The sequence below is a fragment of the Morganella morganii genome, assembly GCF_041099235.1.
Lineage (GTDB): Bacteria > Pseudomonadota > Gammaproteobacteria > Enterobacterales > Enterobacteriaceae > Morganella > Morganella morganii_E.
Genome location: NZ_JBFZSO010000010.1, coordinates 57672 through 114966 on the forward strand (window position 1 = coordinate 57672; position 57295 = coordinate 114966).

Here is a 57295-nt window from a genome sequence, read left to right on the forward strand (position 1 = left end):
CTCCGGCAGGATTTTGGCGGAACCGTCTTTTGCACAGTGCTCCATGGCTATGATCACTTTGCGCGCACCGGTCACGAGATCCATCGCGCCGCCCATACCCGGCACCATTTTGCCCGGTACCACCCAGTTGGCGAGGTTGGCCTGTTCATCCACCTGTAAGCCGCCCAGTACGCTGGCATCCACATGACCGCCGCGGATCAGCGCGAAAGAGAAAGCGCTGTCAAACATCGATGCGCCCGGCAGAATGCCGCACGGCTGACCGCCTGCATTGACCAGATTCTTATCCGGCGTGGTTACCGGCCCGAGGCCGAGAAAGCCGTTTTCTGACTGTAATGTGATATGCACGCCTTCCGGCAGATAGTTCGCCACCTGTGTCGGCAGCCCGATCCCGAGGTTCACCACATCACCGTCATTCAGTTCAAGTGCCACACGGCGGGCGATTAATTCTTTTGCATTCATGATGTTTTCCTTATTCTGCAATCAGCCAGTCAATAATTGCCCCTGGTGTGGCAACACAATCCGGGTCGATATCCCCCACCGCGACTATTTCATCCGGCTCGGCAATGGTGATATCTGCCGCCAGCGCCATCAGCGGGTTAAAGTTACGGGCACTGAGGTCATAGGTGAGGTTGCCGAGCGGATCGGCTTTCTGTGCCTGAATCAGCGCCAGATCAGCGCGAAGGGGAAGTTCGAGGAGGTAATCACGGCCATCGAGGGTAATTTTCTGTTTGCCTTCTTCCACGACCGTACCGACACCGGTCGGGGTGAGGAATCCGCCCAGCCCGGCACCACCGCAGCGAATTTGCTCTGCCAGCGTGCCCTGCGGGATCAGCTGTACTTCCATTTCACCGGCGATCATGCGCCGCCCTGTTTCCGGGTTTGTCCCGATGTGAGAAGCAATGACTTTTTTCACCCGGCCGTTGACAATCAGCGGGCCCAGGCCGGTATCCACGAATGCGGTATCGTTGGCAATAATAGTTAACTCTTTGACGCCGGATTCTAATAATTCAGTCATTAAACGCGGCGGTGTACCGACACCCATAAATCCGCCGACCATAATTGTCATGCCGTCACGAAAAAATTCACCGGCTTTTTTCACCGTTATTTGTTTATTCTTCATAGCACTTCCCTTTTATAAAAAAATATAGACACAAGGGTAATAGCAAGCGCCATGCCAATAATAAAATCTGTTTTTTGTTATATTTATATTGTTTTAAGTTGATGATATTAATGGATTTAAAATTCAACAAAATAAATTCATTAACATATAATAAATAAATCACTCATTCCTGATGGTGAAATAAAATGCACAGTGTGAAAATTTATTCACAACAAAAAAAGCACGGTGAATTTATTTTCACCGTGCTTTTTTTAATTATCGATATTAAATTATTATTAATTATTCAATATCGTATTCCTGCAATTTATACATTAATGCCCGGCGGCTGATCCCCAGCGCAGAGGCGGTATGGGTTTTGTTATTCTGAAATTCCGCCAGCGCGGAAATAATCAGCTCTTTCTCGTAAGCTTTAATATTCTCTTTCAGGTTCAGCCCCGGCTCCTGCGTGACCGGAATCAGTGCCACCGGCTGACTGCGGACCTGTGCCAGTAATTGCTCCGGCAGATCTTCGGGGAAAATCACATAACCGGTGCTCATAATCACTGCCCGTTCAATCACGTTGGAAATCTCCCGCACATTGCCCGGCCACTGATAATTCATCAGCAATGCCAGCGTTTCCGGTGCCAGCTCGACAATATCGCGGTTATTTTCCTGACTGAATTTTTGCAGAAAATGAGAAGCCAGCAGCCCCACATCCTCCGGCCGCTCACGCAACGGCGGCAGATTCAGGTGAATCACATTGAGGCGGTAAAACAGATCCTGGCGGAAATGCCCTTCCCGCACCCGTTCATGCATATCGCGGTTGGTCGCGGCAATAATGCGGATATCCACGCGGATGGTTTTACTGCCGCCGACCCGCTCGAATTCTTTTTCCTGCACCACCCGCAGCAGTTTCACCTGTAAATCCGCCGGCATCTCACCGACCTCATCGAGCAACAGTGTCCCGCCGCCGGCACGTTCAAATAATCCCTGACGCTGCACCTGTGCCCCGGTAAATGCGCCCTTTTCATGGCCGAACAGCTCACTTTCCAGCAGCGAGCCGGGCAGCGCCCCGCAGTTCACTTTAATAAAGGGACCATTAGCCCTTTCGCTGTTGTAATGGATCGCCCGCGCCACCACTTCTTTCCCGGTGCCGCTTTCCCCGGTGATAAGTACTGTCGCCTGGCTGCGCGAGACTTTGGCGATATCACGGCAGATTTCCATCATTTTCGGGTTACGGGTCAGCACCCGTCCCCACTGGTAGCTGTCACTCAGTTCGCGGTGCAGCAGATTGATTTCCTGTTTCATCTCCTGCAGCTGTAATGCACGGGAGATAAGCAGTTTCAGCTCTGTCAGGTCGAAGGGCTTGATTACATAATCAAACGCCCCGAGACGCAGTGCGTCCACGGCGGTTTCCACAGCGGCATAGGCGGTCATCAGAATGACCGGCACTTCCGGATTCAGTTCCCGCATCCGTTTGAGGGCCTCAATGCCATCCAGTTTCGGCATGCGGATATCCATCAGCACCACATCCGGTTTATCCCGGACAAAATAGTGCAGTGCAACTTCACCATCCTGTGCAATACAGGTTTCATGACCATCAATGGAAAATGCGGTCTCCAGCATCCTGCTCAGGTTTTTCTCATCATCAACAATCAGGATCCGGTACGATTTCTGTGTAATCATTTTGCTTACTCTGCGTTATCGGCAATGTTATGGTGAATGCTGTTCCGTGATGCTCGCGGCTCTCAAGAAAAATATCTCCCTGATGTGCCGCGATTATCCGCTGGCTGATAGCCAGACCTAATCCTGTCCCTGATGCTTTGGTCGTGAAGAACGGGTCAAAGATTTTTTTCTGCAGCGCGTCAGGAATGCCTGCCCCGTCATCACGAATCACCACCATCACCCGCTGCTCTTCTATATAGCAGGTAGAGATAAAGAGATTGCCTCTGGCCGGAATCGACTGCACCGCGTTTATCATGATATTAAGCAGCACCTGGCGCAGCAGTTCGCTGTTGGCTTCAATCAGCGGCAGTGTGTCATCCGGCTCCCAGGTAAATGTGACCCGTGCTTCCACTCCTTTGGTTTTGACCAGCACCAGCGCCTCTTCAATCAGCCGGTTGACGCTGATCGGGCGGAATGTGCCGGTCTGCGGCCGGGAGAAATCGAGTAACTGTCGGATGATCCGGTCAATGGAGTCGACTTCCTTGAGAATAATACTGATGTATTCCAGTTTATCCGGGTGATTTTCCAGTTCTTTGAGGATCTGCACGAAACCGCTGATCGCCGTCAGCGGGTTACGTACCTCATGGGCGACACCAGCCATCAGCTCGCCGAGTGTCGCGAGTTTTTCCGCCTGCTGCATCCGGCGCTGAACCTCTTTCTGCGCCGTGAGATCTTTAAATATCACCAGCGCGCCGATAAGCTCCCCGCCCGCATTGCGGATACGGCTGGTGCTGACGTTTATCTGAATGGTACGGTCACGGGCGGGATAGGCAATTTCCAGGCTGACGTGCTCAATACCACGTTTCAGCGTGTCCAGAACCGGGCTGATGAAAGGCCGGCCGGAGAAAATATCCCCGTAATACTGTCCGAGCATATCCCGCTCCATATACCCGGTAATCTCTTCTGCTGCCGGGTTTATCATGGTGACACAACCGTTAATATCGACAGCAATAACACCGTCTGCCGCACTTTCAATAATCAGCTCGTTGAGGGTCTTCATCTCCCGTAATGCCTGTGCCAGGGCATTGACGCTGTCACTGATTTCTCCCATCTCCCCTTTCATCATCGGCAGGTGGGTATTCAGATCATGTGACAACGCACTCAGCCCGTTTTTAATTTCATCAATATCCTGACCGAAACGGCGGGAGAACCAGATAATAAAAAACAGACTGAAAACAATGCCAAAAGACACCACCGTGATAACCCGGATATCCATCGCCAGCGCCTGACGGTCAATATCATCCGTCAGCTCATTTGCCCAGACATAACCGATAACCTGTCCGTTGCGTTTTATCGGCACCATCGCGTTCATAATGTTACCGCGGACCTGAGATCCCCATGCCGTCATCGGTTTTCCGGTTTCGAGAACCTGTTTTCCGGTATGTGCTCCGGTAATGGAAGTTCCGATTTTATAGCCGTAAAGCAGCCGTGGTGAGTACGTGACAATGCCGTCCAGTTCCCGGTGATAATAGCCTGTAGCCACTCCCTGAAACATGGCGGTGATTTTTTCCGCCTCCGGATAGAGTTTGTCGCCGATAAGCTTCAGGCGCTCATTCCGCGGCAGGCCCTGTCCGAGCCCGAACTCATTATTCAGAGTCCGTTCCAGCAGATAAGCGACTGAATACAGTTTGTTGCTTTTCTCTCGCAGCAAAGCCGCGCGCCCTTCACTTTCAACAAAATAACCGATGATTAATGTCGGGATAGTGATAAGCAGAACAGAGGCAATAATTAATTTATCGCGCAGGCGAAAGGTCACATGACGAAGCAAAACTGGAGTCCCGCTTAAAAGAGAGGCTGATACCGGTCATCATAATATAGCAATACGGAAATATCTGAGTCAGCCGTCATACTTCGTATGTATTAATAAAAACAATAAGCTATCGTAGTCAAAGCCACAACCGACAGCCGCTGAACGAGCAGAAAACGGACAAAACTGTGCAGGAAAGGAAAAGCAGGCGGCAGACAAAAAATGCTGCCGCACACAAAAAATGGCAGGATTACTTCACAAAATCACTGGCTTCACGCGCCAGTTTGCCGATGGCTGCCCAGTCTTTTGCTTTGATAAGCGAAGCCGGAACCATCCACGAGCCGCCGCAGGCTACAATCTGCGGGATAGCCAGATAGTCGCGGATATTGTTCAGCCCGATACCACCGGTCGGCATCACCTGTAACTGGTGATACGGCGCCAGCATGGCTTTGATCATCGGAATACCGCCTGACGGCTCTGCCGGGAAGAATTTCACGAAATCGATGCCCAGCTCCAGTGCCTGCTCAACCGCGCTGGGGTTGTTGATCCCCGGCACAATCGGGATATCAATCTGCTGACACGCCTGCACAGTATTCGGGTTCAGACCGGGAGAGACGACAAACTGTGCCCCGGCGGCTTTCGCCTGACGTACCTGCTCGCGGTTAATCACGGTTCCTGCGCCCACCAGCATATCCGGGCGGGCTTCGCGCAGTAGTTTAATCGCTTCCGCCGCACACTCAGTACGGAAAGTGATTTCCGCCACCGGCAGACCGTTGTCCGCCAGTGCCTGACCTAACGGGATAATATCTTCCGCGTTATCCACGGCGATCACCGGCACAATTTTCAGCTGCCGGAAACGGGTAATCATTGCCTGTAATTCGGACATCTCATTCTCCTCTTTTCCCGTTAAAACGTGTTATTCAGTAAAGTATCAGTGACCGGGCGGGTCGCCGCCTGCGGGATAATCGCCCCTTTGTGCTGAATCACCACACCCGCAAGCCGGTGGCCCATCCGGGCAGCGCGTTCAATATCCGCGCCGGTCAGCCAGCCCGCCAGGAACCCGGCGTTAAAGGCATCACCGGCTGACGTGGTATCAACCACCTGTTCCGCCGGGGTGGTGGCAATATTGATGGCCGGTGCGTCAGTGCGCAGATCACGGTAGTCACACCCCTGAGCACCCGCTTTGATAATCGCCTGCTTCACCCCGGCTTTTGCCAGACGGGCAAAGGTGGCGTTACGGTCGCTGTCGCCCCACAGACGCGCCTCATCATCATCAGTGACCAGCGCCATATCAGTCAGTGCATACATAGCCTGATAACAATCACGGGTTTCATTTTCATCCGCCCACAGTGCCGGGCGGTAGTTACTGTCAAACAGGATGGTTTTGCCCTGCTGTGACAATGTTTTCAGGTCATCCAGCAATTGCAGCCGGTCTTGCGGCGGCAGAATGGCGAGGCTGATCCCGCTGAGATAAATGGCATCCATCTCCCCCATCTGCGCCAGCAGCGCCGGGTAATCCGGATGACGGACAAGATAGCGCGCCGCCGAATCATTGCGCCAGTAAAGAAACGTGCGCTCGCCCTGCTCATCCAGCTGAATAAGGTATAACCCCGGCTGATGATGCGGATCGATCAGCACATGCGCAGTGTTGACCCCTTCCGCCTGCCAGCGGCTGATCATCCCTTTACTGAGCGGATCGGTTCCCATGGCAGAGATAAAATTCACCTCAACGGCGTCTCCGGCCGCGCGGGCCAGATAAACCGCACTGTTCAGGGCATCACCGCCGTAGCGCTGAACCATCTCCCCGAACGGCGCGCCGTTGAGTTCAATCATGCACTCGCCGATCAGACCAATGCGTTTCACTGTCATTATTCACCTTTTGCAGCAGAAAAATAACGCTGTGCATTATTAAAACAGATATCACGTACCATCTGCCCCAGCATGGTTTCATCTGCCGGAATTTCGCCGTTTACCGCCAGCGTGCCGAGCATATTACACAGAATGCGGCGGAAGTATTCATGACGAGTATAGGACAGGAAACTGCGGGAATCTGTCAGCATCCCGACAAACTGACTTAACAACCCCAGCTGTGACAGCTGTTCGAGCTGACGCTGCATACCGTCTTTCTGGTCGTTGAACCACCAGCCGGAACCGAACTGCACTTTACCTGCGATACCGCCGCCCTGGAAGTTGCCGATCATGGTCGCCAGCACTTCGTTATCATGCGGGTTCAGGCAGTAAAGGATAGTGCGCGGCAGCTCATCGGTTTTATCCATTTCATCAAGCAGACGTGACAGGGGATACGCCACCGGCGCGTCACCGATGGAATCAAAACCGCTGTCGGCACCGAGCAGCTTAAACATGCGCGTGTTGTTGTTGCGCAGCGCACCGATGTGCAGCTGCATCACCCAGCCGCGTTTCGCATACTGCTTTCCGAGCCAGACCAGCACCGCCGTTGCAAACTGCGCGGTGGCGGTTTCATCCGGGATTTCCCCGGCAAGACGTTTCTGCAGAATCGCATCCAGCACCGGTTCATCCGGCACCGGCGCATAGCGCAGAATCTCAATACCGTGGTCGGAGGCAACACAGCCGTGCTGCGCAAAGTGAGCCAGACGGCGTTCCAGCGCGGTCAGCAGGTCGCTGAAACGGCGGATCTCCACATCGGCACTCTGTCCGAGCTTCGCGATATAATCCGTGAAGCCGTCCAGTTCAATTTTAAAAGCGCGATCCGGGCGCCAGCTCGGACGCACTTCAATATCAAAGCTGTCATCCTGCGCAATCTGCCGGTGGTATTCCAGCGAATCTGCCGGGTCATCGGTGGTGCCGACCATATGCACATTCATCTGCTGCATAATGCCGCGCGCGGAAAATTCAGGCTGCGCCAGTTTTTCATTGGCCTCATCCCAGATGCTCTGCGCTGTTTCCGGCCCGAACACCTTACCGGTGATACCGAACGGGCGGCGCAGTTCCAGATGTGTCCAGTGATAGAGCGGGTTACCCAGGGTCATCGGCACCGTTTTTGCCCACGCCTGGTATTTTTCATAATCACTGCTGTCGCGTCCGGTGATAAGCTGCTCCGGAATTCCCGCCGAACGCATGCCGCGCCATTTGTAGTGATCCCCTTCCAGCCAGATCTGCCCGAGGTTATCAAAACGGCGGTTTTCCGCGATTTCACGCGGATTCAGGTGACAGTGATAGTCATAGATTGGCATGTCCGCCGCGTAGTCATGATAAAGACGGCGGGCGATGTCGCTGTGCAGTAAAAAGTCTTCGCAAAGAAACTGTTTCATAAACTCTCCGGGATTACAGTGCGGCAACAGCCTGACGGGCACCGACATCAAGTAACTGCTGATACGCGCGTTTCACCGCATCAACAAAGCCCTGCTGTTTCGGCAGGTCGTTACCGAAAATGGATTCAATTGCCAGCAGCTCATCCACCACCGCCACAGACAGGCCGTGTTTCGCATAGATAGCTGCGAACGTCTCTGCCAGCGGGTCACGCACATCGATTTTGTTGCCCTGCTCATCAGTGCCGCTGACATAACGCATCCAGCCCGCCACGCCCAGTGCCAGATGACGATAGTCACTGCCGTCCGCGATATGCTGCGCAACCGGGTCCAGCAGGCGCTGCGGGAGCTTCTGGCTGCCGTCCATCGCAATCTGCCAGGTCTGGTGTTTCAGGGACGGATTGGTAAAGCGGTCAATCAGGTTATCCGCATAGGCAACCAGGTCGGTTTCTTCCGGCATGGTGAGGGTCGGAGCCTGCTCATCCAGCATCAGTGCGCGGGCGGCTTTGCGGTAATCCGGGTTGGTCATGGTATCGGAAATATGCGCATAACCGCCGAGATAGCCGAGATATGCCAGGAAAGAGTGGCTGCCGTTGAGCATCCGCAGCTTCATTAATTCAAACGGCACCACGTCCTGCACAAACTGCGCACCGGCACAATCCCACTCAGGGCGGCCGTTAACAAAATTATCTTCAATCACCCACTGACGGAACGGCTCACAGGCGATAGCACAGTTATCTTCCGTTCCCAGCAGCTGTGCGATTTCCGCCAGCGTTTCCGGGGTGGCCGCCGGAACAATGCGGTCAACCATCGTGCACGGGAAAGTGACATTGGCTTCAATCCACGCCGCCAGCGCCGGATCCTGTAACCGCGCCAGGCCGAGCACAGCTTCGCGGGCAACATGACCATTCTCACGGACGTTATCACAGGAGAGCACGGTAAACGGCGGCAGACCGCGCTCATGACGGCGTTTCAGTGCCGCTGTGATATAGCCGATAGCGGAGCGCGGGGTCTCAGGTGTCGCCAGATCCTGTTTAATCAGCGCATTTTCCGGGTCAAGCTGCCCGGTCGCCGGATCGGTGCAGTAGCCTTTTTCGGTCACGGTCAGGGAAACAATACTGACATCCGGAGAAGCCATTTTCTCAATCACCGCATCAATACCGTCGATCAGCGGGTGCATCGCTTCTTTCATCGAGCCGATAATTTTCAGCTCTGTGTTATCCGCCCCTTTCTCTGCCACGGTATACAGCATGGACTGGGCTTTCAGCCCTTCGATCAGTGCCGCATCCTGTGCCGACATCAGGTTAACTTCGCAGTAACCCCAGTCGCTGTCTGTTTTTTCTAATACGTGATGGGTATACAGCGCCTGATGTGCGCGGTGAAACGCACCGCAGCCGAGGTGAACAATACGGGTGGTGAGACGATCAGTCGTCCAGTCAGGACGCGTTGCGGTGATGTCCGCAGTGACAAGATTCTTTTCCATTACAGGCTCCCGGGGAGCAGGCTGCGGGAGAGATCCCGCAGCCCGGCAGGTACAAAGGTATGAGATATTATTTTGTATAGAATGCGCGGTGAATACCCATTTCCAGACCGCGGATTTCAGCCAGCCCTTTCAGACGTCCGATGGCGGAATAGCCCGGGTTGGTTTTCTTCTTCAGGTCATCCAGCATCTGATGACCGTGATCCGGACGCATCGGGATCAGGGACTCAGACCCGCTCTCACGGCGGCGGTTCTCTTCGGCGGCAACCGCGCTGATCACATTATACATATCCACATCACCGGCCAGATGCGCCGCTTCGTGGAAGGTGTTCGGGTTTTCTTCGCGCATGGTTGAACGCAGATGCAGGAAGTAAATCCGCGGACCAAAGGTCTGAATCATATTGACCAGGTCGTTATCAGCACGTACGCCGTAAGAGCCGGTGCACATGGTGTAACCGTTGGCATCACTGTTGACGGTATCCGCCATCCACTGCATATCTTCAATCGTGGAGACAATGCGCGGCAGGCCGAGGATAGGACGCGGAGGATCATCAGGATGCACAGCCATTTTCAGGCCGCACTCTTCAGCCACCGGAATGATTTTATTCAGGAAATACGCAAAATGCTCACGTAATTTCGCTTTATCGATACCGGCGTAACGTTTCAGGTGCTGGCGGAATTGTTCAAGTGTATAGCCTTCTTCCGCACCCGGAAGACCGGCAATAATATTGTTTATCAGTTTTTGTTTTTCGTCATCCCGCATGGTTTCAAAGCGGGTTTTGGCCTGCGCCAGTTCTTCTGCGGTGTAGTCCTGCTCAGCCCCTTCGCGCTGTAAGAGGTAAATTTCGAACACCGCAAATTCAATCTGATCAAAACGTAATGCTTTTGAGCCGTCCGGCAGTTCATATTCCAGGTCAGTACGGGTCCAGTCGAGAACCGGCATGAAGTTGTAGCAGACAGTATAAATACCGCAGGCGGCGAGGTTACGCAGAGATTGCTGATAGTTGGCAATCCATTTTTCATAGTCACCGGTCTGTGTTTTGATATCTTCGTGGATAGGCACACTCTCAACCACGGTCCATTCCAGATGGTTGGCTTCAATCAGCGCCTTGCGCTTCTGAATTTCGTCTGTGGTCCAGACTTCACCGTTCGGGATATGGTGCAGCGCTGTCACGATACCGGTAGCGCCCGCCTGACGAATATCAGATAAAGTAACCGGATCTGCCGGTCCGTACCAACGCCAAGTTTGTTTCATACTAAACCTCGTTTATGCTCCGCGAATATCATCACTGTTTATTTGGTTGACCAATTAAATCCCCGGTGTGGCGAGTATTGCTGTCAAACCCTGCTGTCACGTGTACAGCGTTGTCATCTTCCTATCAACACAGAGAGACGTCAAGCCTGAAAACAATATTGGTCAACCAATATCACATTTTGTTTTATGATTAATTTATTGTTTTTACTGTAAATAAAAATAAATCAACGATAAGTACGTTTTTGTTACTTTCATTTTATTAAACCGGTAAACCAAAACAGTCACTCATCCGGCAGGGCAGATGAGTGACAACACCGGTATTACGATGGTGTATAATTCAGGACTAACTCAGGCAGCCACAGGCTGAGCTGAGGGAAATAGGTCACCACCGCCAGCGCCGCAATCAGTGCGATATACATCGGCACCAGTGGTTTCAGGACTTTATCAATACTGACTCCGCCCACAGAACACCCGACAAACAGTGCGCTGCCAACCGGCGGGGTACAGATACCGATAGCCAGGTTGAATGTCATGATGATCCCGAAGTGCACCGGATCAATCCCCATATCCATGGCGACAGGCAGGAAAATCGGGGTGAAAATCAGCACCGCCGGTGTCATGTCCATAAAGATGCCGACAATCAGCAGGATGATGTTAATGACCAGCAGGATAGTCAGCGCGTTATCGGAAATCGCCATCAGACCGTCAGCAATCAGATACGGCAGATCCGCGTTCGCCATCGCCCATGACATCCCCATGGATGCCCCGATCAGGAGCAGCACGATAGAGGTTGTCACTGCCGATTCCAGAATAATTTTCGGCAGGCGGCTGAAACTGACTTCACGGTAAATAATCACGGCCAGAACAAAGCTGTAGATCACGGCAATCGCGGATGCTTCTGTTGCGGTAAAGATACCGGCGATAATCCCGCCCATAATCACCACGATCAGCATCAGTGACGGAACGGCTTTCCAGACTGTTGAGAAAAACTCATTCCATGTCGGGCGCGGTGCAACCGGATAACCGCGTTTTTTCGCGATAATCCCGGAAACAATCATCAGAGACAGCCCCATCAGGATGCCCGGAATATATCCGGCCAGGAACAGTGCCGCAATCGACGTACCGCCGGAAACCAGCGAGTAAACAATCAGCGTGTTGCTCGGCGGGATCAGCAGACCTGACGGACAGGATGCAATATTCACCGCAGCAGACAGTTCCGGGTCATACCCCTCTTTTTTCTGCATCGGGGACATAGTACCGCCGACCGCAGCCGCTGAAGCCACAGCAGAACCGGAAATCGCACCAAACAGCATGTTCGCCATGATGTTCACGTGCAGCAGTGAGCCCGGCAGACGGCCGCCGATCACTTTTGCCACATTAATCAGCCGGGCGGCGATACCGCCCTGGTTCATAATGTTACCGGCGAGAATAAAGAACGGGATCGCCAGCAGCGAGAAGTTATCCACCCCTGCCGCCATACGCTGGGCGACAACGGTAATCGCGGAGTCGAGCGGCAGCGTCATGGCAATCGCCACTAACGATGACAGGCCGATAGCGAAAGAAACCGGAACACTGAGAACCAAAAGAAACGCAAAGGTGCCGAAGAGCGCGGCAATCACATACCAATCCATAATTAACCTCTCATCGCACCATTAGTGGCTGTCAGTCAGTTCAGTATTTGCTGAACCCGGCTGAAAGAGTGAAAAGATATCAACCAGTGCATACATAATCATCAGTAAGCCGCTGATTGGTAAACAGAGATAGATGTAACCCATCTGCCAGCCCAGAGCCGGGGTGATCTGACCGCTTTCCAGTGTGGAAGAGACCAGTGTGCTGCCGCCGTACACCAGCACAATGCCTGCAAAGGCAATAATGGCAATCTGGATAAATAAACTGACAAACTGCTTTCTTGCACCTGACAGTTTCATAACGAGAAGATCAATCGCGAGGTGCCGGTGTTGTCCTGTGGTGTAAGCCGCACCAATCATGGCGACCCACATAAAAAGGTAACGGGCGAGCTCATCAGTAACGGTACTCGGGGAACTGAGGATATAGCGGGATAACACCTGCCATGTCACACAGAACACCAGGAATGCTGATAAACAGATAGTAAAAACAGCAAGCCCTTTATTAATCAGCGCTACAAGGTTTTTCATTGGCCTTGTCCTTGTTCTTATTTTGGTTAACCAATTTGGCAACTGTCACACCAAATACAAATTTTGCTGTTCGAGCATAGTCTATCCCGCTGAAAACAGTGAGTGACGGTGATCACATTATGATTTGGTTAACCAGAGATTGGGGTTATTTTGTGATAGTGGTCAACCAATGAAGGTTTACCTTTTGACCACTTAGTGACTTGTGATTAAGGTGAGACAACATAATAAGAAGCTCATTTTCCTCCGGAGAACCCTAACGTGAAAAACAGCAAACGTATCCTCAGCACTGTTATCGGCGCGGTATTTGCTCTCAGCGCTACTCAGGCTTTCGCCGCCACCACGCTGAAACTCAGCCATAACCAGAACCGTGATCATGCTGTTCACAAAGCCATGACACAGTTTGCGGATGACGTAAAAACCAAAACAAACGGTGACGTCCGCATCCGTATCTACCCGGACGCGCAATTGGGCAACCAGCGTGAATCCATGGAATTAATGCAGAACGGTGCTCTGGATATCGTCAAATCCAATGCTGCTGAACTGGAAGCATTCTCACCGGCCTACTCCGTCTTTAACCTGCCTTATCTGTTCCGCGACAAACCACACTACGAAAAAATTATTTACGGTGATATCGGGCAGGAGATCCTCGACTCCAGCAAAGACAGCGGCTTTGTCGGTCTGACTTACTATGATGCGGGCGCGCGCAGCTTCTATGCCAAGAAACCTATCCGCACACCGGACGATCTGAAAGGTCTGAAAATCCGCGTGCAGCCGAGCCCGACTGCTATCTCAATGGTAAAAGCACTCGGCGGTAACCCTACTCCGCTGGCTTACGGTGAACTCTATACCGCCTTACAACAGGGTGTGGTTGATGCGGCAGAAAATAATATCCCGTCCTATACACTGAGCCGTCACAGCGAAGTCACCAAGTTCTTCTCCCTGGACGAACACACAATGGTGCCGGATGTGCTGGTGATGTCGACCAAATCACTGGATAAGCTGACACCGGAACAGCAGGAAATTGTGAAGCAGGCAGCCAAAGACTCCGCACAGACAATGGCGAAACTCTGGGAAGCCTCAGAAAAAGAAGAACGTGCGAAAGTTGAGAAGCAGGGTGTTGAATTTATCACCGTTGATAAAGTCACCTTCCAGGATGCGGTAAAACCGATGTATGACGATATTGCCAAGTCCAACCCTGAGTTATCCAAAATGGCAGATCGCATCCGCGACGTGAAATAATCTCCGTTGCACCTCTCAGATAAACCACCCTGTATTATCAATATCGGGTGGTTTATTTTATATTATAGTCATCAAAATCATTTTTGGTTGACCAATATCTGGTAAACTGACTCCGATTTCATTTTATTTATGGCACCACAGATGACTCAATTTATCGAATCAAAACGTCCTTATCAGGAAGTTGGCCACGCATTGCGTCAGATGATCACCAATATGCATTATGCCGTGGGTGATAAGCTTCCTCCTGAGCGCGAAATTGCTGAGATGCTCAGTGTGTCCCGTACCGTGGTACGCGAGGCACTTATTATGCTGGAACTGGAAAACCTGATAGAGGTCCGTAAAGGATCCGGTATCTATATTACTGACCTGCCGCACCAGAAAGACGGTTATACGGATAACGGTTCGCTCAATGCCGCCGGCCCGTTTGAGCTGTTACAGGCTCGGCAGCTGCTGGAAAGCAATATCGCGGAATTTGCCGCTACTCAGGCCACGCCGGTGGATATCGCCAATATGCGCAGCGCCCTGCAGCGGGAACGCGACGAACTGAAAACCGGGGAAGATGAAACCGGCGACCGCGAGTTTCACCTGGCTATCGCGCAGGCGACTCATAACAGCATGCTGGTGGAGCTACTGAAACAATCCTGGGCCTGGCGGGAAAACAATCCGATGTGGCTGAAACTGCACACACGCATCACCAATAAAGATTACCGCAAAGAGTGGATGACCGATCACCAGGTGATCCTCGCCGCCATGATTAAGAAAGACCCGGCGGCGGCCAAAGAAGCCATGTGGCAGCATCTGGAAAATGTAAAACAGCGCCTGCTGGAGCTGTCGGATGTCGATGACCCGAATTTTGATGGTTATCTGTTCAACTCCTATCCTGTCGACCTGGTGCGGAACTGATCCCCCGCACACATTTTTTACTCTCAGACATCAGAAACCGGGCAAAATCAGCCCGGTTTTTTTGACCGCAAAATAAAAATAATAACCTTATTATTCATAGTGTGATTCACCTCTCATTCATATAAAACACGCAATCATCTGATATATAACAATTATTTTATAACAGAGAAATTTATTCTCTGCCGTCTGCGGCAGCGGAATTTTTTTAGAAAATTTTTTCTGACTACCTGTGCCACTATCCGGCCATTACAATAACCATTAAATATTCATCGCATATTTTACAGGACACCAACTATGAGTAAGAAAATTGCCACTGTGCTGATCCACGGCGGACAGCAGCAGGATAAAGTGAACCATGCTATTTTCCCGGCGATCACCACCGCCAGTACGTTTGTACAGACCAGCCTGAGCGAACACGGTGAATACGCCTATTCCCGCGTCAGTAACCCGACCCGCCACGCCTATGAAACACTGCTGGCCGATGTCGAGGAAGGCACTTACGCCACTGCAACGGCCTCCGGTGTGGCGGCTGCGGCACTGGTGCTGAATATCTTCCCGCAGGGCTCCCATATTATTGCGATGAAAGGCGTGTACGGCGGGACATTCCGTCTGTTTGAGCGCGTGGCAAAAGAGAACTGCGGCCACGAGTTCGATTATGTTGATCTCAATGATTCAGCTGCAGTACGCAGCAAAATCAAAGACAATACCCGCATGATCTGGATAGAAAGCCCGACCAATCCGTTACTGGAACTGGTTGATATTGAAGCCATCTGCGGACTGGCCAAAGAACACAATATCGTAACCTGCATCGATAACACCTTCGCGACACCGTGGAACCAGAAGCCCCTGACCATGGGTGCGGATCTGATCATGGTCTCCTCCAGTAAATATATCGGCGGCCACTCTGATTTAATCGGCGGCGCGGTGATCACCAACCGTGACGATCTCGCGGAAAGACTGAATTTCCTGAAAACCACCACCGGCGCGATTGCCTCACCCTTTGATGCCTATCTCGCCCTGCGCGGCCTGAAAACCCTGGCACTGCGGATGGCGGCACAATGCAGCAATGCACAGGCCGTGGCGGAGTTCCTGTCCGGTCACGATAAAATTGAAAAAGTATTTTACCCGGGCCTGAAAGATCATCCGCACTATGAGTTATGCAAAAAACAGATGCGCACCGGCGGTGCTGTGGTCACTATTCAGCTGAAAGGCGGTCTCACAGAAACCGAAGCATTTGTGAAAAAACTGCGCTATTTTGTGCTCGCTGAATCGCTGGGCGGCGTGGAGAGCATGGTGAATCACTCCGCGACTATGTCCCACGGCTCTATGACCCGCGAAGAGCGCGAATCCATCGGTGTTTTTGACAGCACACTGCGTTTGTCTGTCGGCATCGAAGATATCGGCGATTTACTGGCTGATTTACAGCAGGCTCTGGCCTGACACAGCATCACTACCACTATAATAAAAGAGAAAGCGTATGCAGGACTATGGTATCTGGACGGTCATTACCCCGGTCGTCACTATTATTCTGGCCATCTGTACCCGTCAGGTGATTTTATCACTACTGATCGGGATACTTGTCGGCTTTACTGTTATTCATGATCACAACCTCTTACTGGGGATCCGCGCGACCCTCGAAGGGATTATTGATGTCTTTAAATCATCAGGAAACGCCAAAACCATCATCTTCATGCTGATGATTGGCGGGATTATGCGGCTGGTCGTGGTGACCGGCGGTGTACGGGCACTTGTCCGCCTGCTGACCAACAAAACGCAGATCATCAAAGGCCGCAAAGGTGTTCAGCTGCTGGCGGTGATTATCACGTCCCTGATTTTTATCGAAAGCTCGATTAACCAGCTGGTTTCCGGTGCTTCCACCAAAGCGCTGGCGAAGAAATACGGTGTGCCGCCGGAGAAAATGTCTTACATCATCCAGACCGCCTGTGTGTCTGTCTGTTCTTCCGCCATGATCAACGGCTGGGGTGCGGCAATGATGGGCGTTATCGGTGTGCAAATCTCTCAGGGACTGATCACCGGCGAACCGTTTGATATCCTGGCACATTCCATGGTTTACAACATCATGGCCTGGTTCTCTCTCGCCAGCATTCTGTTCTATATATTCAGTAATGTCTCCTGGGGACCGATGCGCAAAGCAGAAATGCGTGCGCAGGCGCTCATCAGCTCTGCGGACGTTATCACCGGTACGCCGGAAGAAACGCACGACGAGCCGGAAGATGATAAAGACATTATTGATCATCCGAACTGCCATACCTCACTGAACTTCTTTATCCCGATCCTCTCCACCATTCTGATGGTGCCGGTCGCGCTGTATATCACCGGTGACGGCGAGTTCAGCAAAGGCAGCGGTTCCACCTCGGTTTACTGGGGCGTAATGTTCGGGACGGCGGTGTCATTTGTCTGGTTCCTGGCGCGCCGCGTGATGAATGTCGATACCTTCTTTAAAGAGCTCTATATCGGCTATGCCAATATGATTAAAATCAGTTCGGTGATGATCCTCGCCTTCCTGATGGGCTCAGTCTCTTCTGACCTTAACACCGGTGCCTATATTGCCCAGGTAACATCCGGGGTTATCGCACCGGGCTTCTCTGTCGGCTTTATCTTCCTGATCAGCGCTATTATGTCACTGGCGACAGGGACTTCCTGGGGTACATTCGCTATCATGATCCCGATTGGTGTGCAGCTGGGTCTGTCCGTTGGTATGCCGCCGGAATATATGATTGGTGCCGCTATCGCCGGGTCTATCTTTGGTGATATGACCTCCCCTATCTCCAGTGATGCGATCGTAGCGTCGATGGCGACAGACTGTGACCATATTGAGCATATCCGTACTCAGATGCCGTATGCGGTATTAACCGCGAGTTTTGCGCTGGCCGTCTATCTCTGGTTAGGATTCACCTACTGAGTATGACCGCGAATTCAATAAGGAAATGATATGTCTTCTTCTGTAAACACGGCCGGGGCAACCCGGCTGCAACAGACACTGGCGCAGTTCAGTAAGCTTAATCTGCTCAGCGGTGTTACACCGCTGAATAAACTGAATAATCTCTCCCGCCTGCTGGGACGGGAGATTTACATCAAGCGTGATGATCTGACACCGCTGGCGGCAGGCGGTAACAAACTGCGCAAGCTGGAATTCCTGATGGCGGATGCCCTGGAAAAAGGCGCACAGTTTATTGTCACCGCCGGAGCTATTCAGTCCAACCACGTCCGCCAGACAGCGGCTGTTGCGGCAATGTACGGCCTGAAATGTGTGGCATTGCTGGAAAACCCGATCGGCAGTCAGGAAGCCAATTTCCTGAATAACGGTAACAAGCTGCTGACGGATTTATTCGGCGCGCACTGTGTGATGTGTGATGCCCTGACTGATCCGGATGCGCAGATGCAGGCGCTGATCAACCATATGCAGCTCAGTGATGCCTATATCGTGCCGGTCGGCGGCTCAAATATGCTCGGTTCTCTCGGCTATGTGCAGTGCGCCCTGGAAATCGCGCAGCAGACACCGGAAGGCACCGGATTCGGTGCTGTTGTGGTCGCTTCCGGCAGCGCCGGGACACACGCCGGGCTGTCTGCCGGATTGCAGCTGGTGATGCCGCAGACCCCGGTTATCGGTGTCACCGTATCGCGGGTATATGCCGATCAGGCGCCGAAAGTGGTTAAACTGCAAAACGAACTGGCACAACTGTTTGATATTGAAACACCTGCGCCGATCGTGCTGTGGGACAGTTATTTTGCCCCGGAATACGGCATGCCGAATGCCGGCGGGCTGGAAGCCATTGAACTGCTGGCGCGTCACGAAGGTATTTTGCTGGATCCGGTTTACACCGGTAAAGCCATGGCCGGGCTGATTGACCAGGTTCGCAGTCATTCGGAAGATACCTCGCCGCTTCTGTTTGTGCACACCGGCGGTGCCGCCGGACTATTTGCTTATCAGGAAGTGAGTGCAGCAATATAAAGCTGTCCGGCATAACATTATAATTTACGGATAATATCTGACAGATACCGGCCATATGCCTTGTTCCGGTATCTGTTATTTCCCGCCTCTCTGATAACACCTCTCATTTCCGAAAAAATCACACATCAAATTTTGATGTAAATAATTATTCAGGCCGATAAAAAATCATTTCCCGGGTTCTTTTCTAAAAAAAATACGCGTGTGAGATGTAAGTAAATAATGCATTACCTTCCCGTTTTTCTTTCATTTACTATTCCTTAACCTATTGATACTTAAGATATTAATTACTATTAATTTTGTTCACATCCCGTGAAGAAGGAATAAGACAAAACAAATGCAATGAAAATACACATAAAAATCAAAAGATTAAAACCAACGTTCCAAACGCAATAGTTTGAAACATCAGATTACACAGAGATACACCGCAGGGTATTCTCAATATATTATTTCGATATACTTATTCCGTGAGTGATTCAGAGATGCTCATATATCTATAAATTAAACCAGACAAATAGTAAGCAGCAGAAAAAACAACCTTCAATTCCGGACAATGAAAACTATATTTATCATTGCCAGAATTATTTCTGCCTTTATTCATTATTGTTTCACATAAAACACCACGATTTCATTTTTATTCAGCTGACTCTGAATAATAAAAAATTCATTTAAATAAGGTTTAAGATGAAAAAATCTTTAATTGGTAAATCATTAATTTCCGCATTACTTGCCGGTACTGCTATAAGTGCATCTGCGGTTGATCAGACAGGTACAATCTCATTCAAAGGCTTTATTTATAATGCCACCTGTTCAATTGATCTTAATGATACTAACTCTCCTAATGTTGATGTGTTAATGGGTCGTTATCCGACCAGTGCGTTTACAGAAACCGGCACTATGGTTGGCGGAAAAGATGGCTACGGTGAACTGAATATTTCATTAACAGACTGCCCGGATCAGGGAAAAGTAAAATTACAGTTACATGGTAAACCAAAAGATGGTGATAACGAGCTGTTAGAATTAGATAACCCGAACGCAAGTACAACGGCTAAAAACATTGCTGTCCTTATATTTGAGAATGGCGATACCAATAATGACCCTGTTGTAATTGATGGCTCAAAAACAGAGGAATATAACGTATCTTCCAGCGCATCATGGAAGGGAAGTTATACCGCATACTACTACAGCACCGCTGACGACGTTGAAGCCGGCCAGGCGGATGCAACCCTGAATTATACGCTCTCATATAATTAATATTTATGCGCAGATGAAATATTCTGCGCGCCCTCACTATAATAAAATAACTAAGGCTTAATTATGTTCACTAAAACAAACATTCTCTCTGCTTGTGCATTGCTTCTTTTGGTATCAAAAAGCTATGCCGGTTTTGGTTTAGAAACAACCCGCGTTATTTATCATGAAAAAAATAACAGCGAGGGTGTTGTTGCCTTTAATACCGACAAAGGCAGAAATTATCTTTTGCAGTCATGGGTTGAAGATAAAGCAGGAAATGTAAGCCCTGATTTTGTTTCAACTCCGCCACTCGTCAAATTACGGGCTGAAAAAAAGAATACATTACAGGTCACAAAAGTCGCGTCATTACCGGCGGACAGAGAGTCTCTTTACTGGCTGAATGTTAAATTTGTGGCACCGAGTGAGGAAGGCCAGGAAAACGTTCTGCGCTATTCGATGACCAACAGAATAAAAATCCTGTATCGTCCGGCGGCTCTCGACAACAGTCGTGATATTGAAACCTATGCGAATAAATTAGACTGGTCTGTTTCAGGTAACCGTCTTACGGTTAATAACAGCACACCTTATTATGTGAATGTTTCAAAAATAACCGTCAACAACCAGGAAGTAAAACTGCCTGCCGGATATATATCGCCTAAATCAGCAGAAACAATGACAGTTCCGCAGGCAATTAAAGCACCTGCAAATGTAAAACTGACATACATTAATGATTACGGTAAAGCCGTTGAATTAAATTACTCTGCTAAATAACAGATGATAATGATGATGAAAAAATATCATAATAAAAACCATTTTATGTCATTATCCGTGATGTCTGTCCTTATGGCAGGGACATCTTTCTCTGTTATGGCCGATGATTATTATCCGGCCAGCTTATTTAACATTCCCGGCAGTAACTCGCAACTGACTAATGAAGATGTCAATGTTTTCAAAGACAATGATAATGCGCCCGGAAAATACAAAGTAACTCTTGTTATTAACAATAATAAAATTGTCACAAAAGAGATTGATTTTGTTCTGAAAAAGAACAAAGCCGGCAATGAAAAACTCATTCCCTGCTTTTCAGAAAAAGAGTGGGGAAACATGGGTGTCGATTTTCCGTTATCAGACAGCGATGACAGCGATGGCTGCTTTAATATCAATGATGCTGAATATACGCATGGCTATCTCGACCTTAACACCCGGGTTTATGCACTGACAACACCGCAGTCATACATTAATAAAGATAAACTGGAAGCGTTAGAGCAGGAAAACTGGGATAATGGTATCCCCGCACTTTTTGTTAACTATTTATTTTCGGCCGTAAATCGTCAGCACAATGGCGAAACAAAAGACAGCTATTATGGAAATGTCCAGACCAGAGTCAATCTGGGCGCATGGCGTTATCAGAATTACTCTACCTGGATGAATGATGATAATAATAAAAACAAATGGAAAAATATCAGTAATACCTTATCAAGAAACATAAATTCACTGAAAAGTGAGTTTACTGTCGGTAATTTATATTCATCATCACAGTTATTTGACTCTGTTAAATTTCGTGGTATTCGTCTGACAACAGACCGATCCATGGATCCGGTCAGTAAAACAAACTATGTTCCGTCAATTTCCGGGATGGCAAATTCAGAAGCCGTTGTCACTGTTGTTCAGAATGGTGAAATTATCCTGAGACAGAGTGTTCCTGCCGGTCCGTTTAATCTGACTGAATATTATCCGATGAGTAATGGCGGAAATCTGTATGTTAATGTTAAAGAAACTGACGGCAGTGAGAAAAATTTCATCGTTCCTTTCTCTTCAATTTCCACACTGGAAAAGAAAGGAAATATGCGTTACAGCATTTCCGGCGGAACCTATGACAGCAATAACAAAGGTAACGGAAAGAAAATCAATCAGGCAGAAATATTTTATGGTCTGACCGATTTTGTCACCGTTTTCGGCGGGGCATTTGTTGCCAAAGATTATCAGTCCGGCGGTATCGGTGCTGCATTTAACTTTGGTGCCTTTGGAGCAATCACAGCGGATATTCTGCATGCAAAAGCAACATTGAATAATAATAAAACCTCTGCCGGGAATGCATTTCGCGTTAACTACTCGAAGAGAATAGAAGCAACAAATACCAGTGTATCCCTGGTTGGTTACCGTCACTTTGATGCTAAATTTTATCGTTTCGAGGATGCAATGTCATATGATGAAAACCGGAACGATCACAATAAACTTAAAAATGAATACACCTTATCACTGAATCAGCCTGTCTTTTCCGGCAGTTCATCGCTTAATCTGTCGACTGTTATTTATGAATATACATCCGGTAAAAGACAAAAATCCTATAATGCCGGGTTCAACAGCTCATTTAACAAAATGAACTACGGTATATATTATAATTATTATCAGGGCACAAGAACTGAGAGTGGTAAAAATAACACCTATAATGTCAGTATGAATCTTAATATTCCGCTCAATATTAAGGATAATACCATCTGGGCAAATTATAATATTTCTTCCGATGCCGATCACCAGACATTACAGACTGCCGGACTCAGCGGAAATTATGGTGAGAATCAGCAAGGCAGCTGGGATATTTATCAGAGTCAGGGTAATAAAGGCGTCGGTAATTCAGGCGGTATGAGCAGTTCCTATCGCTCACAATATGCGTCTGTTAATGCCGGTTATTCATACAGTAAAAATAATAAAAATCTCAGCTATGGTATGAATGGTTCATTGCTGGCCACACAATATGGTGTGGTTGCCGCCCCCGCATTACAGAATACCAATGCTTTGGTACTGACCAAAGATACTGCCGGTGTGGGTATCATTAACGGCCAGTCTGCTCAGACAAATAATTCGGGTCTTGCTGTTGTTTCCGGTATGACGCCATACCGTAAAAATAATATTGTGATTGATACGCAGACCATCCCCGGTGATACCGAGATCGAAAATAATATTATTAACGATATTGTACCGACAAAAGGCGCGCTGATTCTGGCCGATTTCAATGTGAAGAAAGGCTACAAACTGCTTATCACACTGAAAACACCCGATAATAAAGAAATACCGTTAGGCGCAAAAGCAACGATGGGTAGTGATACTGAATACCTGGTGTCTAATTTTAATACGCTCTATTTCATTGCGGATAAAGAAAAAGGTGATATCCGCGTGACCTGGAAGCAGGACGGAAATATGCAGCAATGTGTTATCCGGTATGACATTACCGGCACTTTACCCACGAACGGAATATATATTACAAAGCTGAATTGTCAGCGGGAGATTTGATGAAATACTGTCACCTGATAAAAAAAACCAGACATCTGATTTTATCTCTGATGATTACCGCAGGCGGATTAGGTACGGCCGGCCATGCTTATGCACTGGAGGACTGTGTCAGAGGCGGAAATCAGAACCATTCCACAATGATGTCAACCATCAATCTGCGTCTTACCGGCAGTATAAAGCAGAACCAGGAAGTCGGCCGCTTCACATTTGTCCGTGAAGGCGGTATCGGCGGCGTGGCAAACTGCGGGCCGGATGCCGGTATTCACGGCTATACCAGTTACAGTGAAGGCAGTGGTATTGTTGCCAAGTATTACGGTGATATTGACGGATACCCTGCATATCATATTTATCCGGGCGGTGAACGGAATTTTGTTTATGTTCTGGTCGATAACAGAACCGGTATGCATTTTCAGAATCAGCCGGGAAGTAATGTCCCTGTACCGGAAGGTCCGCTCCTGCCGCTTGATTTAACGGTTATTATTTATGCCGCAAAAGATAACCCGGATACGCTTTCTTTAACCGGCGGGGCATACATTGGTACTGTTTTAATTCAGGCATATAACCCCGGCGGCGGCACAACAGCGGTAGGATACAGCTACAGACTGAAAGGTAAGATTGAAAGCGCACCATCATCATGTTCGCTGGAAAATTCTGACCTGGAATTTAAATTACCCCGGGCACCGGTAAATGCCTTTTCGTCCAAAGGATTTCCGGACGGTAATTATAAAGCTGAAGATAATTTATTTATTTCATGTAACGGCGATCTGTCTGCCCATATGAAATTAATGGCGGCCAAAACAGAAAATTATAACGGAAAAGAGTCGGTTATCGTTCCTGATGATGAAGGCAATAATAATGCGTCCGGTGTCGGTTTTGTTGTCACATCACCGATGAATAATGATGCCGTACTGGTTAATCAGGAGTTTGTTAAGATCGCGGACTTACAGGACGGAAAAACACGTGTTCCGCTTGTTGCTGAGTATTACCGCTATGGCGATTCCGTTAAGCCCGGCAGGCTGGAAGCAAACACGCAATTTGTTTTACAGTTTGACTGATACAGCGCCGTCCGGATCTTTCCGGACGGTTGCTGTTCAGCTGATACCGGAACACCCGCGCCATGCCATCGGTACCGTGGCAAGATTATACAGCGGGGTTCCCAGCAGGTAATGGTCATACACCGTCAGCCCCGGCGTTTTGTCTTTTTCCATCGCGTAATATTCGACAGGCAGAATAAACGAGAGCAATAACAGCGAGATACCGGCATTCCTGATAGCGCGGCGCGGCAATGCGCGGCTCAGCAGGTGAACCACGGCGAAATAAGCCACAGAAACCACGACAAAAAACAGTACGATACCACTGTTTTCAGACAGGAAATCACCGGCTGACAACGGATACCCCTGATGAAGCAGCTCAGGAAGGTTCGTCAGGTATTCTGCGCCCGCCTCGCGGCGGAAAAACGCAGAGGCAGACAGATTCAGCCCCCACAAAATGGTCAGCAGACCAACAACTATTTTGCCCGCGGTATAGCGACAGAGATACACATTCGCCAGCAGCAATAATGTGCCCATCACTATAATTTTCACATTGTACTCCGCACCCGGTCCGCCGGATAACACCGCCGGTGTCAGAGCAATCAGCACAATCAGTAAAACAGAAGAAAACAGACGCATAAATTAACTTTTAGGTAACATAAACAAGCGGGTTGCAGTAAACCATTAACAACCTGATAAAACAAGTGCCGGAGAGAAAGAAAAACGCGGCCTCCGGAACGGAGACCGCGCTGTGACGTCTGTCAGTGAGATTTACCCTGCTCAATTCCGATGCCTATCTGAGAGCGGATAAACTGCGCCTCAAAGCGGCTGCGTTCTTCCTGACCCTGTGCGGAGTTATCCGTCACAGACACCAGCCAGGCCGCAATAAAGGCAGCAAACATTGAGAAAAGTGCCGGATATTCATATGGATAAATCGCTTTTTCGTGCCCGAGAATACTGACCCAGATAGTCGGCCCCAGGATCATCAGCACCACGGCGGTTAACAATCCCAGCCAGCCACCGGCCAGTGCACCGCGTGTGGTCAGGCGTTTCCAGTACATCGAGAGCAGAATGATCGGGAAGTTACAGCTCGCCGCGATAGAGAAAGCCAGTCCCACCATAAAGGCAATGTTTTGTTTTTCAAACAGCACACCCAGCCCGATGGCAACAATCCCGAGAATAATTACGGTGATTTTGGAGACTTTTAATTCATCCCGCTCGTTGGCTTTGCCGTCTTTGATAGCACAGGCGTACAGGTCGTGGGAAACCGCAGAAGCGCCCGCCAGGGTCAGCCCGGCAACAACCGCCAGAATGGTCGCGAATGCCACGGCAGAGATAAAGCCGAGGAACAGATTACCGCCGACCGCATCCGCCAGATGCACCGCCGCCATATTGGTGCCGCCGATCAGTGCCCCTGCCGCATCTTTAAATACCGGGTTCGGGCTGACCAGCAAAATGGCACCGAAACCGATAATAAAGGTCAGGATATAGAAGTAGCCAATAAATCCGGTGGCATAAAACACACTCTTACGGGCTTCTTTAGCATCACTGACCGTGAAGAAACGCATGATAATATGCGGCAGCCCGGCAGTACCAAACATCAGCGCCAGCCCCAGCGATAATGCGGAAATCGGATCTGACACCAAACCGCCGGGACTCATAATCGCCAACCCGTTTTTATGTACCGCAACCGCGTCTTTAAACAGGGTATTAAAGTTGAAATCCACGGCTTTCATCACCATCAGTGCCATAAAGCTGGCACCGGCGAGTAACAGAACTGCTTTGATAATCTGCACCCAGGTCGTTGCCAGCATGCCGCCGAACAGGACATAAAACACCATCAGGATGCCGACCAGCACAACCGCCACGATATAGTTGAGTCCGAATAACAGCTCAATCAGTTTACCGGCCCCGACCATCTGCGCTATCAGATACAGCGCCACCACCACCAGCGAGCCGCTGGCAGACAGCACACGAATCGGCCTGGCTTTCAGACGGTAAGAGACCACATCCGCAAAGGTGTAGCGCCCGAGATTGCGCAGACGTTCCGCAATCAGGAACAGGATCACCGGCCAGCCGATCAGGAAGCCAATGGAGTAAATCAGGCCGTCATAACCGGAGGTGTAAACCAGTGCTGAGATCCCGAGGAAGGATGCGGCAGACATAAAGTCGCCGGCAATCGCCAGCCCGTTCTGAAACCCGGTAATTTTTCCCCCGGCGGTGTAATACTCCGCGCGGGAACGTGTCCGTTTTGCCGCCCAGTAAGTGATGTACAGTGTCAGGCCGACAAAAATCAGAAACATAATAATGGCCTGATAGTTTACCGGCTGGCGCTCCACCGGCCCGCTGATGGCATCTGCGTGGCTGAACAGCGGAAACAGCAGGGATAACAGAAGAGCAGAAAGGCGCGTTCTCATTGTTTCACCCCGCTGATAATTTCGGCGGTCAGACGGTCAAATTCCCCGTTTGCCCGGATGGTATAAATACCGGTCAGGACAAACGCACTGATAATCAGCCCGACACCGACCGGTATCCCGCGGGTAATTGTCAGACCTTCACCGAGTGGTGTGCCCAGCCATTGCGGGTCAAAGGCAATCAGAATAATAAAGCTGACATACAGCACAAGTGTAATCGCGGACAGTGTCCATGAGAACCGGCTGCGCTTTCTGACCAGTTCCTGAAAGCGAGGGTCATTCTCCACCTGTTGATAAATGGATGCGCTCATTGAGGATACTCCTCTGTTTTTGTTATCCGGAGTGTCAGTGCCGCATAACACGGCACTGACTGAGGTTAGCGTGCTAGTTCATTTTGATGGCCTGCTTTTCTTCGAGCAGTTTTTCGACGACACCCGGGTCGGCCAGTGTTGATACATCACCCAGATTACCGGTATCACCGGCGGCGATTTTACGGAGGATACGGCGCATAATTTTACCGGATCGCGTTTTCGGCAGAGAGTCGGTCCAGTGGAGAATATCCGGGGTGGCAATCGGGCCGATTTCTTTACGGACCCAGTTTCTCACCTCCGCATACAGTTCCGGAGTCGGCTCCTCGCCGTGATTGAGTGTGACATAGGCATAAATAGCCTGCCCTTTGATACTGTGCGGGATCCCGACTACTGCCGCTTCGGCAATTTTCGGGTGTGAAACCAGTGCGGATTCCACTTCGGCAGTGCCTAGGCGGTGCCCGGAGATATTCAGCACATCATCCACCCGCCCGGTGATCCAGTAATAGCCGTCTTCATCGCGGCGGGTACCATCCCCGGCAAAATACATACCTTTAAAGGCGGAAAAATAGGTCTGTTCAAAGCGTTCATGATCACCGAACAGCGTACGGGCCTGACCCGGCCAGGAATCGAGGATCACCAGATTCCCCTCGGTTTCGCCGTCCAGAATTTCTCCCTGGTTATCCACCAGCGCAGGCTGGACACCAAAGAACGGGACAGTCGCGGAACCCGGTTTCAGTTCAATCGCCCCCGGCATTGCGCCGATCATGCAGGCACCGGTTTCAGTCTGCCACCAGGTATCGACAATCGGGCAGCGGCTGTCACCGATGGTTTTGTAATACCACTCCCAGGCTTCGGGGTTAATCGGCTCGCCGACTGATCCCATAATACGCAGTGATTTACGGGAGGTACCCTCAATCGCACTGAGACCTTCCGCCATCAGGGCGCGGATAGCAGTCGGCGCGGTATACAGGATATTGACCTGATGTTTATCGACAATCTGACACATCCGGTTGACCTTCGGATGGTTCGGTACGCCTTCAAACATCAGCGTGATAGCCCCGTTGGAGAGCGGGCCGTAAACCAGGTAGGTGTGTCCGGTTACCCAGCCGACATCCGCTGTACACCAGAACACTTCATCACCATGATAATCAAAGATATATTTAAATGTCAGAGTGGCATAAACCAGGTAACCGCCGGTGGTGTGCAGCACGCCTTTCGGCTTGCCGGTGGAGCCGGAGGTATAGAGGATAAACAGCGGATCTTCCGCATTCATTTCCTGCGGCGGGCAATCCGCACTGACACCGCTGACAGCATCGTGCCACCAGATATCACGCCCTTCCTGCCACTCCACCGGATTGCCGGTGCGGCGGAAAACAATCACACTGCTGACTGTGGTCACACCCGGATTTTTCAGGCCGTCATCCACATTTTTCTTCAGCGGGATAGTACGCCCGGCGCGCAGACCTTCATCTGCCGTGATCACCATTTTTGCACCGGAATCAATGACACGGCCGGAGACCGCCTCCGGTGAGAACCCGGCAAAAATCACCGAGTGCACCGCACCGATACGGGCACAGGCCAGCATGGCAACCATCGCTTCCGGTACCATCGGCATATAAATCGCAACCACATCGCCTTTGCGGATCCCTTGCTGTTTCAGGACATTAGCAAACTGGCAGACATCATGATGCAGTTCACGGTAAGTGAGTGTGCGGGACTCATCCGGGCTGTCACCTTCCCAGATCACCGCCGGTTTATCACCACGCTCCGCCAGATGCCGGTCAAGACAGTTGGCACTGAGATTCAGTGTGCCGTCCTCAAACCATTTAATACTGACATGGCCCGGATCAAAGGAGGTGTTTTTCACCCGCGTGTAGGGCTTTATCCAGTCGACAATCTGACCTTTCTCACGCCAGTAGCTGTCGGGATCCTCAACAGACCGCTGATACTCGTCCAGATACTGCTGATGATTGATTAGCGCGTTTTCTGCAATTGCTTCGGGTACAGGATATTTCGTTATTTTTGTCATGATGCATCTCCTTTCAATTGTTAATGCTATGTCAAAATCACGTTAAATAAAGTTACCTTTCCGCCTTTGTTTCTTTTTTGCGCTAAAGATCACGGATTGAAAAAGGGGGTATTCACAGCGTTATCATTTGATGCGAAAAGCCATGGCAACATAAAAAATTACCTTTGATATAAAAAACAGCGCATAACATCATCCGATAAACACCATCTAAAATATTTAACTAAAATAAGACAGTAAACTAACAAATAAAAAGAATCCGCACAGATCGCACAGACCTGATAATCGTTTTCATTATCATCTGTTTCATTATAATGTCTGCCTGTTCACACCCGGTGTGAGCGGTTCGGTCAATTACTGGAGTTATAATTATGAGCTATGTATTACCTGCATTACCGTACGCTTATGATGCGTTAGAACCGCATTTCGATAAAATGACAATGGAAATTCACCATACCAAACATCATCAGACGTATGTGAATAACACCAACACCGCGCTGGAAGCCTTCCCTGAGATGGCTAATCTGGATATCGACGATCTGATCGCACAGCTCGGTAAATTCCCGGCGGACAAACGTACCTTTATCCGTAACAACGCCGGTGGTCATTCCAACCACAGCATGTTCTGGAAAGGTCTGAAAACCGGCACCACATTACAGGGCGACCTGAAAGCAGCGATTGAGCGCGATTTCGGCAGCGTTGAGGCGTTTCAGGCTGAGTTTGAAAAAGCCGCCGCAACCCGTTTCGGTTCCGGCTGGGCATGGCTGGTGCTGAAAGACGGCAAACTGGCAGTGGTCTCCACCGCCAACCAGGACAGCCCGCTGATGGGTGAAGAGATTTCCGGCACCTCCGGTTATCCGATCATCGGTCTGGATGTGTGGGAACACGCCTATTACCTGAAGTTCCAGAACCGCCGCCCGGATTACATCAAAGCATTCTGGTCTGTGGTGAACTGGGATGAGGCAGCAGCGCGTTTCGCTTCTGCAAAATAAGTCCTGAAATATGTGCGGGCGTTGTCCGCACATATTCTTCTTCCCCGCTTTCGATTATGATATCCGTCTCACTCAATACGGAGGCGGCATGGCATACATACCTTTAGTTTTCACCGGTCCCGTCAGGGATACTGCCCGCTGCGGGCGCAGTGCGATTGAAAAGCGTCAGACCGAAGGCGTGATTGCCCTCAGTGCCACCGGACTCGCCGGTGATGAGCAGGCGGAAAAAGCCTTTCACGGCGGTCCTGACCGCGCGTTGTGTCACTATCCCCGCGAACACTACGACTACTGGAAAATGATGTATCCGGAGATTGAGGATCGCTTTGTCGCGCCGTTCTTCGGGGAAAATATATCCACCCTCGGTATGACAGAAGAAACCGTATTCATCGGGGATATTTACCAGTGGGGCAGCGCCGTTATTCAGGTCACCCAGCCGCGCTCACCGTGTTACAAACTTAATCCGCTGACGGATGTGTCTGATTTTGCACAGGTGATGCAGGACTGCGGTCGTACCGGCTGGCTGTACCGTGTCGTCGGGAAAGGCGATGTCAGCAGTGATCAGCCGCTGAAACTGCTGACCCGCGCCAGCGCGGTGTCTGTCAGGGAAGCTGCCGCCATCGCCTTTCATCTGCCGTTTGATGAAACCGAGTACCGCTATCTGTTACAGGCATCCGGACTTTCCGCCAGCTGGACACTGACCATGCAGCGCCGCCTGATAACCGGAAAAATAGAGGATTTTAACCGCCGGTTATTCGGCTCCGCCGCAGCCGTGTAAGAATATGTAATCCCGGGTTCTCCCTGCTTTAAACCGGTTCCGGAATGTGTGATTATCATACTCGTTTCACGATGACCACTGCTGACCCGGCAGTACACACAGACGACCTTTTAAACAGGAGACACGGATGAAATACCTGATAATGCTGCTGAGCCTGGCAGCGCTTTCACTGCCCGCCGCCGCGGCAGATCAGAACAGTGCGGATGAGCTGGAAATCTTTACGGATAATGCAGAGAACTGCATTCATTTTGCCGGTGAATGGGATGTATCTCTGCCTGCAGATCAGAAAAAAGATATCAAAAAAGCACTGGATGAAACCTGTCCTCCGGCCAAAGAGCAGCAAAAAGTCTTGCGCGAAAAGTACCGCAATGACCCGGACATGCTCGCAAAAATTAATGAATTTGACCTCGGCCAGTAACATCTGCCGTAAAAAAAGCCCTTCCGGTCTGTACCGGAAGGGCTTTTTGATCTGATAGTGTGATATCTCAGGCGAAAATGGTTTTCTCTGCCGGGATCACCAGCAGTGCATCCTGCCAGCCTCTGAGTGTCAGAGCCGTCAGGGCAGATAATCCTTCATAGAACGGATTGCCGCATTTTTCCTGCATCCGCGCAAGATAGAAACGTGCCCACGGCAGAAGGTGTTCCGCCAGCAGTGAATTCAGGGCATCCGGACGATTTTCCGCCGTCCAGGCCACCATCATCAGTAACAGGCCAATGTGATCTTCCGGCTCATTCTGCGACAGTGCAATATCCACCTGATGCACACGCATCCACTCACGCAGGGCAACAGTGGAATCCCCGAACAGCACCTGCTCTTTATCCAGCCAGACAGAGCCCCACGGTGATGCGGGCAGCGCCTGCGGACCGATAAACAGCCGCTGATAGGCCTGCGCTAAGGTTTCCTCACCGGCGACAGCCAGCCCCAGTTTCTGTGCGGCAGTCTGCTTTTGTGCATCATCGCCGTACGGCCATTCCGCCACCCACTCCCCGGAAGAGAGCAGTTCTGTTATCTGCGCGATTTCTGACGGCGGATAGTAAAATGCCGCGCCGAGGATACGGGCCGTTAAAGCAACATCACTGACAGCTTGCTCACTCATAACTCAGGATTCTCACAATAAAATATCCGCGTATCCTGCCACGATTTCCGTCCGGAAAACAGTAACAGGATACGCGCTGACTGGATCAGGACAGATAGGCCATACCGGCTGTCATGTGCAGTCCGTAGAAAATACCGCGGCCGATAATTTCCCCGGATAACACCAGAACAAAACCAACCAGCATCATAATCACCGGCGGATTTGTCCGTTTCACCAGCGGCAGGATCCAGCAGGCCATACCCAGCGCCAGCAGAACCAGACGCCAGCCCATATACAGACCGAACTCCGGCACCAGCGCGGAAGCGCTCTGTACGGAACTGCGGATAAAGGCCAGATCAAACGCCTGTGATGTCACCGTGACCGCACTCGCCACCAGCGCGACGATACTCACCAGCGGCAGCCAGCTGATGCAGCGCAGGTCAAACCCGGCAATCCGCAGCAGCAGAGCAGCCAGCACCGGCCCGCCCAGCAGGGCTGTCAGCACAAAGTGAACAGTGGTGTACGGGGTATACCAGGTCGGCACCGTGGCAATCTGGTAAACCTGCGGAATAGCGTAAATAAAGACCACTGCGAGAACCATTACCACCAGCAGCCAGAGCTTACCGAGCGCCGCCGGCATTTTGTTCATCACCGCCAGCAGCCAGTAAAAACCACCGGCAGCGAAGAAGACCGAACCGGCCGCAATTTCATTGCTGAGCGACGAACTGCCGAGACGGTTAAACGCGTTAAACGCACGCAGCGGTGTACCCATGTGCATCATGGAGAGCAGGAAACCCACCCCCATCAGCACCCACAGGCCGAACATGCTGTAATGCACTTTACGGTTCAGTTCCGGTGACAGTTTTCCGGACAGCAGTACTGCCGCCATCACAATAAATGCCCCTGCCACACTCTGCCCGATGGTGGTAAAAAACATCAGCGGCCATTCATGAATTCCCGATCCCATGTTATACCTCCTCCGGGTTCGCCAGATGGCCTGTGGTATCCCCGACAGGACGGCTGTTGGCATTCAGCTTTAAAACGATATTCGGATGTGTGTATTCCGCAGACGGCAGCGGCGCGATTTCCGCGAGTGTGCCGTATTTGGCCCGCAGCTCCTCAATCGGTCCCATGTCCAGTGCCCGCAGCGGGCAGGATTCAACACAGATCGGCTTTTTGCCTTCCGCGACGCGCTCATAGCAGCCGTCACATTTGGTCATATGGCCTTTGACCTCATCAAACTGCGGTGCACCGTAAGGGCACGCCATATGACAGTAGCGGCAGCCGATACACACTTCCTCATTCACCACCACAAAACCGTCTTCCCGCTTGTGCATTGCACCGCTCGGGCAGACTTTGGCACAGGCCGGGTCATCACAGTGGTTACAGGAGATGGAGAGGTAGTAAGCAAACACATTCTGCTGATACACACCATCCTGCTCTGTCCAGTCGCCGCCCGCATATTCATAGATACGGCGGAAATTCACTTCCGGAGATAAGTTCTTAAAGTCTTTACAGGCCAGCTCGCAGGTTTTGCAGCCGGTGCAGCGACTTGAATCAATGTAGAAACCATATTGCGTTGACATAAATCGCTTCCTCAGGCCTTAACGACTTCAACCAGGTTGGAATGGGACGGATTCCCTTTCGCCAGCGGCGACGGGCGCTGAGTGGTTAACACGTTAATGCTGCCAGCGTGATCGATGCGATCACCGTCCGGGCTGTACCATGCACCTTCACCCAGACCGACAACGCCCGGCAGAATACGCGGTGTGACTTTCACATTGACGCGCACTTCCCCGCGATCATTGAAGACCTTCACGTTATCACCGTGCGCAATCCCGCGTTTCGCGGCATCAACAGGGTTAATCCACAGTTCCTGCGGACAGGCGGCTTTCAGCACATCAACGTTGCCGTAAGTCGAGTGAGTCCGGGATTTGTAGTGGAAACCGGTCATCTGTAACGGGTATTTTTCCTGAAGCGGGTCACCGGCATGCTCAAAGCCTGCGGAATACACCGGCAGCGGATGGATTTCATCCCCTTCATTCAGTTCCCAGGTGTCACGGAGTTCCGCCAGCTGTGCGGAATAGATCTCGATTTTACCTGACGGCGTGGTCAGCGGGTTTGCCTGCGGGTCGTTGCGGAAATCGCGGTACGCCACATGGTGTCCCTGCGGGTCACGTTTTTTGAAAATACCCTGTTTACGGAATTCATCAAACTCCGGCAGTTCCGGCAGCGCGGCGCGGGATTGTTCATACAGGTGACGCAGCCACTCTTCCTGGGTACGGCCTTCGGTAAACTGATCACCGACACCCATCCGTTTGGCGATTTCGCTGGTCATGTCATAGATATTGCGGCTTTCAAAGCGCGGTTCGATTGCCTGATCGGCAAAAATCACGTACCCCATGTTGCCCGCAGAGGCATCCATGCAGAAATCCATCTGTTCGGAAGCGGTGCAGTCCGGCAGCAGGATATCCGCATATTTGGCGGAGGAGGTCAGGTGGTTATCGATCACCACAATCATTTCGCACTTGCTCTCATCCTGAAGGATGTCATGAGTGCGGTTAATCTCGGAATGCTGGTTCACCAGGCAGTTACCGGCATAGTTCCAGACCATTTTGATCGGCACATCCAGCTTGTCTTTACCACGCACACCATCACGGGTGGCAGTCATCTCTTCGCCGCGCAGAATGGCATCGGTCCACATAAACATGGAGATACTGGTTTGCACCGGGTTGGTCAGGGTCGGCATGCGGACAAACGGGATTGCGTAAGAGCCTTCACGCGCACCGGTGTTACCGCCGTTAATCCCCACGTTGCCGGTCAGAATAGAGAGCATGGCAATGGCACGGGATGCGGTTTCGCCGTTTGAGCGGCGCTGCGGGCCCCAGCCCTGGATGATATACGCCGGTTTGGCAGTACCGATTTCCCGCGCCAGTTTCACAATCCGCGCCGCCGGAATACCGGTGATTTTAGCTGCCCATTCCGGGGTTTTCGCCACGCCGTCCGGCCCTTCACCTAAAATGTAAGCTTTATAGTGGCCGTTGGCCGGTGCACCGGCAGGCATGGTGGTTTCGTCATAACCGACACAATATTTGTCGAGGAACGGCTTATCCACCAGGTCTTCGTTGATCATCACATACGCCAGCGCGCTGACCAGTGCGGCATCCGTACCCGGGCGGATCGGGATCCATTCATCCTCGCGCCCTGCACCGGTATCGGTATAACGCGGATCGATGATAATCATGCGGGCATTTGATTTTTCGCGTGCCTGCTCAACATAATAGGTCACACCGCCGCCGCTCATGCGGGTTTCACCCGGGTTGTTGCCGAACAGAACCACCAGCTTGCTGTTTTCAATATCTGACGGGCTGTTACCGTCCGCCCAGCCGCCGTAGGTGTAATTCAGACCGGCTGCAATCTGTGCGGTACTGTAGTCACCGTAATGATTCAGATAACCGCCGCAGCAGTTCATCAGACGGGCAATCAATGTTGCTCCCGGCGGCCAGGATTTGGTCATGGTGCCGCCGAGGGTGCCGGTGCCGTAGTTAAGATAGATAGATTCGTTACCGTAATCGCGGATCAGGCGCTTCATGGTACCGGCGATAGTATCAAACGCCTCTTCCCAGGTGATGCGCTCGAATTTGTTCTCACCACGTTTACCCACACGTTTCATGGGGTATTTCAGGCGATCCGGATTGTACACCCGGCGGCGCATGGAACGACCGCGCAGACAGGCGCGTACCTGATGCAGATCTTCGTAGACATCATCACCGGTATTGTCGGTTTCAACATATCTGATTTCGCCGTCAACCACATGCATCCGTAACGGACAGCGGCTGCCGCAGTTAACCGTACAGGCGCTCCAGACTACTTTCTCATCAGAAGCTGCCGCAGGTGCCGGGGTAGTTTCAGCGGCAGACGCCGCATGGCTGAACGGGAGGGATAACCCGCCCGCTGCTACTGCCAGTCCGCCAGCCGCACCGGAGGCTTTGACAAACCCGCGCCGCGTCAGCGGCGCAGTGAACAACGCCGTTTCTTTCATCTTTGTCATATACATTGCTCGCTTAATTGATTTTGTAATCGTTATTATTATTGTTGTTGCCGGATAACGGCTTATTGTCAGATTGCGACTGGTAACCATTCGCAATAAATTATTTGTAATACAATAACCTGCGGATATTAACCTGTAGTTATTTTACGGTTTTACGATTCAGCCGGGTTGTTTTGTATCAAAAAATGAGTGCGTTAAAAGCAGATTATTGATCCCGTCAGTGGCAGACGGCATCCGCTCATGGGAAAATAGTGGCCAGCTCAATATTATGATCAGGCAAAGGGGTTAACGTTATCAGACGCAGCGCACTCAACTACCTGATAAACGGCGAAAAAATCATACCGCCGTCAGTGAATGATCACTGTGTCAGGAAGAAACTCAAAAACAGTCAGTGTGATAACTGCGCCGCCTGCTGCCCGGCAGATGCGGTAACGTTCGGCTATCTCGACGTCAAAATTGATAATGACCGCTGTTTTCAGTGCGGAAACTGCCTGTTTGTCTGCCCGTCTGATGCTATTGAACATATCCCTGTCCGCGAACGCAGCTACAACAATAACGGGCAACTGGTCATTGAGAAGAAAGAAACCCCGGCCAGTGCGGAAGAGCTGCTGGTCTGGCACCGGCAATACCATATCCGCGGAATGCAGATAGCAGAGCCGGAAGTTGATAACTGGCTGCCGGTGCTGGCAGATCTCAATCTGCGCCTGAAAGCCCTCGGCGAGCCAATCTGGCAGCTGACTATCATCCCGCCGCCGCCGGTGGATACCGGAAAACGTTTTGCGCTGTTCCGGCAGAAAACCGTCAGTAGCGGGCTGAATACCGGCCGTGCCAGAACCGGTCTGAATGAGCGCAAAAAACTCTGGCCTGATGACAGCTGGTTCAATGTGCGTCCGGATACAGAAAACTGTATTTTGTGTACCGCCTGCGCGGCAGTGTGTCAGGAAGGGGCGATCACTATTGCGGATAATCAGTTTACCGTGGATAAAACAAAATGCAGCGGCTGCATGAGCTGCCGTGATGTCTGTTTCCCGAAAGCAATTGATGTCACACCGCAGGCAGAGAAAAACAGCCAGCCGGTTCACTATGCTTATTTTGATGCTCATTGCAGCAGCTGCCACCTGCCTTTTATGAGCTGGCAGCCGGGACAGACATTATGTCCGGTATGTCGTTCACGGAAGGAAAAAGGTTGGCTGTAACGACAGAGATAAAAAAGCGCCGTAAGGCGCTTTTTTTATTTCGTCTGTCACATGATTACAGCGGACGGCGTACAAAACCAATCGCGTCGTGTACTTTATCCAGTGTGACCTGTGCACGGGCAGAGGCTTTCTCAGCACCCTCTTTCATTACACGGTTCAGTAACACATCATCGTTACGGATTTCGTGATAACGGGTCTGTAACTCTGTCAGCATACCGGAAACCGCATCCGCTACCGCACCTTTCAGGTGACCGTACATCTGACCTTCAAATTCAGCTTCCAGTGCAGCAACCGGTTTGCCGGTCACACCGGAAAGAATATCCAGCAGATTGGAAACACCCGGTTTGTTTTCCAAATCATAAATCACGCGTGGCGGCTCTTCGGAGTCTGTCACAGCGCGTTTGATTTTCTTCGCTGCCGATTTCGGATCTTCCAGCAGGGCGATCAGGTTGTTACGGTTATCATCGGATTTCGACATTTTTTTCGTCGGATCCTGTAACGCCATCACACGGGAGCCGCCTGCCGGGATAAACGGATCCGGTACCACAAACACATCACCGTAAATGGCATTGAAGCGCTGCGCGATATCGCGGCTCAGCTCCAGATGCTGTTTCTGGTCGATACCGACCGGCACCTGGTTAGTCTGATACAGCAGAATATCGGCGGCCATCAGCACCGGATAGTCAAACAGACCGGCGTTGATGTTTTCGGCATGACGGGCAGATTTATCTTTAAACTGTGTCATGCGGCTCAGTTCGCCGAAATAGGTGTAACAGTTCAGCGCCCAGCCCAGTTGTGCATGCTGCGGCACATGGGACTGAACAAACAGCGTATTTTTTGCCGGTTCCAGACCACAGGCCATATAGAGCGACAGTGTATCCAGTGTGCGTTTGCGCAGCTCCGCCGGATCCTGACGGACAGTGATCGCATGCTGGTCAACGATGCAGTAAATGCAGTCAAAATCATCCTGCATTTTTACCCACTGGCGCAGTGCGCCCATGTAGTTACCGATGGTCAGTTCGCCGGAAGGCTGTGCGCCGCTGAATACAACGGGTTTGTGTGTTTTGGTGTTAGTTCCGCTCATGATTATCCTTCCTGATGAGTTAACGGAGGCAGCCCGAGTGCAGGCAGCAGACCCGCGAAGTCGGACAGTACGCAATCCGGATTGCTGTCAGCAATCGGAATACCGTAGTTGTAGCCGTAGGTCATGCCGACACAGGGACATTCCGCTGCCCGTGCCGCCAGGATGTCATTGCGGGAATCCCCGACAAACAGCATCTCTTCCTTACGCAGCCCGAACTCACCCAGCGTCAGGTAGAGCGGAGCCGGATGCGGCTTCTTATTTTTCACATCATCTCCGCCGAGCACGACAGAGAAAAATTTATCCAGACCGGTTTCAGCCAGCAGCGACGGAATAAACTGTGACGGTTTGTTGGTCACGATCGCCAGATCCAGCCCTGCGTCCGCCATCACCTGTAAGGTTTCTGCCACATGGGGAAATGCCGGACTGCCGGTTTTAACCGTCTCAGCATAAAAATCATCAAACAACTGACGGCATTTCGCGTGCAGTGCAGCATCAGGTTTTTCACCGGTCGCATGAGTCAGAGCACGTTCCAGTAACATATCAACGCCGTTACCAACCCAGACAGAGGCCATTTCTCTGCCCGCTTTCCGGTAGCCCAGTGCTTCCAGTGCGCGATCAGTCGCTTCCGCCAGTCCCTGAATACTGTCAGTCAGTGTGCCGTCCAGGTCAAATGCAACGGCTTTAATCCCTGTAAATTGCTGTACTGCTGTTTTGTCTGTCATGCTGAAACCTTTGTTAATTCTTTACGCATATCATCAATCACGGCTTTGTAGTCCGGTTTGCCGAAAATCGCGGAACCGGCCACAAACATATCCGCACCGGCCTGCGCCACTGCCGCGATATTTTCAGTCTTAATTCCGCCATCAACTTCCAGGCGGATGTCACGGCCGCTGGCATCAATGCGGCGGCGGACTTCTTCCACTTTTTTCAGTGTTTCCGGGATAAAGGACTGACCACCGAAGCCCGGGTTTACCGACATCAGCAGGATCAGGTCCAGTTTATCAATCACATAATCAAGGTAACTGAGCGGCGTGGCCGGGTTGAATACCAGGCCCGGTTTACAGCCGCATTCACGGATAAGCTGAATGGTGCGATCAACGTGCTCGCTCGCTTCCGCGTGGAATGAAATGTAGGTTGCGCCCGCTTTGGCGAAGTCCGGTACAATGCTGTCCACCGGTTTTACCATCAGATGCACATCAATCGGCGCGGTAATACCGTAATCACGCAGCGCCTTACACACCATCGGCCCGATAGTCAGGTTCGGGACATAATGGTTATCCATCACGTCGAAGTGAACCACATCGCCGCCTGCGGCGAGAACCTTCGCGGTGTCTTCCCCCAGACGGGCAAAGTCAGCAGATAAAATGGACGGAGCAATCAAAAACTCTTTCATTCCTGTTTCCTCTTAATAAGACGCCGCCGGGTTCAACGGCTTACTGTCCGCGGTAAAGCGCCAGTAATTCATTCACTTTCTGGCGGTTAAGTGTGTTGCGGCTGATAGTGCGGCGCACTTTGACAATATGCAGTTGCGCCTGATGATACCACTCCCGGGTCAGCGGGGTGTCATGATTCGAGATCAGAACCGGAATTTTGCGATCCGACGAAAGCATTTGTGCCAGCTGTGCCAGATTCTGCTGCTCCGGTAACCCGAATCCGCTGGTGTGATACGCCGTAAAATTGGCTGTCAGTGATAACGGCGCATAAGGCGGATCACAATAGACGATATCCCCGGTACCTGCATTTTCCATGCTGGTCACATAAGACTGGCAGACAAACACGGCGTTGCGGGCCTTTTCCGCGAACCACAGCAGTTCGGCTTCCGGGAAATAGGGTTTGCGGTAGCGCCCGAAGGGCACATTAAACCGGCCTTTGGAATTATAACGGCACAAACCGTTATAACAATGGCGGTTCAGATAGAGAAACAGAATGCTGCGCTCGAAATGATCCGTGCTCTGATTAAATTGTTCCCGCAGCGCATAATACTGTAATTCATCATTAAACTGCGGCGTGAACAGCTTGCGGGACTCATCGATAAATTCCTGAGTCCGCTGTTTCACCATCGTATAGAGGTGGATCAGATCACTGTTGATATCCGCCAGCACATAGCGCGGATAATCTGTATTGAGAAAAACCGACCCCGCGCCGACAAAGGGCTCAATAAGACAATCACCCTCCGGCAGATGCCGTTTTATTTCATCTGCCAGAGTGTATTTTCCGCCGGCCCACTTCAAAAATGCGCGTTGTTTCTTCATGCTGTCTGTAATCATTGCTCAAAAAGGCCAGAGCCGCCGATTCTGCTCTGTTTCAGACAGCAAATCAGCACCTGACGGAATCCGTGTTTATTATTTCATGTCCTGATGCACTTGCTGCATCTTTCTGACCCACGGTTTTTTCCCCTGAATTTCGGCAGGCAGACGCTCAACTTCCCGTTTTGCATCCCCGACTGTCGGGAAATTACCGTACACTAGGACGTACCACGATTTTCCGTTACGTGTTGTCTCATAAACCTGATAGTTGGATAACCCGTGCTTCTGCGCAAAGGCTTTCAGTGTATCCGCACGGCTCGCACTGCTCAGTTGCAGGGTATAGTTCCCGGCAGGGGCTTTGGCGATCGCGGTACTGCTTTTTGACGGAGCCGGTGCCGCTGTGGCCGGTTTGGTGGTTTCACGCGGTTTAGCCGGTGTTGCCGTCGTGGTTTTCACCGGCTGCGGTTTCACCTGCTGTACCGGTTTCTTCGGCTCTTCCTGCGGGGTAACCACCGGCGGCAGATTATTCATATTCTGCTGCGCCGCATTATTGATACCTGCCTGCGTATTTCCCTGATTCAGGGCATCATTAATATCCCCCGGGATATCCACGCGCTGGCCGGTGCCGGTTGTCTGTGACGGCTGTTGTGCCTGTGTCGGCAGATTATTGATAGCAGGGAGATTCACGCCGGTCTGCCCGGTCTGTGACGGAACCGGTTCGGTTGGCTGTAACTGTGTTGCACCGTCATTGTTGCCGGTGCCGAGGGTAATCGGGCGCTCGCCGTTTTGTGCCTGCGGCTGGGCTTCCGGTTCTGACGGCGATTTCAGCGCGGAGCTTATCGCGATAATCAGTAATACCAGGACCACAACCGCCACGCCGATCATCATCTGCTGGCGGGATACGGCAAACTTAGGCCGTGACTGCTGCGGGCGCGGACGCGGATTACGGCGTTCAGGGCGCTCCGGTCTGTCAGATGCGTCCGGACGGATAGATTCATCATCCGGCTGGCTGAAAATCTGTGGTTCTTGCTTTTCGGGTTTAAAGCCGTCCATTTTGCCCTCCCATCAGAGCAGAAACTGTGTCTTTGGATATAACAGAAGAGAACTGACGCCCGGTGAGTGCGTCATAATGCGTAGTGTAACCATTTTCCCGGCACTCAGCGAGACAGATATCAAAAAACTTCTGCCGCCGCTTCCGTTACACGGACTGAATGGCAGCCAGCACCCTGTCATGCGGGATATCCGCACGGACAACTGACCGGCCGATCGTTTCCGGGACAATCAGGTGCAGTTTACCGCCCTGCACTTTTTTATCCCGCATCATGTGCGGCAGATAGGCGTCTGCCGGCATGGATTCCGGTCCGCGCACCGGCAGCCCGGCGCGGATAAGCAGCGCAATGACCCGCTCTGTCTCTTCCGGGCGGAAGGTTCCGAGCAGTTCAGCCGTGCGTGCAGCCATCACCATCCCTGCAGCGACTGCCTCGCCGTGCAGCCAGACACCGTAGCCCATTTCCGCCTCAATGGCGTGGCCGAATGTATGGCCGAGATTCAGCAGCGCGCGCAGCCCGCTGGTCTCTTTTTCATCCGCAGCCACCACCTCAGCTTTCAGCTCACAGCAACGGCGGATACAGTACGCCATCGCCTGCGGCTCAAGTGCCAGCAGACGGTCGATATTGTTTTCCAGCCAGATAAAGAAATCATGATCCAGAATAATGCCGTATTTGATGACTTCCGCCAGCCCTGAAGCCAGTTCACGGCGCGGCAGGGTTTTCAGGCAGTCGAGATCAATCACCACACTGACCGGCTGCCAGAAGGCACCGATCATATTTTTACCCAGCGGATGGTTCACGCCGGTTTTACCGCCGACAGACGAATCCACCTGAGACAGCAGCGTGGTCGGCACCTGGATAAAACGGACACCGCGCTGGTAAGAAGCTGCCGCAAATCCGGTCAGATCACCGATAACACCGCCGCCCAGCGCAATCAGCGTGGTATCACGCCCGTGATTGTTTTCCAGCAGTGCGGTAAAAATACAGTCAAGGGTGGTCAGGGATTTATACTGCTCGCCGTCCGGCAGGATCACGGAATCCGCCTGCACACCGGCGTGCGCAAGATTATCGGTCAGTGTCTGAAGATACAGCGGGGCAAGTGTTTCGTTGGTAACTATCATTGCACGCTGACCGGTGGTCAGCGGCGCAAAGGTGCCGGAGAGGGAAAAGAGACCCGGAGCAATTGAAATAGGATAAGCACGCTCACCCAGAGTCACAGTCACTTTTTCCATGGCACCTCCGCATGTTGCCGGTAAAATGAAATTAACTGTTGGTTTCTAACAGTTCAATGATTTGATTTGCGACCACTTTTGCACTCTGATCATCGGTATGGATAGTGATATCCGCGATCTCTTCATACATCGGATTGCGTTCATCGGCCAGTTTGACCAGGACTTCCCGGACCGGCTCATCGACCTGTAACAACGGACGCTTTTTATCGCGCTGTGTCCGGGCCAGTTGTTTTTCAATATTGGTCTCAAGGTACACAACCACACCCCGCGCAGACAGGCGGTTGCGGGTCTCCCGTGACTTGACGGAACCCCCGCCGGTAGCCAGGACGATACCCTGTTTTTCAGTCAGTTCATTGATGATTTTTTCTTCACGCAGGCGAAAACCTTCTTCACCTTCGACATCAAACACCCAGCCCACATCGGCTCCGGTGCGGCGTTCAATTTCCTGGTCGGAATCAAAGAATTCCATATTTAATTGCTGAGCCAGCTGACGACCAATAGTACTTTTGCCGGCACCCATCGGGCCGACAAGAAAGATATTGCGTTTCTCTGCCATGTTTTTGGTATAACTAAGAATATTCGTTAATGATAACCCGCCCCGCTCACCCGATCAGCGGCGGGACCTCAAATAAAACCTCATGAGTGAATCTGCGTGAGTAACCTGAAATTATCTCCGCACATTCTGCCCGATTGCAACCATACCGGCACGAAACCGGAAAGATACCTCAGGTGCTGCTGTGTGACGCCTGTCGCAATCCGGCCTCTGAACATCCGCACATACTATCATAACGCCTGCGAAAAACCGCGCCTTATATTTCCGTGAATCCTCCTGAAAACAGGAGCTGTACAGAAACATAAGGCGCGATCTGAGAATCAGGACGTTGTCCGTCAATGGATTAACGGCATATTTTACGGCGGCAGTGATTTCATACCTGCTAAATTTGCTAACTCTTGTATGCTAAATCATTGCAATCGTCAAATGTATAACACCGCAGAGCCGGTAAAAAAATCCGTTATTCTGCGCATATTATCCGTGAATAATGATACAACATGCTGATATTGATACAGTTACTAAATATCGATCAACTGCGGTGTAATGAATATCACTAATTCACGGCGGCTGAGTTTATCGTATTGATGAGTAAAAAGCTTTCCCATCAATGGGATCGACGATAAATACGGCACTCCGGTCACCTGTCTGCCTTTATCCTGCTGAAAAATTCCCCCGAGGATCAGGGTTTCCCCGCTGCGGACAATCACCTGTGTGGTGATTTCCTGCTTATCAATGGAATACTGCTCGCTGCCGTTCTGCATCAGCGCCGCACCGGGGGCATTGCGGCTGATATGCAGTGTCAGACGCACCTTATTATCCCGCAGGATCTGCGGTGTTACCTCCATCCCCAGTACCGCCTCGCGGAACTGCACCTGTGAACCGGACTCATGGTTTTGCGTGGTGTAGGGAATTTCCGCCCCCTGTTTGATACTGGCGGGATGCTCATGCGCCGTGGTCAGGCGCGGGCTGGCGACAATATCCAGCTGCTGTTCCTGCTCCAGTGCGCTCAGTTCCATCTCCAGCAGATGACCGCCGAGACGGGCGATGTTAAAGGTGAACGTATTATTTCCCCGCGCCTGATGCAGTTGCAGCCGGTTGCCGGATTCCGGTGACGGCAGCACGGTTCCCCACTGCAACCCCAGCTCATGCAACCCTTCCCGCGAGCCGGACACAATATGTGCTGTAATCTGTACCTGCTGCTGCGGCTGATCCATCTGTGCCAGCCAGGCTTCCGCCCGCGACAGCACATCCGGTTGTGCTTCTATAAAGAGGGAATTTGTCAGCGGATCGGCCTCCGGCACTTTGTTATCCGCAAACCATTCCCCGTGATGCTGTTTCAGCATGGTCAGCATCTCCGCCGCATCCGCGTATTGCAGGGTAAATGTGCGGTGCTGCCTGCTTTCCGGTATCAGCGGCGGGGAATACATCACAGGGAATTCTGTCAGCGCAGCCGGATCCTCACTGATAATGACAGGCTGAAAAAGATCCCGCGGATGCTGCCCGCCAAAGGCGGCCGCTGCAAACAGCAGACAACCGCCGGTGATCAGCCGGGCCGCTGATTCTGCTTTATTCATCATCATGCCATTCCTTTTCCGGATCCGGTGAATCAGCGCCCGGTAATGCCAGATGCAGTGTCATCTGCAACAGCGGCGGAGATGAGGAGGTTCCTGGTGTCAGCGGGTGCAGCGAGAGCCGGGTGATCGGCAACTGAGTCAGCTCTCCGCTGAGGGTATCAAGCAGCGCCGCCAGCTCAGGGTAATGCGCCTCAAAGGTCAGCACCCAGCGCTCCGGCTGTTCCGGCGGCTCCTGCTGCCAGCCGGTCAGCAGCGGCAGCGCATCTTCGGGCAGCAGGGTAAACAGCGGCGGGATATCCGGGGGCGGCAGGATCACCGTTTCCGGCACCGCCTGTTCTGACAGTGCTGTCAGCCGCTGCAACTGCCGGAGCCGCATTTCCGTTTCCCCGGCTGCCGGTTGCAGATAAAAATACCAGAACACCACACCGGCTGATAACCAGATTCCGGTCATAACTCCCCACTGCACGCGCCGGTACTGCGCACATCGCCATACTGTGTTCAGATTCATGACCGGCTCCTCCCGGTCACCAATATAAACTGCCGGATACCGGTTGTTTTGTGATGCTGCAGACTGATCAGCCTGAGCGGCATCAGCCCCGGTGCAACCTGATGTAATAAAGGATGAGAAGGCGCGATCACCTGACGGCGGTTCACCGACAGGGCATGGCGCATACTGCTTTCTGTATCATACTGTTGCCGCTCTGCCTGGTAACGCGCCAGCCAGGCATCTTCCGGCAGCTGAGCCTGCAAAAAAACCAGCAAATCCCGGAAACGGCGGTTTTCCTGTGCAGTCTGCTGCTGCCGCAGATTTTCCGCTTCCGCCTGCCGATGTACCGCGCGCTGACGGGCAAATTCAGCCCGCTGCGGCTCAAGGCGGATTTCCCGCTCATCAAATGCGGCCTGTAACAACGCCAGATGCTGCACATACAGTAAATGAGGCAGATAAACCGGCAGCAGCGCGGATAACAGCACACCGCCTGCCATCAGAAACCGGACAGCCATCCGGCAGCAGATTTGCCGTTTCAGCCGGGGGCGCCAGGCGGTCAGATTCACCCGGTGTGTCATAACCTGTCCTCCCCGCAGAGCACCATCCCTGCCGCCGCCGCGTAGCCCGGCGGGACATCATCTGCCTCCGCATTGCGGTAACGCCGGCATTCCCGCTGCCATGCCGGCGGCAGCAGTGCAGTATCGTGCAGGCAGCACAGTGCCGCCTGTGAATCATCAAAACCCTGTGTTTTCAGCTCCGTCAGTAATGACGGCAGCGTCAGATCTGCCCGCCCGCTCAGTACCGGCTGCGTTTCACCGGCTGTCCAGCAAATACTGTTCCCCTGGCGGAAGACCAGCCAGTCCTGTGCGGCCACACCCCGGGCGCGGGCAAAACAGCGCAGCGCACAGGGGATAATGCCGAGCACCGTCAGATCCGTGCGGAGTTCCGCCGCCAGCGACAGCCACTGATCACGGACAGTACGGTGCAGCGCCGTCAGAATAATATCGCCGGAAAACCACCGGTAATCATAGATAAGATCCTGATGACGACCCGGAAATGTCCGCGCCAGCCAGGTATCTATCAGCGGCACCACCGCAGACTGCGCCACGCGGCTCTCCGGCAGCCGGATCTGCTGCTGAAGACAGAGTGACACCGGCAGTGCCGCCCGGCAATCCGGCCGCCCGCGGGTCCGCCGCCGCCATTGCGCCAGTGCAGCCGCAACCGCAGACAGGCCGGACACACCATTTTCAGCTGATTCCGTTTCCGGCAGTGCCAGCGTGATAAAATCCTCAAAACACCACCTCCGGCGTGTGCGCCGCGCCAGTGCTATCCTGATATCCCCGTCCTGAAGCGAAATTCCTGCCATCCGTGAAGCAATCCGCATAAATCATCCCTGTATTATTGATATGAGAAATACCTTTTTTCTCTTAATTTTCCTGTGGTTATAAAATACGTATTCAAGAAACGCATGAACCTTTATACTACAGGGTCGCTGTTTATAAACTGTCCATCACACGGCTAACGGAAATTTTCAGGTGAAGTTCTTAAAGTATTTATTGATCTTTGTTGTCTGTTGCATTTTTCTTGGAGCAGCATCGATATATGGCATGTACAAATATGTCGAGGCAGATCTGCCCGATGTGGCCACACTGAAAGATGTCAAATTACAGACACCAATGCAGGTCTACAGCGCGGACGGCGAACTGATTGCCCAGTTCGGTGAAAAACGCCGTATTCCGCTGACACTCAGCCAGATCCCGCCGATGGTAAGGAATGCCTTTATCGCGACGGAGGACAGCCGTTTCTATGACCACCACGGAATCGACCCGATCGGGATTTTCCGTGCCGCGTCTGTTGCCATGACCTCCGGCCGTGCCTCACAGGGTGCGAGTACTATCACACAGCAGCTTGCCCGTAACTTCTTCCTGAGCCCGGAAAAAACCGTTATCCGTAAAGTAAAAGAAGCGTTTCTGGCCATCCGCATCGAACAGATGCTGACCAAAGATGAAATTCTCGAGCTGTATCTGAACAAAATTTACCTCGGCCAGCGCGCTTACGGCGTGGGGGCTGCGGCCTATGTCTATTTCGGCAAAAGCCTTGATCAGCTGACACTCAGTGAGATTGCAGTGATCGCCGGGCTGCCGAAGGCACCGTCCACCTTTAACCCGCTTTACTCCAAATCCCGCGCCCTGGCCCGTCGTAATGTGGTGCTGACGCGGATGCTGGAAGAGAATTACATTACCCGCGCGCAGTACGATGAAGCGCGTAATGAGCCGATCGAAGCCCGTTATCACGCCCCGGAAATTGATTTTTCCGCGCCGTATCTGGCGGAAATGGTTCGTATGGCAATGATTGAAAAGTACGGTGAAAATGCCTATACCGATGGTTATAAGGTCTACACCACCGTTAAACGCAAAGATCAGCTCAGTGCTGAAGATGCGGTTCATAACGGCATCATCGACTACGATATGCGCCACGGTTACCGGGGTGCTCAGCAGGTATTGTGGCCGCAGAACAGCGCGCCATGGGATACAGAGCAGATCCTGAGCAAACTGAAAACGTTACAGGTCTACGGTCCGCTCAATCCGGGTGTTGTGCTGAGTGCGGATGCTAACCGCGCACAGGTGATGCTCAAAGACGGCTCCACCATCGACCTGACCATGGACAGCATGCGCTGGGCGCGCAAATTTATCTCTGATCGCGCCATGGGTCCGGCACCGCGTGCGGTGAACGGTGTGGTGCATGCCGGTGAACAGATCTGGGTGCGTCAGAATAAAGACCGCTGGATGCTGGCACAGATCCCGGATGTCAACTCTGCCCTGGTGGCGCTTAATCCGGCGGATGGTGCGGTGATCGCGCTGGTCGGCGGCTTTGATTTCGAGCTGAGCAAATTCAACCGTGTCACCCAGTCTCTGCGCCAGGTCGGCTCCAGCATCAAACCATTGCTGTATACCGCCGCGCTGGATAAAGGTCTGACACTCGCCTCCCTGCTCAATGACCTGCCGATTGTCCGTGCGGACGGCGCAGGCCCGGACTGGCGGCCGAAAAACTCACCACCGCGTTATGACGGCCCGATCCGTCTGCGTCAGGGACTGGGACAATCGAAAAACGTGGTGATGGTGCGGGCCATGCGGGCAATGGGCGTGAATTATGCCGCCGATTATCTGCTGCGCTTCGGCTTCCCGGACAGCAACATTGTCCGGACCGAATCCATGGCGCTCGGCTCATCCTCCTTCACCCCGATGCAGATGGTGCGCGGCTACGCCGTGATGACCAACGGCGGCTATCTGGTCGACCCGTATTTTATCAGCCGGATTGATAACACCGAAGGCAAAGCCCTGTTTACCGCAGAGCCGAAAATTGCCTGTCCGCAGTGCACCAACATCCCGGTCATTTACGGCGAAGGTTCACATGACCTGGAAAGCAGCCTGAACAAGGATGCGCTGGAAAACGACGTAGCCAAATCAGACAGCCAGCCGCAGGAAAATGACCAGCCTGCCGCTCCGGAAGCCGACCTGGAAAAAGCACCGCTGGCAGGGAGTGATTCCCCGTATGCACCGCATGTGGTCAGTACCCAGGTGGCCTTCCTGATCAAAGACGCCATGAACTCCAATATCTATGGCGAACCGGGCTGGAGCGGAACCGGCTGGCGGGCAATGCGGGATATCAAACGCCGCGACCTCGGCGGTAAAACCGGTACCACCAACAGCTCAAAAGATGCCTGGTTTGTCGGCTACGGCCCGGACATCGTTGCTGCGGTCTGGATTGGTTTTGATGAAAACGCCCGTGACCTCGGTCGTGGTGAGGCCGGTGCGAAAAGCGCCCAGCCTATCTGGAACGACTTTATGAAAGTTGCGCTGGAAGGTGTGCCGGAACGCAAAGATCCGCCACCGCCGGGGATTATCTCCGTTCAGATCAACCGCAGCACCGGTAAGCTGGGCTCCGGCGGAAACTCCCGCTCCGAATACTTTATCAAAGGCACCGAGCCGACTGATTACGGCGTGTCGGAAGTAGGTACAACTATTATCCAGCAGGACGGCGGTTCGGAAGAACTGTTCTGATTAAGCGGATAAAAACAGAAGGGCTGCCCTCAGGCAGCCCTTTTTTTCAATCGCTGTTACTTAACACAAATGTATGTCTTTTTTCGATGATTAACTCCGACTAATTTGTGTTAAAAATAGCTTAGTCACCGGTACGCTGTAAAAATTGCTGTGCCAGGAACAGCGCGGTAATATTTCGGGCCTCGTTAAAATCCGGATGCGTCAGCAGATCCATCATCTTACTGACCGGCCAGCGCTCCTGAACCAGCGGTTCCGGCTCATCGCCCTCCAGCTTTTCAGGATACAGCCCTTCCGCCAGCAGGATATTCATCTGCCCGGAGAAATAGGACGGGGACATGGTAACGCGGCGCAGCGGTGTCAGTGTGCGGGCACCAAACCCGATTTCTTCTTTCAGCTCACGGTTGGCGGCAGTCAGCATATCCTCACCGGGATCGATAGCGCCTTTCGGGAATCCCAGCTCATAGCTGTCCACACCCGCCGCGTATTCCCGGATCAGGATAAGTTCGTTATTTACCACAGGGACAATCAGGACAGATTCACGGGTTGCAGGACGCATACGCTCATAAACCCGTTCCGCACCATTACTGAATTTCAGTGCAACAGACTGGACAGTAAACAGACGGGATTGGGCAACAGTCTCGATGCGGATAATTTTCGGTTTTTGTAATTCAGCCATGTATGCCTCTGTACGTAATATAAAAACGCAGTACAACCATACAGAGTAAAACTGTACAGGGTGAAAAAGTACCGCTTTGCGAACAAGTAAAAACCGGGGTAAATTCCCTGGTTCACTCACTTATTGCTCTGCTTCATATTACCCGTTCCTGAGACAAAGAAAAGCACCGCGCGGGATGAATAAACAACGCTGACACACAGCATAATCAACAGGTAAAAGTGAAAATAATCAGTTATAACAGACTGTTATTTCAAATAATTTTTTTTGCATAATCAGAAAAGGCCGATTTTTTAACGGCTTCCTTCACTGTTATGCTGCACAGGCAATTACGACGGGGAAAAAATGACTATTACCCTCATTATAGCGGCCGCTCTGGTGATCGGTTGTCTTATAATGGTTTCTGTTATCAGTCACCGGCGGAGACAGCGCCGGGCAGGTTATGTATTACCTTCACTGGCCAGCCTGACACACCACCGGCCGGGTGCCGGTGAAATTCAGGCCATAGAGCACCACCTGACCCGCGCTGCCCAACAGGCGGTCAGTAATGATCTGCATTTTACATTACCGGCTTTCCCCAAAAAAAGTGATCACGTCTATCGTCTGTGCAACCGTATCACCCGGTATGCTATCCCGGAAAAAAACGGACAACAGTGGCATTACTATATTGAAGGCAACGAGGTTTATCTGCCTGCGGTTCTGGATGAATTTATTCAGACCACGAATGTCATTGATGTGATGTTTACCGGCGGAATACCGATGATTGTCGGGCTGAACGGCCATGACTTACGTGAGTTTACTGACGACTACGCGCTGGCAAGGCCAATGACAAAAAATAACGACGTACCGGTACAGGCCGCAATACTGACTAACAGCAATGCTGATATTGAGTTTCTCGGCACACGCAGAGAGAGCCGGCAGGAATATAACCTGCAGCACAGTCACGGGTTTATCAGCGGCACGCTGATTGTCTGCGGCGTGCTGACGGCACTCACTGCGGTCTTTATGCCGCCGTTTTTATTTTACTGGATGATGGCTGCCGGGGCCGGGCTGCTGCTGCCGGGTATCATTCTGTCCGTGATCCCGGTCAGTAACCGCCGCCGTCTGCGGGATATTCAGTGCTACCGGGGGATCCCGAAACGCTGGGGTCTGTTCGGCGATTTTGACCACAGCCAGAAGCACAGCATTTCACTCGGCGGTATCGATCTGATCTACCCGCGCCACTGGGAACCCTGGCTGCATCAGGATCTCGGGTCGGTCACACAGATTGAAATGTATGAGGATCAGCAGGTTGTCCGCCAGGGGAAATACCTCTCCCTGCGCGAGGAATCCACCCGCTTCCCGTATCACCGTTACGGCAAAAACCTGCTTATCGCCCTGACCAGCGCCTTTGCCCTGCTGGTTCTGGCCTGCAATCAGCCGGTAAATTTGCCGGTTAAATTGTCCCTGAACTGGCTGACCGGCACAGAAACCAAAGTCACCACCAATTTCAGTGAACTCCAGAATATGCCGCTCTATGTGGGGGATTTTCTGGAGGCCAAAGGCGTGGGTATGTGTTACATGCCGCCGAACCTCTCCGCTCAGGATAAGCCCAATTTCCGCGCGTTTGACTGCTCCGGTATTTACTGGAATAACACCTCCCCGCTTCCGGTTCCTGAGTCCGAACAGGTTGATCGCGCCGCCGCGCTGCTTGCCGAACTGAATAACCAGCTGCATCCCGATGCCGGAGCCCGTAAGGTGAACGACAGTCTGCGCAATGTAATCACCCGCTCCGGGATGAGCCTGCTGGATGACTTTTCCTCACTGGTTCTGAAAACCCAGGCGTTATGTGAATTTGAAAACAGTGACTGTGTGCGGCTGAAAAACGCCCTCGTCAATCTGGGGAATTCCCCGAACTGGGAAAATTTATTAGCCCGCGCCAGGGCCGGTAAACTGGAGCAATCGAATGTTTTATTGCGTCCTGCAAGCGCCGAGGCCTTGGAAAAGCTGGTTATCGCCACCACATCTACAGCTATAAACAAAGAAGTGGAAAATGCGGCAATGCGGCTGAACAGTCCGCCGCCGGGTGGTGTGCTGCTGATCAGTGACGAAGGCAAATCCCTGGTGGAGAACGCCCCGGTCAATGAACAGACAGAGGAAATGACACCGCTGGCACACTGGCAGTCCCTGCAAAAGCTCTCCAATATGCTGCTGCACACCCCGTTTGAGGTTCAGGGCATTGTCACGGATGTGTCTGTGGATGCCAACGGCACCCGCCATATCCTGCTGCACTTTCAGCCGGATAGTGTCATGCTGGCGCGGTTTATCGGCAGCTGCATTTTACTGGTCGTCTTTTCCCTTCTTGCCATTATCAACGGCATCTATACGTTTATCCGCTGGCGTCAGCGCCGCCGCCGGATGACGGATATCCGCCGTTATTACGACAACTGCTTCCGGCACGACTACCCTTCCTCTGAGGTGCGGCCGTAACGGCTGCACTGTCTGTCACGGAGTAACCATGCAACAGGCTTCACAGGTCACAGAGCCTGTCCGCCTTGATAAATGGCTCTGGGCGGCACGGTTTTATAAAACCCGCTCCATCGCCAGAACCATGATTGACGGCGGCAAGGTTCATTATAACGGGCAGCGGACCAAGCCCGGAAAACTGGTCGAAAACGGCGCGGTTATCGTCCTGCGTCAGGGAAATGATGAACGGACAATCCGCGTGCTGGGGATCACGGACAAGCGCCTGAGCGCGCCGCTGGCACAGACACTCTGGGAAGAAACCCCTGAGAGCATCGAAAAACGTGAAAAAACCGCACTTGCACGTAAAATGAATGCCCTGACGATGCCGCACCCGGAACGACGTCCTGATAAAAAGGAACGACGGACATTGTTGAAATTTAAACACAGTAATTCAGATACCGCTGAATAAGCGGCGGTTAAGACGAGAGAAAATTATGTCTGCACGACAAGATACATTACACCGGTTCCTGTTTAACAAAAGTGATGTCCGGGGAGAGCTGGTCAATGCTTCCGGCACATTACAGCAGATCCTGGATAACCATCATTATCCGGAGCCTGTCCGCCGCCTGCTCGGTGAACTGCTGGTCTGCACCAGCCTGCTGACTGCGACCCTGAAATTTGAAGGGGATATCACCGTTCAGATCCAGGGTGACGGCCCGGTCCGTCTGGCCGTGATCAACGGCAATGACCGCCAGCAGATGCGCGGCATCGCCCGTATGAACGGTGATGTGCCTGCCGGTGCCGGTTTCCACGATATGATCGGCAAAGGCTTTATGGTCATCACGATTACGCCGCGTCAGGGCGAGCGTTATCAGGGTATTGTGGCGCTGGAAGGGGAAACGCTTGAAGCGTGTCTGGATGACTATTTCCGTCAGTCCGAACAGCTGCCGACCAGCCTGTTTGTCCGCGTTGCGGAACACGACGGCAAAATGCAGGCTGCCGGGATGCTGTTACAGGCACTGCCGGCATCGGCAGAAGCCCGTACTCAGGAAGAAACACAGAACATGTTCAGCCACCTGATGCAGCTGACCGCCACTATTTCGTCTGATGAGCTCTTTACCCTGGATGCCGAAACCATTCTGTACCGTCTCTATCATGAAGAAGACGTTGTGCTGTATGAACCGGCACCGGTAGCGTTTCATTGCGGTTGTTCCCGCGAACGCTGCGCAGATACGCTGGTAACACTGCCGGAAGACGATGTTAATCATATTTTGCAGGAAGATGGCAAAATTGATATGGAGTGTGAATACTGCGGTGCTCATCATATCTTTGATGAACAGGATATTCATGAAATCCGTACTCAGAAAAACGCTTCTCTGCACTGATTCGTTTTAGCTGACGCAACACCAGGCCGCACCGGGCTCCCCGGATGCGGCTTTTTTGTTTATTTTTTCTTATGGTATCGAGCCAGCTCACAAAATAAACCCAAATAAAATCCGGATTTTCATTTATTTGATAGCAATCGCTGTTAACCAGTCGTAAATAATTATGATATATGGAGATATTCCGACAACCCGGAGGCTTTGGATGAGCGTAAAAACGATGGCTGTGAATGAACTGGAGCAGTATGGTATCCGCGATGCCGCAGAAATAATCTATAACCCGAGTTATGACTTACTCTTTGATGAAGAAACCCGTCCCGGCCTGACCGGTTATGAACTCGGTGTCGTCACCACCAGCGGCGCGGTCGCGGTGGATACCGGCATTTTTACCGGCCGCTCACCGAAAGACAAATATCTGGTCAGAGATGATCTCACCCGCGACACCGTCTGGTGGGCGGATCAGGGAAAAGGCAAAAATGACAACAAACCGCTGTCACAGGACACCTGGAATTCCCTGAAACACCTGATCACCAATCAGTTATCCGGCAAACGCCTGTTTGTGGTGGACGCCTTCTGTGGCGCCAATGCCGATACCCGCCTGAAAGTCCGCTTTATTACAGAGGTTGCCTGGCAGGCACACTTCGTCAAAAACATGTTTATCCGCCCGGATGAAACCGAACTGCATGATTTTGAACCGGACTTCATTGTGATGAACGGCGCGAAATGCGTGAATCCGGACTGGCAGGCACAGGGACTGAATTCGGAAAACTTTGTGGCGTTCAATCTGAGCGAGCGCATCCAGCTTATCGGCGGCACCTGGTACGGCGGTGAAATGAAGAAAGGCATGTTCTCCATCATGAACTATCTGCTGCCGTTACAGGGCATTGCCTCCATGCACTGCTCGGCAAACGTGGGTGAAAAAGGGGATGTGGCAATTTTCTTCGGCCTGTCCGGCACCGGTAAAACCACCCTCTCCACCGACCCGAAACGTAAACTGATCGGTGATGACGAACACGGCTGGGATGATGACGGTGTCTTTAACTTTGAGGGCGGCTGCTACGCCAAAACCATTAATTTATCTGCGGAAGCAGAGCCGGATATTTATCACGCCATCAGCCGTGATGCGCTGCTGGAAAACGTGGTTGTCCGCCCGGACGGCAGTGTGGATTTTGATGACGGCAGCAAAACCGAAAACACACGGGTTTCTTACCCTATCTATCATATTGAAAACATTGTTAAACCGGTTTCCAAAGCGGGTCACGCCAATAATGTGATTTTCCTGACTGCCGATGCCTTCGGCGTACTGCCGCCGGTGGCGGAGCTGACACCGGAACAGATGCAGTATCATTTCTTATCCGGATTTACCGCAAAACTGGCCGGTACTGAGCGCGGTGTCACAGAGCCGACACCGACTTTCTCTGCCTGCTTCGGCGCGGCATTCCTGACACTGCACCCGACACAGTACGCCGATGTGCTGGTAAAACGGATGAAAGCGGCCGGGGCAAAAGCGTATTTAGTGAACACCGGGTGGAACGGAACCGGAAAACGCATTTCAATTAAGAATACTCGTGCTATCATAGACGCCATTCTTAGTGGGGATATTGATAAAGCGGCGAAACATACGCTGCCGGTCTTTAATCTGGCCATTCCTCACGAACTGCCGGGTGTCGACAGTCATATACTCGACCCGCGCAACACGTATGATAATGTGGCGCAGTGGCAGGAAAAAGCGGAAGACCTTGCAGGGCGGTTTATAAATAACTTTGATAAATATACCGACACGCCGGCGGGTCAGGCTCTGATTAGTGCAGGGCCTTCGCTGTAACCGGATAACAAGAAAAGTAGTGTGAGCAACACAGTAGCCCCGGGTCAGATGATCCGGGGCTTTCTGTTTTATTGTGCAGGCGGCAGGTCAAACAGCAGGATTTCACTATCCTCTGCGGCGTTCAGGCTGATTAACGATTCATCCCATACAGCCACACCATCACTGGTTTTCACTGTCTGACCATTCACGGTCAGTTCACCTTTCACCACCTGGATCCAGACCATACGTCCGCTCTGAGGCTGATATTCCCCCGCTTCACCGGCGGCCAGTGTCCAGCGCCACAGTGTCATGTCCTGAAAAACTTTCAGCGAGCCGTCACGGGCATCCGGGGAAAGTACCAGCTGGCGGCCATTTGCCGCATCGAACCGGCGCTGCTCATAGCGCGGGGTCAGACCGGTTTTTTCAGGGATAATCCAGATCTGATACAGATGCAGCGGATTATCATTTCTCGGATTATATTCCGAGTGGCGGATCCCGGTTCCGGCGCTCATAATCTGGAACTCACCGGCAGGCACCTGTTCTTTATTCCCCATACTGTCCTGATGCTCTACCGCACCACCCAGCACATAGGTCAGAATTTCCATATCTTTATGCGGATGGGTGCCGAACCCCTGGCCTTCCGCGATAAAGTCTTCGTTAATGACCCGCAGGGCGGAAAAACCCATAAAGTTACGGTCATAATAATCGGCAAACGAAAAGGTGTGCCAGCTGTCAAGCCAGCCGTGGTTGGCATGGCCGCGTTCATTTGCAGGGCGTACATAGATCATCATTTTTCTCCTCAATCTGATGAGGGTAAGTTTACGTCCTGCCGGTAATTTCACCAGTAGCTGGGTTTAACGCAAGGATTCAAAAAATTTGAATAAGCGCAGTATCAAACCCTCTTCTTTCAGATTCGGGCAGCGGGATAACCGGCAAAGCGGAAAGACGCTGACACGTCCCTGTTCACTCGGATCGCGCCATCCATGGTGCTTTACACTTTCTTTTTTGCCGGTCAGGCCTCCTGAATGCTCACTGTGTGCCGGAAAGAATAAAGCATAAAACCTCCTTCTTTCAGACCCGGGCGGCGGGATAACCGGCAAAGCGGAAAGACGCTGACACATCCCTGTTCGCTCGGATCGCGCCATCCATGGCGCTTCACGCTTTCCTTTTTTTGCCGGTTATTCCCTCATGTACTTCAACTCCGTCAAAAACAGAAAATGAATCTGCTAAATCATCCGGTTTGTGGCAAGGCGGCAAGGGAAGGGTTCCGGGGAGCATACATCAGTATGTGACTCGGAATACTGAGCGCAGCCAACACAGCCACAGGCCGGAGGATGACGCAGATTCGCTAAACCATCCGGTTTGTGGCAGGGCGGCAAGGGAAGGGTTCCGGGGAGCATACATCAGTATGTGACTCGGAATACTGAGCGCAGCCAACACAGCCACAG

The 57295-nt window shown here is 51.8% G+C and carries 50 protein-coding genes (1 of these 50 running past the window's edge); 18 read left to right on the top strand and 32 right to left on the bottom strand.

The window, feature by feature from the left end:
• From AB7038_RS15085 to AB7038_RS15135, 11 genes are all read right to left on the bottom strand, one after another.
• On the bottom strand, positions 1 to 459 hold the 5' portion of the coding sequence (locus tag AB7038_RS15085; protein ID WP_214271795.1) for a 3-oxoacid CoA-transferase subunit B. 207 nt of this gene lie to the left of the window's left edge; only the first 459 of its 666 coding nucleotides appear in the window; it begins with the start codon at positions 457 to 459; the stop codon falls past the left edge of the window.
• Between the two features lie 10 nt (positions 460 to 469).
• Complete coding sequence (atoD, locus tag AB7038_RS15090; RefSeq protein ID WP_072872395.1) at positions 470 to 1120, bottom strand: acetate CoA-transferase subunit alpha; 651 nt, start codon at positions 1118 to 1120, stop codon at positions 470 to 472.
• Positions 1121 to 1399: 279 nt separating this feature from the next.
• Positions 1400 to 2785 (bottom strand): acetoacetate metabolism transcriptional regulator AtoC, encoded by a 1386-nt coding sequence (gene atoC / locus AB7038_RS15095; protein ID WP_368890209.1) that lies wholly within the window; start codon positions 2783 to 2785, stop codon positions 1400 to 1402.
• Positions 2748 to 4592: a two-component system sensor histidine kinase AtoS gene (gene atoS, locus AB7038_RS15100; protein ID WP_369453591.1), complete on the bottom strand. Its 1845-nt coding sequence runs from the start codon at positions 4590 to 4592 to the stop codon at positions 2748 to 2750. Before atoS ends, atoC begins: the two co-directional genes overlap by 38 nt.
• Before the next feature lie 229 nt (positions 4593 to 4821).
• Entirely contained in the window at positions 4822 to 5457 is a 636-nt protein-coding gene (locus AB7038_RS15105) for a bifunctional 4-hydroxy-2-oxoglutarate aldolase/2-dehydro-3-deoxy-phosphogluconate aldolase (RefSeq protein WP_368890207.1), read from the bottom strand.
• A 20-nt stretch (positions 5458 to 5477) separates the two neighbouring features.
• Complete coding sequence (locus tag AB7038_RS15110) at positions 5478 to 6440, bottom strand: sugar kinase (protein ID WP_369453592.1); 963 nt, start codon at positions 6438 to 6440, stop codon at positions 5478 to 5480.
• On the bottom strand, positions 6440 to 7861 hold the full coding sequence (gene uxaC, locus AB7038_RS15115) for a glucuronate isomerase (RefSeq protein WP_369453593.1): 1422 nt from the start codon (positions 7859 to 7861) through the stop codon (positions 6440 to 6442). The genes AB7038_RS15110 and uxaC overlap by 1 nt, the downstream gene beginning before the upstream one ends.
• 13 nt (positions 7862 to 7874) lie before the next feature.
• A complete protein-coding gene (locus AB7038_RS15120) occupies positions 7875 to 9341 on the bottom strand; it encodes a fructuronate reductase (RefSeq protein WP_369453594.1) in 1467 nt (488 codons plus the stop codon).
• Between the two features lie 67 nt (positions 9342 to 9408).
• Positions 9409 to 10593 carry a mannonate dehydratase gene (gene uxuA, locus AB7038_RS15125; RefSeq protein WP_108655852.1) on the bottom strand — a complete coding sequence of 395 codons (1185 nt, stop codon included), beginning with the start codon at positions 10591 to 10593 and terminating at the stop codon, positions 9409 to 9411.
• A 320-nt stretch (positions 10594 to 10913) separates the two neighbouring features.
• The gene (locus tag AB7038_RS15130) at positions 10914 to 12224 is read right to left on the bottom strand and encodes a TRAP transporter large permease (RefSeq protein WP_004237928.1); all 1311 of its coding nucleotides are present in this window, start codon (positions 12222 to 12224) and stop codon (positions 10914 to 10916) included.
• A 21-nt stretch (positions 12225 to 12245) separates the two neighbouring features.
• Positions 12246 to 12749 (bottom strand): TRAP transporter small permease, encoded by a 504-nt coding sequence (locus tag AB7038_RS15135; protein ID WP_143972038.1) that lies wholly within the window; start codon positions 12747 to 12749, stop codon positions 12246 to 12248.
• Between the two features lie 258 nt (positions 12750 to 13007).
• On the opposite strand from AB7038_RS15135, the gene AB7038_RS15140 reads away from it, so the two are divergent.
• From AB7038_RS15140 to AB7038_RS15180, 9 genes are all read left to right on the top strand, one after another.
• Complete coding sequence (locus tag AB7038_RS15140; RefSeq protein ID WP_015422348.1) at positions 13008 to 13988, top strand: TRAP transporter substrate-binding protein; 981 nt, start codon at positions 13008 to 13010, stop codon at positions 13986 to 13988.
• A gap of 141 nt (positions 13989 to 14129) precedes the next feature.
• Positions 14130 to 14891 carry an FCD domain-containing protein gene (locus AB7038_RS15145; protein ID WP_370531206.1) on the top strand — a complete coding sequence of 254 codons (762 nt, stop codon included), beginning with the start codon at positions 14130 to 14132 and terminating at the stop codon, positions 14889 to 14891.
• Positions 14892 to 15185: 294 nt separating this feature from the next.
• Positions 15186 to 16331, top strand: coding sequence for a PLP-dependent aspartate aminotransferase family protein (locus AB7038_RS15150; protein WP_368890203.1), 1146 nt, complete (start codon positions 15186 to 15188; stop codon positions 16329 to 16331).
• 37 nt (positions 16332 to 16368) lie between these two features.
• On the top strand, positions 16369 to 17814 hold the full coding sequence (locus AB7038_RS15155; RefSeq protein ID WP_004904626.1) for a Na+/H+ antiporter NhaC family protein: 1446 nt from the start codon (positions 16369 to 16371) through the stop codon (positions 17812 to 17814).
• A 30-nt stretch (positions 17815 to 17844) separates the two neighbouring features.
• A complete protein-coding gene (locus AB7038_RS15160; protein ID WP_369453595.1) occupies positions 17845 to 18864 on the top strand; it encodes a D-cysteine desulfhydrase in 1020 nt (339 codons plus the stop codon).
• A 681-nt stretch (positions 18865 to 19545) separates the two neighbouring features.
• Positions 19546 to 20115 carry a fimbrial protein gene (locus tag AB7038_RS15165; RefSeq protein WP_368890201.1) on the top strand — a complete coding sequence of 190 codons (570 nt, stop codon included), beginning with the start codon at positions 19546 to 19548 and terminating at the stop codon, positions 20113 to 20115.
• 63 nt (positions 20116 to 20178) lie between these two features.
• The gene (locus tag AB7038_RS15170) at positions 20179 to 20865 is read left to right on the top strand and encodes a molecular chaperone (protein WP_368890200.1); all 687 of its coding nucleotides are present in this window, start codon (positions 20179 to 20181) and stop codon (positions 20863 to 20865) included.
• A gap of 96 nt (positions 20866 to 20961) precedes the next feature.
• Positions 20962 to 23385 (top strand): fimbria/pilus outer membrane usher protein, encoded by a 2424-nt coding sequence (locus AB7038_RS15175; RefSeq protein ID WP_369453596.1) that lies wholly within the window; start codon positions 20962 to 20964, stop codon positions 23383 to 23385.
• Positions 23385 to 24440 carry a fimbrial protein gene (locus AB7038_RS15180; protein WP_368890198.1) on the top strand — a complete coding sequence of 352 codons (1056 nt, stop codon included), beginning with the start codon at positions 23385 to 23387 and terminating at the stop codon, positions 24438 to 24440. Before AB7038_RS15175 ends, AB7038_RS15180 begins: the two co-directional genes overlap by 1 nt.
• Positions 24441 to 24476: 36 nt before the next feature.
• Here AB7038_RS15180 and AB7038_RS15185 read toward each other — a convergent pair whose 3' ends face one another.
• The 4 genes from AB7038_RS15185 to acs all read right to left on the bottom strand — a co-directional run bounded on the left by AB7038_RS15185 (position 24477) and on the right by acs (position 29170).
• Positions 24477 to 25055, bottom strand: a complete 579-nt coding sequence (locus AB7038_RS15185) for a hypothetical protein (RefSeq protein WP_369453597.1) — start codon at positions 25053 to 25055, stop codon at positions 24477 to 24479.
• 122 nt (positions 25056 to 25177) lie between these two features.
• The gene (locus AB7038_RS15190) at positions 25178 to 26833 is read right to left on the bottom strand and encodes a cation acetate symporter (RefSeq protein WP_369453598.1); all 1656 of its coding nucleotides are present in this window, start codon (positions 26831 to 26833) and stop codon (positions 25178 to 25180) included.
• The gene (locus tag AB7038_RS15195; protein WP_205515372.1) at positions 26830 to 27141 is read right to left on the bottom strand and encodes a DUF485 domain-containing protein; all 312 of its coding nucleotides are present in this window, start codon (positions 27139 to 27141) and stop codon (positions 26830 to 26832) included. The genes AB7038_RS15190 and AB7038_RS15195 overlap by 4 nt, the downstream gene beginning before the upstream one ends.
• Positions 27142 to 27214: 73 nt before the next feature.
• The gene (acs, locus tag AB7038_RS15200) at positions 27215 to 29170 is read right to left on the bottom strand and encodes an acetate--CoA ligase (RefSeq protein WP_024474702.1); all 1956 of its coding nucleotides are present in this window, start codon (positions 29168 to 29170) and stop codon (positions 27215 to 27217) included.
• A gap of 368 nt (positions 29171 to 29538) precedes the next feature.
• Here acs and sodA point away from each other — a divergent pair, with 368 nt between their 5' ends.
• From sodA to AB7038_RS15215, 3 genes are all read left to right on the top strand, one after another.
• The gene (sodA, locus tag AB7038_RS15205) at positions 29539 to 30159 is read left to right on the top strand and encodes a superoxide dismutase [Mn] (RefSeq protein WP_072872379.1); all 621 of its coding nucleotides are present in this window, start codon (positions 29539 to 29541) and stop codon (positions 30157 to 30159) included.
• A gap of 88 nt (positions 30160 to 30247) precedes the next feature.
• A complete protein-coding gene (gene yiiM / locus AB7038_RS15210; RefSeq protein ID WP_369453599.1) occupies positions 30248 to 30934 on the top strand; it encodes a 6-hydroxyaminopurine reductase in 687 nt (228 codons plus the stop codon).
• 127 nt (positions 30935 to 31061) lie between these two features.
• The gene (locus AB7038_RS15215; protein WP_072872377.1) at positions 31062 to 31352 is read left to right on the top strand and encodes a hypothetical protein; all 291 of its coding nucleotides are present in this window, start codon (positions 31062 to 31064) and stop codon (positions 31350 to 31352) included.
• Between the two features lie 67 nt (positions 31353 to 31419).
• Here AB7038_RS15215 and dmsD read toward each other — a convergent pair whose 3' ends face one another.
• The 4 genes from dmsD to dmsA all read right to left on the bottom strand — a co-directional run bounded on the left by dmsD (position 31420) and on the right by dmsA (position 36061).
• Complete coding sequence (gene dmsD, locus AB7038_RS15220; RefSeq protein WP_368890195.1) at positions 31420 to 32031, bottom strand: Tat proofreading chaperone DmsD; 612 nt, start codon at positions 32029 to 32031, stop codon at positions 31420 to 31422.
• A gap of 85 nt (positions 32032 to 32116) precedes the next feature.
• The gene (locus tag AB7038_RS15225; protein ID WP_369453600.1) at positions 32117 to 32977 is read right to left on the bottom strand and encodes a DmsC/YnfH family molybdoenzyme membrane anchor subunit; all 861 of its coding nucleotides are present in this window, start codon (positions 32975 to 32977) and stop codon (positions 32117 to 32119) included.
• A 1-nt stretch (position 32978) separates the two neighbouring features.
• Entirely contained in the window at positions 32979 to 33596 is a 618-nt protein-coding gene (locus AB7038_RS15230) for a DMSO/selenate family reductase complex B subunit (RefSeq protein WP_004237907.1), read from the bottom strand.
• 11 nt (positions 33597 to 33607) lie between these two features.
• Positions 33608 to 36061, bottom strand: a complete 2454-nt coding sequence (dmsA, locus tag AB7038_RS15235; protein WP_369453601.1) for a dimethylsulfoxide reductase subunit A — start codon at positions 36059 to 36061, stop codon at positions 33608 to 33610.
• A 350-nt stretch (positions 36062 to 36411) separates the two neighbouring features.
• Between dmsA and AB7038_RS15240 the strand changes: the two genes are divergently transcribed.
• Positions 36412 to 37257, top strand: coding sequence for a 4Fe-4S binding protein (locus AB7038_RS15240; protein ID WP_369453602.1), 846 nt, complete (start codon positions 36412 to 36414; stop codon positions 37255 to 37257).
• Between the two features lie 55 nt (positions 37258 to 37312).
• Here AB7038_RS15240 and trpS read toward each other — a convergent pair whose 3' ends face one another.
• From trpS to AB7038_RS15295, 11 genes are all read right to left on the bottom strand, one after another.
• Complete coding sequence (trpS, locus tag AB7038_RS15245; protein ID WP_369453603.1) at positions 37313 to 38341, bottom strand: tryptophan--tRNA ligase; 1029 nt, start codon at positions 38339 to 38341, stop codon at positions 37313 to 37315.
• A gap of 2 nt (positions 38342 to 38343) precedes the next feature.
• A complete protein-coding gene (locus AB7038_RS15250) occupies positions 38344 to 39063 on the bottom strand; it encodes a phosphoglycolate phosphatase (protein WP_004237901.1) in 720 nt (239 codons plus the stop codon).
• Complete coding sequence (rpe, locus tag AB7038_RS15255) at positions 39060 to 39734, bottom strand: ribulose-phosphate 3-epimerase (RefSeq protein ID WP_004237900.1); 675 nt, start codon at positions 39732 to 39734, stop codon at positions 39060 to 39062. Before rpe ends, AB7038_RS15250 begins: the two co-directional genes overlap by 4 nt.
• Positions 39735 to 39774: 40 nt before the next feature.
• Positions 39775 to 40593 carry an adenine-specific DNA-methyltransferase gene (dam, locus tag AB7038_RS15260; RefSeq protein ID WP_032098648.1) on the bottom strand — a complete coding sequence of 273 codons (819 nt, stop codon included), beginning with the start codon at positions 40591 to 40593 and terminating at the stop codon, positions 39775 to 39777.
• A gap of 90 nt (positions 40594 to 40683) precedes the next feature.
• Entirely contained in the window at positions 40684 to 41640 is a 957-nt protein-coding gene (locus tag AB7038_RS15265) for an SPOR domain-containing protein (protein WP_368890190.1), read from the bottom strand.
• Between the two features lie 145 nt (positions 41641 to 41785).
• The gene (aroB, locus tag AB7038_RS15270; RefSeq protein ID WP_369453604.1) at positions 41786 to 42868 is read right to left on the bottom strand and encodes a 3-dehydroquinate synthase; all 1083 of its coding nucleotides are present in this window, start codon (positions 42866 to 42868) and stop codon (positions 41786 to 41788) included.
• A gap of 31 nt (positions 42869 to 42899) precedes the next feature.
• Positions 42900 to 43424: a shikimate kinase AroK gene (gene aroK / locus AB7038_RS15275; RefSeq protein ID WP_004237896.1), complete on the bottom strand. Its 525-nt coding sequence runs from the start codon at positions 43422 to 43424 to the stop codon at positions 42900 to 42902.
• 515 nt (positions 43425 to 43939) lie between these two features.
• A complete protein-coding gene (locus AB7038_RS15280; RefSeq protein WP_368890189.1) occupies positions 43940 to 45001 on the bottom strand; it encodes a secretin N-terminal domain-containing protein in 1062 nt (353 codons plus the stop codon).
• A complete protein-coding gene (locus AB7038_RS15285; RefSeq protein ID WP_368890188.1) occupies positions 44988 to 45503 on the bottom strand; it encodes a hypothetical protein in 516 nt (171 codons plus the stop codon). Before AB7038_RS15285 ends, AB7038_RS15280 begins: the two co-directional genes overlap by 14 nt.
• Complete coding sequence (locus AB7038_RS15290) at positions 45500 to 46060, bottom strand: hypothetical protein (RefSeq protein ID WP_368890187.1); 561 nt, start codon at positions 46058 to 46060, stop codon at positions 45500 to 45502. Before AB7038_RS15290 ends, AB7038_RS15285 begins: the two co-directional genes overlap by 4 nt.
• Positions 46057 to 46866, bottom strand: coding sequence for a hypothetical protein (locus AB7038_RS15295; protein WP_369453605.1), 810 nt, complete (start codon positions 46864 to 46866; stop codon positions 46057 to 46059). The genes AB7038_RS15290 and AB7038_RS15295 overlap by 4 nt, the downstream gene beginning before the upstream one ends.
• 151 nt (positions 46867 to 47017) lie before the next feature.
• Here AB7038_RS15295 and mrcA point away from each other — a divergent pair, with 151 nt between their 5' ends.
• Entirely contained in the window at positions 47018 to 49543 is a 2526-nt protein-coding gene (gene mrcA / locus AB7038_RS15300) for a peptidoglycan glycosyltransferase/peptidoglycan DD-transpeptidase MrcA (RefSeq protein WP_368890185.1), read from the top strand.
• A 121-nt stretch (positions 49544 to 49664) separates the two neighbouring features.
• On the opposite strand, the gene nudE is transcribed toward mrcA, so the two are convergent.
• Positions 49665 to 50219 (bottom strand): ADP compounds hydrolase NudE, encoded by a 555-nt coding sequence (gene nudE, locus AB7038_RS15305; protein ID WP_072872365.1) that lies wholly within the window; start codon positions 50217 to 50219, stop codon positions 49665 to 49667.
• A gap of 342 nt (positions 50220 to 50561) precedes the next feature.
• Here nudE and AB7038_RS15310 point away from each other — a divergent pair, with 342 nt between their 5' ends.
• The 4 genes from AB7038_RS15310 (at position 50562) to pckA (ending at position 55868) form a co-directional block, all read left to right on the top strand.
• Positions 50562 to 52685 carry an IgaA/UmoB family intracellular growth attenuator gene (locus AB7038_RS15310; protein ID WP_369453606.1) on the top strand — a complete coding sequence of 708 codons (2124 nt, stop codon included), beginning with the start codon at positions 50562 to 50564 and terminating at the stop codon, positions 52683 to 52685.
• A 28-nt stretch (positions 52686 to 52713) separates the two neighbouring features.
• Positions 52714 to 53130: a ribosome-associated heat shock protein Hsp15 gene (hslR, locus tag AB7038_RS15315; RefSeq protein ID WP_004238575.1), complete on the top strand. Its 417-nt coding sequence runs from the start codon at positions 52714 to 52716 to the stop codon at positions 53128 to 53130.
• A 25-nt stretch (positions 53131 to 53155) separates the two neighbouring features.
• Positions 53156 to 54046: an Hsp33 family molecular chaperone HslO gene (gene hslO / locus AB7038_RS15320; RefSeq protein ID WP_368890183.1), complete on the top strand. Its 891-nt coding sequence runs from the start codon at positions 53156 to 53158 to the stop codon at positions 54044 to 54046.
• Positions 54047 to 54248: 202 nt separating this feature from the next.
• Positions 54249 to 55868 carry a phosphoenolpyruvate carboxykinase (ATP) gene (pckA, locus tag AB7038_RS15325; RefSeq protein WP_369453607.1) on the top strand — a complete coding sequence of 540 codons (1620 nt, stop codon included), beginning with the start codon at positions 54249 to 54251 and terminating at the stop codon, positions 55866 to 55868.
• 68 nt (positions 55869 to 55936) lie between these two features.
• Here pckA and AB7038_RS15330 read toward each other — a convergent pair whose 3' ends face one another.
• Positions 55937 to 56635, bottom strand: coding sequence for a pirin family protein (locus AB7038_RS15330; RefSeq protein WP_369453610.1), 699 nt, complete (start codon positions 56633 to 56635; stop codon positions 55937 to 55939).
• Positions 56636 to 57295: the final 660 nt, after the last annotated feature.

Coding starts and splice junctions, on each gene's coding strand:
- atoD (WP_072872395.1), bottom strand. CDS start 1,120: ATGAAGAATAAACAAATAACGGTGAAAAAAGCCGGTGAATTTTTTCGT.
- atoC (WP_368890209.1), bottom strand. CDS start 2,785: ATGATTACACAGAAATCGTACCGGATCCTGATTGTTGATGATGAGAAA.
- AB7038_RS15105 (WP_368890207.1), bottom strand. CDS start 5,457: ATGTCCGAATTACAGGCAATGATTACCCGTTTCCGGCAGCTGAAAATT.
- AB7038_RS15110 (WP_369453592.1), bottom strand. CDS start 6,440: ATGACAGTGAAACGCATTGGTCTGATCGGCGAGTGCATGATTGAACTC.
- uxaC (WP_369453593.1), bottom strand. CDS start 7,861: ATGAAACAGTTTCTTTGCGAAGACTTTTTACTGCACAGCGACATCGCC.
- AB7038_RS15120 (WP_369453594.1), bottom strand. CDS start 9,341: ATGGAAAAGAATCTTGTCACTGCGGACATCACCGCAACGCGTCCTGAC.
- uxuA (WP_108655852.1), bottom strand. CDS start 10,593: ATGAAACAAACTTGGCGTTGGTACGGACCGGCAGATCCGGTTACTTTA.
- AB7038_RS15130 (WP_004237928.1), bottom strand. CDS start 12,224: ATGGATTGGTATGTGATTGCCGCGCTCTTCGGCACCTTTGCGTTTCTT.
- AB7038_RS15135 (WP_143972038.1), bottom strand. CDS start 12,749: ATGAAAAACCTTGTAGCGCTGATTAATAAAGGGCTTGCTGTTTTTACT.
- AB7038_RS15145 (WP_370531206.1), top strand. CDS start 14,130: ATGACTCAATTTATCGAATCAAAACGTCCTTATCAGGAAGTTGGCCAC.
- AB7038_RS15150 (WP_368890203.1), top strand. CDS start 15,186: ATGAGTAAGAAAATTGCCACTGTGCTGATCCACGGCGGACAGCAGCAG.
- AB7038_RS15155 (WP_004904626.1), top strand. CDS start 16,369: ATGCAGGACTATGGTATCTGGACGGTCATTACCCCGGTCGTCACTATT.
- AB7038_RS15160 (WP_369453595.1), top strand. CDS start 17,845: ATGTCTTCTTCTGTAAACACGGCCGGGGCAACCCGGCTGCAACAGACA.
- AB7038_RS15165 (WP_368890201.1), top strand. CDS start 19,546: ATGAAAAAATCTTTAATTGGTAAATCATTAATTTCCGCATTACTTGCC.
- AB7038_RS15170 (WP_368890200.1), top strand. CDS start 20,179: ATGTTCACTAAAACAAACATTCTCTCTGCTTGTGCATTGCTTCTTTTG.
- AB7038_RS15175 (WP_369453596.1), top strand. CDS start 20,962: ATGGCCGATGATTATTATCCGGCCAGCTTATTTAACATTCCCGGCAGT.
- AB7038_RS15180 (WP_368890198.1), top strand. CDS start 23,385: ATGAAATACTGTCACCTGATAAAAAAAACCAGACATCTGATTTTATCT.
- AB7038_RS15185 (WP_369453597.1), bottom strand. CDS start 25,055: ATGCGTCTGTTTTCTTCTGTTTTACTGATTGTGCTGATTGCTCTGACA.
- AB7038_RS15190 (WP_369453598.1), bottom strand. CDS start 26,833: ATGAGAACGCGCCTTTCTGCTCTTCTGTTATCCCTGCTGTTTCCGCTG.
- AB7038_RS15195 (WP_205515372.1), bottom strand. CDS start 27,141: ATGAGCGCATCCATTTATCAACAGGTGGAGAATGACCCTCGCTTTCAG.
- acs (WP_024474702.1), bottom strand. CDS start 29,170: ATGACAAAAATAACGAAATATCCTGTACCCGAAGCAATTGCAGAAAAC.
- sodA (WP_072872379.1), top strand. CDS start 29,539: ATGAGCTATGTATTACCTGCATTACCGTACGCTTATGATGCGTTAGAA.
- yiiM (WP_369453599.1), top strand. CDS start 30,248: ATGGCATACATACCTTTAGTTTTCACCGGTCCCGTCAGGGATACTGCC.
- AB7038_RS15215 (WP_072872377.1), top strand. CDS start 31,062: ATGAAATACCTGATAATGCTGCTGAGCCTGGCAGCGCTTTCACTGCCC.
- dmsD (WP_368890195.1), bottom strand. CDS start 32,031: ATGAGTGAGCAAGCTGTCAGTGATGTTGCTTTAACGGCCCGTATCCTC.
- AB7038_RS15225 (WP_369453600.1), bottom strand. CDS start 32,977: ATGGGATCGGGAATTCATGAATGGCCGCTGATGTTTTTTACCACCATC.
- AB7038_RS15230 (WP_004237907.1), bottom strand. CDS start 33,596: ATGTCAACGCAATATGGTTTCTACATTGATTCAAGTCGCTGCACCGGC.
- dmsA (WP_369453601.1), bottom strand. CDS start 36,061: ATGACAAAGATGAAAGAAACGGCGTTGTTCACTGCGCCGCTGACGCGG.
- trpS (WP_369453603.1), bottom strand. CDS start 38,341: ATGAGCGGAACTAACACCAAAACACACAAACCCGTTGTATTCAGCGGC.
- AB7038_RS15250 (WP_004237901.1), bottom strand. CDS start 39,063: ATGACAGACAAAACAGCAGTACAGCAATTTACAGGGATTAAAGCCGTT.
- rpe (WP_004237900.1), bottom strand. CDS start 39,734: ATGAAAGAGTTTTTGATTGCTCCGTCCATTTTATCTGCTGACTTTGCC.
- dam (WP_032098648.1), bottom strand. CDS start 40,593: ATGAAGAAACAACGCGCATTTTTGAAGTGGGCCGGCGGAAAATACACT.
- AB7038_RS15265 (WP_368890190.1), bottom strand. CDS start 41,640: ATGGACGGCTTTAAACCCGAAAAGCAAGAACCACAGATTTTCAGCCAG.
- aroB (WP_369453604.1), bottom strand. CDS start 42,868: ATGGAAAAAGTGACTGTGACTCTGGGTGAGCGTGCTTATCCTATTTCA.
- aroK (WP_004237896.1), bottom strand. CDS start 43,424: ATGGCAGAGAAACGCAATATCTTTCTTGTCGGCCCGATGGGTGCCGGC.
- AB7038_RS15280 (WP_368890189.1), bottom strand. CDS start 45,001: ATGATGATGAATAAAGCAGAATCAGCGGCCCGGCTGATCACCGGCGGT.
- AB7038_RS15285 (WP_368890188.1), bottom strand. CDS start 45,503: ATGAATCTGAACACAGTATGGCGATGTGCGCAGTACCGGCGCGTGCAG.
- AB7038_RS15290 (WP_368890187.1), bottom strand. CDS start 46,060: ATGACACACCGGGTGAATCTGACCGCCTGGCGCCCCCGGCTGAAACGG.
- AB7038_RS15295 (WP_369453605.1), bottom strand. CDS start 46,866: ATGCGGATTGCTTCACGGATGGCAGGAATTTCGCTTCAGGACGGGGAT.
- nudE (WP_072872365.1), bottom strand. CDS start 50,219: ATGGCTGAATTACAAAAACCGAAAATTATCCGCATCGAGACTGTTGCC.
- AB7038_RS15310 (WP_369453606.1), top strand. CDS start 50,562: ATGACTATTACCCTCATTATAGCGGCCGCTCTGGTGATCGGTTGTCTT.
- hslR (WP_004238575.1), top strand. CDS start 52,714: ATGCAACAGGCTTCACAGGTCACAGAGCCTGTCCGCCTTGATAAATGG.
- hslO (WP_368890183.1), top strand. CDS start 53,156: ATGTCTGCACGACAAGATACATTACACCGGTTCCTGTTTAACAAAAGT.
- pckA (WP_369453607.1), top strand. CDS start 54,249: ATGAGCGTAAAAACGATGGCTGTGAATGAACTGGAGCAGTATGGTATC.
- AB7038_RS15330 (WP_369453610.1), bottom strand. CDS start 56,635: ATGATCTATGTACGCCCTGCAAATGAACGCGGCCATGCCAACCACGGC.